Annotated in this window: 57 protein-coding genes (1 of these 57 only partly in view); 10 read left to right on the top strand and 47 right to left on the bottom strand. The window is 69.2% G+C overall.

Going from position 1 to position 56,115, the window contains the following annotated elements; translation table 11 throughout:
- Positions 1–845, bottom strand: the 5' portion of a protein-coding gene (gene eccB / locus ACFVAV_RS20020; RefSeq protein WP_379036463.1) for a type VII secretion protein EccB. 646 nt of this gene lie to the left of the window's left edge; the window shows 845 of its 1,491 coding nt (coding positions 1–845); it begins with the start codon at positions 843–845; the stop codon falls past the left edge of the window.
- Positions 846–928: 83 nt separating this feature from the next.
- Between eccB (ACFVAV_RS20020) and eccE (ACFVAV_RS20015) the strand changes: the two genes are divergently transcribed.
- Positions 929–2,572, top strand: coding sequence for a type VII secretion protein EccE (eccE, locus tag ACFVAV_RS20015; RefSeq protein WP_379036462.1), 1,644 nt, complete (start codon positions 929–931; stop codon positions 2,570–2,572).
- 67 nt (positions 2,573–2,639) lie between these two features.
- On the opposite strand, the gene ACFVAV_RS20010 is transcribed toward eccE (ACFVAV_RS20015), so the two are convergent.
- Positions 2,640–3,200 carry an NADPH-dependent FMN reductase gene (locus ACFVAV_RS20010; protein WP_379036461.1) on the bottom strand — a complete coding sequence of 187 codons (561 nt, stop codon included), beginning with the start codon at positions 3,198–3,200 and terminating at the stop codon, positions 2,640–2,642.
- Between the two features lie 91 nt (positions 3,201–3,291).
- Here ACFVAV_RS20010 and ACFVAV_RS20005 point away from each other — a divergent pair, with 91 nt between their 5' ends.
- Positions 3,292–4,272 (top strand): GAF domain-containing protein, encoded by a 981-nt coding sequence (locus ACFVAV_RS20005; RefSeq protein WP_379036460.1) that lies wholly within the window; start codon positions 3,292–3,294, stop codon positions 4,270–4,272.
- Here ACFVAV_RS20005 and ACFVAV_RS20000 read toward each other — a convergent pair whose 3' ends face one another.
- The gene (locus ACFVAV_RS20000) at positions 4,273–5,082 is read right to left on the bottom strand and encodes an S-methyl-5'-thioadenosine phosphorylase (RefSeq protein ID WP_379036459.1); all 810 of its coding nucleotides are present in this window, start codon (positions 5,080–5,082) and stop codon (positions 4,273–4,275) included.
- 144 nt (positions 5,083–5,226) lie between these two features.
- On the opposite strand from ACFVAV_RS20000, the gene ACFVAV_RS19995 reads away from it, so the two are divergent.
- Positions 5,227–5,562, top strand: coding sequence for a metal-sensitive transcriptional regulator (locus ACFVAV_RS19995; RefSeq protein ID WP_379036457.1), 336 nt, complete (start codon positions 5,227–5,229; stop codon positions 5,560–5,562).
- Between the two features lie 104 nt (positions 5,563–5,666).
- Here the strand turns inward: ACFVAV_RS19995 and ACFVAV_RS19990 are convergent, their stop codons facing one another.
- From ACFVAV_RS19990 to ACFVAV_RS19980, 3 genes are all read right to left on the bottom strand, one after another.
- The gene (locus tag ACFVAV_RS19990) at positions 5,667–6,332 is read right to left on the bottom strand and encodes an SDR family NAD(P)-dependent oxidoreductase (protein WP_379036456.1); all 666 of its coding nucleotides are present in this window, start codon (positions 6,330–6,332) and stop codon (positions 5,667–5,669) included.
- Positions 6,333–6,398: 66 nt separating this feature from the next.
- On the bottom strand, positions 6,399–6,920 hold the full coding sequence (locus tag ACFVAV_RS19985; RefSeq protein ID WP_379036455.1) for a MarR family winged helix-turn-helix transcriptional regulator: 522 nt from the start codon (positions 6,918–6,920) through the stop codon (positions 6,399–6,401).
- Between the two features lie 72 nt (positions 6,921–6,992).
- Positions 6,993–7,898 carry an alpha/beta fold hydrolase gene (locus tag ACFVAV_RS19980; protein WP_379036454.1) on the bottom strand — a complete coding sequence of 302 codons (906 nt, stop codon included), beginning with the start codon at positions 7,896–7,898 and terminating at the stop codon, positions 6,993–6,995.
- 82 nt (positions 7,899–7,980) lie between these two features.
- On the opposite strand from ACFVAV_RS19980, the gene ACFVAV_RS19975 reads away from it, so the two are divergent.
- Positions 7,981–8,607, top strand: a complete 627-nt coding sequence (locus ACFVAV_RS19975) for a winged helix-turn-helix transcriptional regulator (protein WP_379036453.1) — start codon at positions 7,981–7,983, stop codon at positions 8,605–8,607.
- A 56-nt stretch (positions 8,608–8,663) separates the two neighbouring features.
- Here ACFVAV_RS19975 and ACFVAV_RS19970 read toward each other — a convergent pair whose 3' ends face one another.
- From ACFVAV_RS19970 to infA, 13 genes are all read right to left on the bottom strand, one after another.
- Positions 8,664–9,584, bottom strand: a complete 921-nt coding sequence (locus ACFVAV_RS19970) for a nitrilase-related carbon-nitrogen hydrolase (RefSeq protein WP_379036452.1) — start codon at positions 9,582–9,584, stop codon at positions 8,664–8,666.
- 289 nt (positions 9,585–9,873) lie between these two features.
- Entirely contained in the window at positions 9,874–10,758 is an 885-nt protein-coding gene (locus tag ACFVAV_RS19965) for a helix-turn-helix domain-containing protein (protein WP_379036451.1), read from the bottom strand.
- Between the two features lie 145 nt (positions 10,759–10,903).
- Positions 10,904–11,908, bottom strand: a complete 1,005-nt coding sequence (locus ACFVAV_RS19960; RefSeq protein ID WP_379036450.1) for a helix-turn-helix domain-containing protein — start codon at positions 11,906–11,908, stop codon at positions 10,904–10,906.
- A 301-nt stretch (positions 11,909–12,209) separates the two neighbouring features.
- On the bottom strand, positions 12,210–12,392 hold the full coding sequence (locus ACFVAV_RS19955; protein ID WP_379036449.1) for a hypothetical protein: 183 nt from the start codon (positions 12,390–12,392) through the stop codon (positions 12,210–12,212).
- A 29-nt stretch (positions 12,393–12,421) separates the two neighbouring features.
- Positions 12,422–13,651, bottom strand: a complete 1,230-nt coding sequence (locus ACFVAV_RS19950; RefSeq protein ID WP_379036448.1) for a hypothetical protein — start codon at positions 13,649–13,651, stop codon at positions 12,422–12,424.
- A 78-nt stretch (positions 13,652–13,729) separates the two neighbouring features.
- Positions 13,730–14,569, bottom strand: coding sequence for a tRNA pseudouridine(38-40) synthase TruA (gene truA, locus ACFVAV_RS19945; protein WP_379036447.1), 840 nt, complete (start codon positions 14,567–14,569; stop codon positions 13,730–13,732).
- A gap of 85 nt (positions 14,570–14,654) precedes the next feature.
- Positions 14,655–15,164 carry a 50S ribosomal protein L17 gene (gene rplQ, locus ACFVAV_RS19940; RefSeq protein ID WP_379036446.1) on the bottom strand — a complete coding sequence of 170 codons (510 nt, stop codon included), beginning with the start codon at positions 15,162–15,164 and terminating at the stop codon, positions 14,655–14,657.
- 44 nt (positions 15,165–15,208) lie between these two features.
- Positions 15,209–16,267, bottom strand: a complete 1,059-nt coding sequence (locus tag ACFVAV_RS19935) for a DNA-directed RNA polymerase subunit alpha (RefSeq protein ID WP_022567324.1) — start codon at positions 16,265–16,267, stop codon at positions 15,209–15,211.
- A gap of 91 nt (positions 16,268–16,358) precedes the next feature.
- Positions 16,359–16,964: a 30S ribosomal protein S4 gene (gene rpsD, locus ACFVAV_RS19930; protein WP_379036445.1), complete on the bottom strand. Its 606-nt coding sequence runs from the start codon at positions 16,962–16,964 to the stop codon at positions 16,359–16,361.
- A gap of 22 nt (positions 16,965–16,986) precedes the next feature.
- Positions 16,987–17,400, bottom strand: a complete 414-nt coding sequence (gene rpsK / locus ACFVAV_RS19925; protein WP_019045110.1) for a 30S ribosomal protein S11 — start codon at positions 17,398–17,400, stop codon at positions 16,987–16,989.
- Between the two features lie 9 nt (positions 17,401–17,409).
- A complete protein-coding gene (gene rpsM, locus ACFVAV_RS19920) occupies positions 17,410–17,781 on the bottom strand; it encodes a 30S ribosomal protein S13 (RefSeq protein WP_019045109.1) in 372 nt (123 codons plus the stop codon).
- A gap of 178 nt (positions 17,782–17,959) precedes the next feature.
- Positions 17,960–18,073 carry a 50S ribosomal protein L36 gene (rpmJ, locus tag ACFVAV_RS19915; RefSeq protein ID WP_011207363.1) on the bottom strand — a complete coding sequence of 38 codons (114 nt, stop codon included), beginning with the start codon at positions 18,071–18,073 and terminating at the stop codon, positions 17,960–17,962.
- 149 nt (positions 18,074–18,222) lie between these two features.
- Positions 18,223–18,444 (bottom strand): translation initiation factor IF-1, encoded by a 222-nt coding sequence (gene infA, locus ACFVAV_RS19910; RefSeq protein ID WP_003418601.1) that lies wholly within the window; start codon positions 18,442–18,444, stop codon positions 18,223–18,225.
- 270 nt (positions 18,445–18,714) lie between these two features.
- Between infA and ACFVAV_RS19905 the strand changes: the two genes are divergently transcribed.
- The gene (locus ACFVAV_RS19905; RefSeq protein ID WP_379036444.1) at positions 18,715–21,993 is read left to right on the top strand and encodes an AAA family ATPase; all 3,279 of its coding nucleotides are present in this window, start codon (positions 18,715–18,717) and stop codon (positions 21,991–21,993) included.
- 10 nt (positions 21,994–22,003) lie between these two features.
- Here the strand turns inward: ACFVAV_RS19905 and ACFVAV_RS19900 are convergent, their stop codons facing one another.
- From ACFVAV_RS19900 to ACFVAV_RS19885, 4 genes are all read right to left on the bottom strand, one after another.
- The gene (locus ACFVAV_RS19900) at positions 22,004–23,458 is read right to left on the bottom strand and encodes a serine/threonine-protein kinase (RefSeq protein WP_379036501.1); all 1,455 of its coding nucleotides are present in this window, start codon (positions 23,456–23,458) and stop codon (positions 22,004–22,006) included.
- Between the two features lie 28 nt (positions 23,459–23,486).
- On the bottom strand, positions 23,487–24,704 hold the full coding sequence (locus ACFVAV_RS19895) for a hypothetical protein (protein WP_379036443.1): 1,218 nt from the start codon (positions 24,702–24,704) through the stop codon (positions 23,487–23,489).
- Between the two features lie 8 nt (positions 24,705–24,712).
- On the bottom strand, positions 24,713–25,852 hold the full coding sequence (locus ACFVAV_RS19890; protein WP_379036442.1) for a hypothetical protein: 1,140 nt from the start codon (positions 25,850–25,852) through the stop codon (positions 24,713–24,715).
- A 192-nt stretch (positions 25,853–26,044) separates the two neighbouring features.
- Entirely contained in the window at positions 26,045–26,437 is a 393-nt protein-coding gene (locus ACFVAV_RS19885) for a DUF4254 domain-containing protein (protein WP_379036441.1), read from the bottom strand.
- A gap of 281 nt (positions 26,438–26,718) precedes the next feature.
- Here ACFVAV_RS19885 and ACFVAV_RS19880 point away from each other — a divergent pair, with 281 nt between their 5' ends.
- Together ACFVAV_RS19880 and ACFVAV_RS19875 are read left to right on the top strand one after the other, a co-directional pair.
- Positions 26,719–27,528, top strand: a complete 810-nt coding sequence (locus tag ACFVAV_RS19880) for a GntR family transcriptional regulator (protein ID WP_379036440.1) — start codon at positions 26,719–26,721, stop codon at positions 27,526–27,528.
- Positions 27,525–28,112, top strand: coding sequence for a GNAT family N-acetyltransferase (locus tag ACFVAV_RS19875; RefSeq protein ID WP_379036439.1), 588 nt, complete (start codon positions 27,525–27,527; stop codon positions 28,110–28,112). The genes ACFVAV_RS19880 and ACFVAV_RS19875 overlap by 4 nt, the downstream gene beginning before the upstream one ends.
- 1 nt (position 28,113) lies before the next feature.
- Here ACFVAV_RS19875 and eccCa read toward each other — a convergent pair whose 3' ends face one another.
- Genes eccCa through eccD form a run of 3 tightly spaced genes read right to left on the bottom strand, consistent with a single transcriptional unit; the run spans position 28,114 to position 35,041 of the window.
- On the bottom strand, positions 28,114–32,175 hold the full coding sequence (gene eccCa / locus ACFVAV_RS19870; protein WP_379036438.1) for a type VII secretion protein EccCa: 4,062 nt from the start codon (positions 32,173–32,175) through the stop codon (positions 28,114–28,116).
- A gap of 8 nt (positions 32,176–32,183) precedes the next feature.
- Positions 32,184–33,584 carry a type VII secretion-associated serine protease mycosin gene (gene mycP, locus ACFVAV_RS19865; RefSeq protein WP_379036437.1) on the bottom strand — a complete coding sequence of 467 codons (1,401 nt, stop codon included), beginning with the start codon at positions 33,582–33,584 and terminating at the stop codon, positions 32,184–32,186.
- Positions 33,581–35,041: a type VII secretion integral membrane protein EccD gene (gene eccD / locus ACFVAV_RS19860; RefSeq protein ID WP_379036435.1), complete on the bottom strand. Its 1,461-nt coding sequence runs from the start codon at positions 35,039–35,041 to the stop codon at positions 33,581–33,583. The genes mycP and eccD overlap by 4 nt, the downstream gene beginning before the upstream one ends.
- 158 nt (positions 35,042–35,199) lie before the next feature.
- Between eccD and eccA the strand changes: the two genes are divergently transcribed.
- Complete coding sequence (eccA, locus tag ACFVAV_RS19855; RefSeq protein ID WP_379036434.1) at positions 35,200–37,032, top strand: type VII secretion AAA-ATPase EccA; 1,833 nt, start codon at positions 35,200–35,202, stop codon at positions 37,030–37,032.
- A gap of 43 nt (positions 37,033–37,075) precedes the next feature.
- Here the strand turns inward: eccA and eccB (ACFVAV_RS19850) are convergent, their stop codons facing one another.
- The gene (gene eccB / locus ACFVAV_RS19850; protein WP_379036433.1) at positions 37,076–38,581 is read right to left on the bottom strand and encodes a type VII secretion protein EccB; all 1,506 of its coding nucleotides are present in this window, start codon (positions 38,579–38,581) and stop codon (positions 37,076–37,078) included.
- A gap of 117 nt (positions 38,582–38,698) precedes the next feature.
- Here eccB (ACFVAV_RS19850) and eccE (ACFVAV_RS19845) point away from each other — a divergent pair, with 117 nt between their 5' ends.
- The gene (gene eccE / locus ACFVAV_RS19845; RefSeq protein WP_379036432.1) at positions 38,699–40,435 is read left to right on the top strand and encodes a type VII secretion protein EccE; all 1,737 of its coding nucleotides are present in this window, start codon (positions 38,699–38,701) and stop codon (positions 40,433–40,435) included.
- Between the two features lie 61 nt (positions 40,436–40,496).
- Here eccE (ACFVAV_RS19845) and ACFVAV_RS19840 read toward each other — a convergent pair whose 3' ends face one another.
- From ACFVAV_RS19840 to ACFVAV_RS19745, 20 genes are all read right to left on the bottom strand, one after another.
- The gene (locus ACFVAV_RS19840) at positions 40,497–40,790 is read right to left on the bottom strand and encodes a type VII secretion protein EsxR (protein WP_379036431.1); all 294 of its coding nucleotides are present in this window, start codon (positions 40,788–40,790) and stop codon (positions 40,497–40,499) included.
- A gap of 48 nt (positions 40,791–40,838) precedes the next feature.
- Positions 40,839–41,174: a WXG100 family type VII secretion target gene (locus tag ACFVAV_RS19835; protein WP_379036430.1), complete on the bottom strand. Its 336-nt coding sequence runs from the start codon at positions 41,172–41,174 to the stop codon at positions 40,839–40,841.
- A gap of 40 nt (positions 41,175–41,214) precedes the next feature.
- Entirely contained in the window at positions 41,215–42,006 is a 792-nt protein-coding gene (locus ACFVAV_RS19830) for an ESX secretion-associated protein EspG (protein ID WP_379036429.1), read from the bottom strand.
- Complete coding sequence (locus ACFVAV_RS19825; protein ID WP_379036428.1) at positions 42,003–42,980, bottom strand: PPE domain-containing protein; 978 nt, start codon at positions 42,978–42,980, stop codon at positions 42,003–42,005. Before ACFVAV_RS19825 ends, ACFVAV_RS19830 begins: the two co-directional genes overlap by 4 nt.
- Complete coding sequence (locus tag ACFVAV_RS19820) at positions 42,980–43,282, bottom strand: PE family protein (protein WP_379036427.1); 303 nt, start codon at positions 43,280–43,282, stop codon at positions 42,980–42,982. Before ACFVAV_RS19820 ends, ACFVAV_RS19825 begins: the two co-directional genes overlap by 1 nt.
- A gap of 28 nt (positions 43,283–43,310) precedes the next feature.
- Positions 43,311–44,657: a hypothetical protein gene (locus ACFVAV_RS19815; RefSeq protein ID WP_379036426.1), complete on the bottom strand. Its 1,347-nt coding sequence runs from the start codon at positions 44,655–44,657 to the stop codon at positions 43,311–43,313.
- A gap of 2 nt (positions 44,658–44,659) precedes the next feature.
- Positions 44,660–44,971 (bottom strand): type VII secretion target, encoded by a 312-nt coding sequence (locus tag ACFVAV_RS19810; protein ID WP_379036425.1) that lies wholly within the window; start codon positions 44,969–44,971, stop codon positions 44,660–44,662.
- Positions 44,972–45,071: 100 nt separating this feature from the next.
- Positions 45,072–45,356 (bottom strand): YbaB/EbfC family nucleoid-associated protein, encoded by a 285-nt coding sequence (locus ACFVAV_RS19805; RefSeq protein WP_379036424.1) that lies wholly within the window; start codon positions 45,354–45,356, stop codon positions 45,072–45,074.
- Between the two features lie 69 nt (positions 45,357–45,425).
- Complete coding sequence (locus ACFVAV_RS19800; protein ID WP_379036423.1) at positions 45,426–45,758, bottom strand: hypothetical protein; 333 nt, start codon at positions 45,756–45,758, stop codon at positions 45,426–45,428.
- Positions 45,759–45,767: 9 nt separating this feature from the next.
- The gene (locus ACFVAV_RS19795) at positions 45,768–46,535 is read right to left on the bottom strand and encodes an ESX secretion-associated protein EspG (protein WP_379036421.1); all 768 of its coding nucleotides are present in this window, start codon (positions 46,533–46,535) and stop codon (positions 45,768–45,770) included.
- 5 nt (positions 46,536–46,540) lie between these two features.
- Positions 46,541–48,337 carry a hypothetical protein gene (locus ACFVAV_RS19790; RefSeq protein ID WP_379036419.1) on the bottom strand — a complete coding sequence of 599 codons (1,797 nt, stop codon included), beginning with the start codon at positions 48,335–48,337 and terminating at the stop codon, positions 46,541–46,543.
- 167 nt (positions 48,338–48,504) lie between these two features.
- The gene (locus ACFVAV_RS19785) at positions 48,505–49,272 is read right to left on the bottom strand and encodes a toxin-antitoxin system YwqK family antitoxin (RefSeq protein ID WP_379036418.1); all 768 of its coding nucleotides are present in this window, start codon (positions 49,270–49,272) and stop codon (positions 48,505–48,507) included.
- On the bottom strand, positions 49,269–50,447 hold the full coding sequence (locus tag ACFVAV_RS19780) for a hypothetical protein (RefSeq protein ID WP_379036417.1): 1,179 nt from the start codon (positions 50,445–50,447) through the stop codon (positions 49,269–49,271). The genes ACFVAV_RS19785 and ACFVAV_RS19780 overlap by 4 nt, the downstream gene beginning before the upstream one ends.
- Positions 50,440–52,095 carry a hypothetical protein gene (locus ACFVAV_RS19775; RefSeq protein WP_379036416.1) on the bottom strand — a complete coding sequence of 552 codons (1,656 nt, stop codon included), beginning with the start codon at positions 52,093–52,095 and terminating at the stop codon, positions 50,440–50,442. Before ACFVAV_RS19775 ends, ACFVAV_RS19780 begins: the two co-directional genes overlap by 8 nt.
- A gap of 24 nt (positions 52,096–52,119) precedes the next feature.
- Positions 52,120–52,560, bottom strand: coding sequence for a hypothetical protein (locus ACFVAV_RS19770; RefSeq protein ID WP_379036415.1), 441 nt, complete (start codon positions 52,558–52,560; stop codon positions 52,120–52,122).
- The gene (locus ACFVAV_RS19765) at positions 52,557–53,048 is read right to left on the bottom strand and encodes a DUF6301 family protein (RefSeq protein ID WP_379036413.1); all 492 of its coding nucleotides are present in this window, start codon (positions 53,046–53,048) and stop codon (positions 52,557–52,559) included. The genes ACFVAV_RS19770 and ACFVAV_RS19765 overlap by 4 nt, the downstream gene beginning before the upstream one ends.
- The gene (locus ACFVAV_RS19760; protein ID WP_379036412.1) at positions 53,045–53,326 is read right to left on the bottom strand and encodes a hypothetical protein; all 282 of its coding nucleotides are present in this window, start codon (positions 53,324–53,326) and stop codon (positions 53,045–53,047) included. The genes ACFVAV_RS19765 and ACFVAV_RS19760 overlap by 4 nt, the downstream gene beginning before the upstream one ends.
- A gap of 30 nt (positions 53,327–53,356) precedes the next feature.
- Positions 53,357–53,851: a hypothetical protein gene (locus ACFVAV_RS19755; protein ID WP_379036410.1), complete on the bottom strand. Its 495-nt coding sequence runs from the start codon at positions 53,849–53,851 to the stop codon at positions 53,357–53,359.
- A 205-nt stretch (positions 53,852–54,056) separates the two neighbouring features.
- Positions 54,057–54,731, bottom strand: coding sequence for a hypothetical protein (locus ACFVAV_RS19750; RefSeq protein WP_379036409.1), 675 nt, complete (start codon positions 54,729–54,731; stop codon positions 54,057–54,059).
- A 21-nt stretch (positions 54,732–54,752) separates the two neighbouring features.
- Positions 54,753–55,283, bottom strand: a complete 531-nt coding sequence (locus ACFVAV_RS19745; RefSeq protein WP_379036408.1) for a hypothetical protein — start codon at positions 55,281–55,283, stop codon at positions 54,753–54,755.
- A gap of 374 nt (positions 55,284–55,657) precedes the next feature.
- Between ACFVAV_RS19745 and ACFVAV_RS19740 the strand changes: the two genes are divergently transcribed.
- Positions 55,658–56,115, top strand: a 458-nt coding sequence (locus ACFVAV_RS19740; protein ID WP_379036407.1) for a hypothetical protein, incomplete at its 3' end; no start/stop codon positions are given.

Raw genomic sequence — 56,115 nt, 5'->3', positions numbered from 1 at the left:
AGTCCGTCGTAGAGCACCACGTAGTTCTGGTTGGGCTCGTTGAAGACCTGGACGACGTCACCGATCCGGTGGCCGCTCACGCTGTAGGACGGTGTGCCGCCGGGGTTGTCGATGACGGGGGCGATGATCGGCAGTACCTCGGGGATCGCGTTGAGCAGACCCTCGCCGACCGATCGCGGGGTGGCTCCGGTGATCGCCAGCGCGTCGGTGACGGCGCGCTCGCTCATGTTCACCCTGGCCCGCTTGTCGCCGTAGACCAGGTACGCGGAGTCCTTGCCCTGCACCAGCAAAGCCTTGTCCTCGGCCATCTTCGACGCCTTGTCGCCGAGATCGGGCGAACCGGCCAGCACCGAGGTGGTCAGGTCGGTGCTGCCATCGGCTTTGAGCTGGTCGCACACCGACCACTGCCTGCCCTTGCCGTCCTTGTCGTACATGATCGACGACGGTGCACCCGGGATACCGATCAGCTGACCGCGCGGCTTCTTGCCGAGCTCGGATTCCTTGACGATCACGGCTTTCGACGCCTCACCGGCGGCCAGCCGGGCCGAAGCCAGGTTGAGCGCGGGGTGCACGACGTTCTCGATCACGACATAGACGCCGCCGGATTCCTTGCCGATCAGGATCTTGTTGTCGCCGATCTTGTCCTGCGGACGCAACAGCGCGAGGATGCCGCAACCGGCCAGGACGACGAGGCCGAGCACCAAACCGACCGCGTACGCACGGGTCTGGGCGCGCATCGGATCGTGCAGCATGCGCACGTCCCGGCGCACCAGGGCGTGCTCCATCCGCCGCACCAGGAAGCGGTAACCGCTGACCTGCCAGCGTGTAGTGGGTTTTGAAGGCATGGTTCCTCCCCCGAACAGTGCTCTCGTCCGGGCAACACAGTACAGTTCCCGGCAGCACTTGTTCACATTCGGGGGAGGAACCAATGGCCGAGTTCACCGGTGCGGGTCCACATCCACTGTTCGGTCGCATCTCGTTGCCGCACCTGCTCATCGCGCAGGTTCTCGGCTTGACCGCAGGACTCGTCGCGCTGGTGTGCGGCCTCGGTCCCTTCCCCGCGCTCGGCATCGCCGTCGTCGTCGCGCTGGTGCCGTTGATCCCGGTCGGCAAGCGGACCCTCCTCGACTGGATGAGCACGATCCGCCGGTACGCGGGCAAGCCCGACTACACCCTCGGCGACACCGTCGACTTCCGTGACACCGACGGCCGTTCGCTCGGCCTGTACTGGGACGGCAGCCGGGTGGTCACCGTCGTCGAGGTGCTGCCGCCCAAGGGCGGGCTGACCAGGATCGCCCGCAATGCCGTGCACGCCTCCCACCTGCTCCCCCTGCCCGAGCTGGCCGCCTGCCTCAACCAGCACGACATCCTGCTCAGCGGCATCGACATCATCAGCCACGGCCACCGCAGCCGCTCCGGCACACCGGCGGGCGCGATCTACGAATCGCTGCTCGGCCCACTGCCCGCCACCGCGCATCGCACGGTCTGGCTCGCGATCAGCTTCGACGCGGTGGCCTGCCCCGACGCGACGGCCCGGCGCGGCGGCGGCACCGGCGGCGCTTCGCGCGCGGTCACCATCGCCACCCAGCGGATCATGCGCACGCTCGAGGACGCCGACTGCAGCGCCCGCATCCTCACCGCGCCCGAGATCCGCAAGGCCGTCCAGCAGATCACCGCGGGCCTGGACCCGCGCACGCTCACTCAGCGGTGGAAGTACGCCGAGATCGGCAACACGGTCAATATCGGCAGCGCGGTCGATCCCAAGCAGCTCGGTTCGGATCTGCTCGCGCAGCTGTGGGTCGCGCCGTCGCGCGGCACGACGGTCGCTGTGCGGCTGCGTCCTGGTAGCGATGCCGAGTCGGTGAGTGTCGGCGCCGCATGGCGATTGACCGCCCGTGAGCTGCCGGAGAATTCGACGACCAAGGGCATGGTGTCGATGAACGGCAGGCACCGGGACGCGCTGCTCGCGCATCTGCCGATCGCGGTGCCCGGCGTGGACGACACCGTCCCGACCACCGAGTACCCGATCGATGTCATCGGGGCGCTGCACCTGCCGTCGGCGGGCTGCGGTCAGCTGCTCGGTTCCGACGACGAGGGCAACGGCGTCGCCGCCAGGATCATCGGTGCCGGTATCTCCTCGGTCTATGTGGCGGGCGAGCTGTATCTGGCTCAGCAGCTGGTGTTCCGCGCACTCGCGGTCGGCGAGCGGGTGCTCGTGCGAACCGACCGGGCGCACGCCTGGGAGCAGCTGGTGAACACCGTCGGCAACCCGGAGCGGCTGACCATCGCGGTCGAAACACACCAGTCCGACGCGGGTTTCACCGCCACCGTCGTCGACGGTGTGCTGGCGCCCGCTCCGCACGCCGGTGTCACCACGATCTATCTGACCGGTGATCCCAACGGCTGGCCCGCTTCCCGTCCCGATCTGGAGATCTACCAGCCGGGCGCGATCGGCAACCGGGTAGTGCTGCGCACCGGAACCACCAGGGTCAACCTCACCCTGGTGTCGATCCCGCGTGAGGCGACCTACATCGGCCAGCCGCGCGGCCAGCGCTCGATGGCCCCGGCCTGATCGGTCACGGTAGCTCGCGTAACCACGCGGGCCGCCCTGGCATGCCGCGAGGACGCAGCCTGATCGGTCAGCCGGGATAGGGGTCGGCGGCGCGGGCGGCCCGCAGAGTCCGCCCCCACCAAGCCAATTGGCCGAGCATCCGGGCGCTGGCGTCGATCGCGGCGTTGTCGTCGGTCGCGCCCTGTGCGTCGAATCGGCGTTTGGCCTGGGCGAAGCTCACCGACTCGCGCACCGAGACCATGTGCAGTTCGGCGACCACCTGCCGCAGCTGCTCGACCGCGCGGAGGCCGCCCGAGAGCCCGCCGTAGGAGACGAAACCGATCGGCTTGGCCCGCCATTCGTGTTTGGCGCTGTCCAGTGCCGTTTTCAGGGAGGCCGGGTAGCCGTGGTTGTACTCGGAGGTGACGACGGCGAACGCGTCGGCCGTGGCCAGCCTGGCCCGGAACGCGTCGACCTCGGGTGTCTCGGTGAGGCCGACGGGCAACGCGATGTCGAGCAGGTCGAGCACGCCGACCTCGAATTCCGGCCGCTCGCCGACCATCCCGAGGAACCAGTCGGCCACCACGGGCGCGAACCGCTCGGGGCGGGTACTGGCGACGACGACCTCCAACCGCAGCGGTGTGTCCATCCCCCGAGCTTATCGATGCGGGCGTGACCCCCCACCAGCGGCGCACAGCGGATCGGGCACGATGGCACAGTCTCATGGAAGGGGGCAGAACGTGATCATCGGGCGGTGGCAGCTGGTGGAGACGCTCGGCGCACCGGATACGTGGTCGATGTTGACCGCGGGCTCCACCCCGCGGGACTGGGCGTCGTATCAGCGGGCGATTCCGGCCGCGCTGCAACCGATGGTCCGCGCCGCCCACGATTCCGGTGCGCCGGTCGAGCGGGTGCTGCCGAAATCCCGGAATCCGTGGTCGGAGTTGCGATTGCGGGCCGAGCCCGTGGTGTGGCCGGGGTCGCGCACGCACGCGGTGAAGGTGTGGGTCGGTGCGCAGGCGCCTGCCGAGGAGCTCGGGGTCGCACCGTTCCAGATCGACGCGCGCGCCAGGATCATCCGGACCCGGCCGGCCGGCTTGGGTCCGCATTTCGGTTCCGCGCCGACCGAATACCGCGGCGCCGAGCCGTTCCAGCGGATCGAGCGCTTCGATCGCGCGCTGGATATCGTCGCCGCGCTGACCCGCTCCGAGCCGGACAGCCGGTGGTCCGGGGTGGCGACCGTGCACTCGTCGGCAGGCCCGCGGTCGCTGCTGGTGGCCGCGCGCAACGGGTCGGAGCCACAGCGGTTCTCCTGGCGCGGCCTCTCGGTCGATGTCACCGACAGCATTGCCCCGCAACATAAGTCGTTCGAGGCGGCGACCCTCGAGTTGCTCAGGACCACCCAGCCCGGCCTGTATCTGTGCATCCTCGACACCGCGCAGGTCCGGCAGGTCAGGTGGGTCACCGAGCCGGTGCCCGGGCTGCGCTGGCGCGAGATCGACGAACGGCTGATCCCGCATCCCGACGACCGGGCCAGGATCGCCGACGCCCGCGCGCAGATCCTGGCAGGCGCCACCCGCACCGGGCTGACCGGCGTGCGGCTGGCCGCGGAGCCGGGTGGGTGGCTCGTCGCCGATATCGAGGTGTCGCCGTTACCCGCGGGCGGCGCGGCGCCTGACTTCGTGCTGGCTCAGCTGCAGGTCAACACGCCGCCCGCGTGATCAGGGCAGTTCGAAGGGCAGCGACACCCCGGCGTGCACGAGGCAGTGCTCGCAGGTGTCCTCGCTGTCGACCGCGGCGACCGCGCGGCGCATCAGCTCCTTGAACGGGCCGAGGTTCTTCTTGAACTCGGCGAACACGTTCACCGCGTGCACGCCGTCGCCCTCCCCGAGACCCGCGTCCAGGTCGGTGACGAGAGCGACTGCGGCGTAGCACATCTCGAGTTCCCTGGCGAGCACCGCTTCGGGGTGACCGGTCATGTTGACCAGGTCCCAGCCCTGCCCGGCGAACCAGCGGCTCTCGGCCCTGGTCGAGAAGCGGGGGCCCTGCACGACGACCATCGTGCCGGAGTCCTCCACCCGCAGGTCGTCGTCGGCGGCCTTCACCGCGGCGGCGCGCAGGTCGTTGCAGTAGGGGTCGGCGAAGGAGACGTGGACGCCGCCGCCGTCGAAGTAGGTCTGCGGGCGGCCGGAGGTCCGGTCGACGAGCTGGTTGGGCACGGCCACGGTGCCCGGACCCCAGTCGGCGCGCAGGCTGCCGACGGCACACGGCGCGAACACCCGGCGCACGCCGAGCGAGCGCAGCGCCCACATGTTCGCCTGGTACGGCAGGGTGTGCGGCGCGAACTCGTGCTGCTTGCCGTGGCGCGGCAGGAACGCGACGGCACGACCGTCGACCTCGCCGACCGCGACGGGCGCGCTCGGCGCGCCGTACGGTGTGTCGACCTCGACGTGGGTCACGTCGTTGTCGAAGAAGTCATAGAAGCCGCTGCCGCCGATGACGGCGAGGGCGGGCCGGGGAAGCGAACTCATACCGATGATTCTCCCGTCCGGGCAGGTCGCGCGCATCACCGGGATCGCACAGACGGCCCTATCTGACAATTCCGGCTTGAAACTGTACCCTAGGGGGGTATCAGCTCGCACAGGCGAGCATCCCGGCCGGCGAGGAGACCTTCGGTGACTGCACCCACCCCCGACACCACAACCGGCGGCGAGCACGCGGGCCATGGCGGCCACGGCTACATCACCGCCAAGGACGACTACCTCAAGCGCCTGCGCCGCATCGAGGGCCAGGCTCGCGGCCTGCAGCGCATGGTCGAGGAGGAGAAGTACTGCATCGACATCCTGACGCAGGTCTCCGCGATGACCAAGGCCCTACAGGCGGTCGCGATGGGCCTGCTCGAGGATCACATCTCGCATTGCGTCGTGGACGCGGCGGTCGCCGGTGGACCCGAGGCCGAAGCCAAGATCAAAGAGGCGACCGACGCGATCGCGCGGCTGGTCCGCTCCTGACCCCGTCGGCGCGACCACGACCGCCCGTCCGCCGCGTGCGTAGTCGGCGCTGTTCACGGGTCGGCGGCCGCGCCTAATGAGGCGAGCGCTGCCCGGCCGTCGGCTCAGGCAGCGATGAAGTGTTCGGCCCGGTCGCGGGTGGTGTGCAGCATCCAGTAGTCGAGGGCGATCTCGTCGGGCGCGCGGTAGGGGACGCCTTCGGGCGCCTGAGTACCGATCAGCAGGTTGATAGCCACGTTGACGGCGTAGACGCCGTTGCCGGCGAGGGTGTTGTGCAGGTTGATCGCCCAGTTACGCTGGCCCGCTTGGGCGATGTTGGCGTCGGCGAGCATCGGGTACGGGTTGACCGCGCCGCCGCCGGTGGTGAACAGCAGCGTGCCCGACCCGGCGTCGAGCATGCCCGGCAGCACTGCTTGCACGGCGGCGACCGCACCGAACAGCAGGGCGTCGATCTGGGGGCGCAGGGTCTCGGGCGTCACATCCTTGGGCGCGGTCATCGTCAGACCGGCGTGCGGGGAGAACTCCAGAACGTCGATGCCGCCGAACCATTCCGAGGCGGCCCGCAGGGCGCTGGTGAGCTGGTCGGGGTCGGCGACATCGGCGGCGAAGGCTTCCGCGGTGATCCCGGCCGCGGCCAGCTCGCCGACGAGGGTGTCGAGTTTGTCCTTGCTGCGTGAGATCAGGGCGACGTCGAAGCCGTGGCCGCCGAAGACCTTGGCGATGGACAGGCCCAGGCCCGGACCGGCTCCGACGATGGCGATGGTGGGCATGCGAACTCCTTGATCAGGGGTGGTTCCGGCGGGGGTGCCGGTGGGTGGACATGAGTGCCCCGGCGGTCACTCTCGGTCGGCGGAAGCGCCCGGGGAGGCCCAGTCGGTGGGGCACGGCGCGTCGAGGGCGGCGAGGATGCGCTGGGAGGCGGCGCCGAGTTGGCGCTGCTGGGCCTTGGTCAGCGGGTCGAAGACCAGGCGTCGCACTGCCTCGACGTGGCCGGGGGCCGCGGCGGCGACCTTCGCCATGCCGTCGTCGGTCAGGGTGGCCAGGGTGACCCGGCCGTCGGCGGGGTCGGGGTGGCGCCGGACCCAACCCCGCTTCTCCAGGCGGATGATCACGTTGGACAGCCGCGACAGCGTGCTTCCGGCGTACTGGGCGAGCTCGCTCATCCGCAGGGTGCGCTCCGGGGCGCCCGAGAGCGCGGACATGACGACGTAGTCGAAGTGGGCGATGCCCGCCTCGCGCTGCATCTGCGACTCCAATGCCGCAGGCAGCTGGGTCAGCACGTAGGCGAAGGCGTACCAGTGTTGCTGCTCATCGGCATCGAGCCAGCGCGCCTCGCTGGCCTCCCGTTCGGCTTCCACATACCCAACATACTCCAAGCATGGAGTAATTAGCCACCAGAGTTACTCTTAGCGTGAAGTAATAAACGGGCCTCAACCGTGACTCGCGCCTCCGCGTTGCGTCGCTGCCCAGTCACGGAACGCGGCAACGAACTCCTCGGGCGCGTCGGATTCCACGTAGGTTCCGGCTCCCTCGACGATCACGGTCTTGTGCTCGGGGAAGGCGGCTTCCAGGCGCAGGCGCTCCTGGGGACGGAAGGCGATGTCGGCGTCACCCCACACGATCAGCGCCGGGAGGTGGGCGATGTCGGCAAGGCCCGCCTCGACCTCGGCGAAGAAGTCCCGACTGGTGCGGACCCGGTTGGGGAGTACCGCGGAGGCCTGGCGCCGCTCGGGGGTGCCCAGCGCCCGGCGGTAGTGAGTCATCTCGGCCGCGGTCGGCTTCCGCCTTCGGTGACCGGTGGGTATGAACGCGTTGACGAGGAGGTTGAGCCGCCGAACCAGGAAACGGCCCGGGAGTCCGCCGAGGATGCGGGAGAAGGCCTCGAAATGCAGGACGCCGTTGACCGGCCAGGCCCAGGTATTGGCGAGCACCAGTCGATCGAAGACTCCCGGCCGCCGCTGCACGACCGCCAGGCCGATCAGGCCGCCCCAGTCCTGCCCGACCAGAGTGACCCCATCGAGGCCGAGCGCGTCGACAAACCCGGTGACCACCTCTGCGTGCTCCTCAGGCAGATAACGGTAGCCCGGCTTCGGCGTCGACAGCCCGAATCCCGGGTAGTCGAGGGCGATGCACCGGAAGTCTTCACGAAGCGCACGGATTACGTCGCGCCAGAGGAACGACCAGGTCGGGTTGCCGTGCAGGAGCAGCAATACGGGACCCGATCCCTCGTCGACGTAATGCACGGTGTGCCCGTCGATATCGACGAAGCGGCTCTCGAACGGGAACAGGTCGTCATCGACCCAGGCGGGCCGCACGCACTTCGTGGTATCGGCCATAGCGGCCCCCTCTCGGCTCGGTCTCGCGATAGACTTGAGTTTCTCAAGCACACTTGAGACAGTCAAGCGCTAGAAGGATATGATGCGGAGTTACGGCCAGTACTGCGGGCTCGCCCGGTCGCTCGAAGTCGTCGGCGACCGGTGGAACCTACTCATCGTCCGCCAGCTCCTCATCGCCCCCGCCCGCTACCGCGACCTGATCGACGGCCTCCCCGGCATCGCGACCAACCTGCTCGCCGATCGGCTGCGCGACCTCGAGGGCTCGGGCGTGGTCGAGCGGCGACTGACCGGTCAGGGCAGCATCGTCGAGTACGCCCTGACGCCGTGGGGTGCCGAGCTGCGCCAGCCGATCGAGAGCCTGATCCGCTGGTCCACCCCTTTGATGGTCCGTGGTGCCGACGGCGACTCGTTCCGCCCCGAGTGGCTCACCCTCGCCGTCCCCGCCCTACTCGACGCCCGGGTCAAGGTCCGGCCCTCGGCGACGGTCGGCCTCGAGATCGGCGACCCGCCTTTTCAGCTCCGCGCGACGCGCTCCGGCTTCGAGGTCGGCCCGCATGACGGCCGCGAGCTCGACGCCACCGTCCGCGCCGACCCCGCCTCCGTCCTCGGCCTCGCCGCCGGCGCCCTCACCCTCGGCGACGCCCGCGCCCTCGGACTGGTCGAGATCGACGGCGACGAGGCCGTCGTCCGCGCCGTCTTCGCCGCCTGACGGGGCCCGGGCACGCGGTGGGCCGTCGGATGGCAGTCTTCGGCGGCGCCCGATCCTCAGGCGCCTGCGAGTTCGGCGCGCACCGGTTCCCGCCGCGCGACACGGCCGCTCGGTACCCGGAAGCCCTCGGTGCACTCACTGTGCGCGACCGGGCGCACGGCCCGGGTGAGGTCCAGATCGGCGAAGAGCAGACCTTCCGTCCCATCGGCCAGCGGCGGGGCCAGTTCGAGGCCGCCGGGACCGAAGATCCGGGAGACGCCTCCGCCGCCTCGCAACAGCCGGCGATCCGGCAGGCGCGCGTCGACGACTTCCCAGCCCGCGACCGGCACCACGGCGACCGGCGCGATCACATAGGCCGACCCGTCCATCGCATAGCGCACACTGGCCGCGGTGTTGAGTTCCGGACCCCACTCCTTGCCCTCGCCGTAGTACACGGTGAAGCCCGACCACGCGGCGATGTGGATCTGCTCGCGCTCGTCGTGCATCCGGGCGCGCACCGCGGGCCGCATGTGGTCGGCCCCGCCGAGCACACCGATCCGGCCGAGTTCGGTGTCACGCACCAGCAGCTTGCCGTCGGCGGCGCTGAAGACGGTGCGCTCCAGCCCGGTCGGCTCCGCTTTGCGAGCGATCGCGATCTCGCCTTTCACGTCGATGAGCGCCTGGGACATGAACACCTCGCGGCCGGCGCGCTCGGCGAAACCGATCGAGACGTGAATGCCCTTGCGACGGGCGGCATAAGCGATCGCCCGCAACTCCGGCCCGTCGGCGGTCAGTGAGTTGGCCAGGTAGCGCGCGATGAACTCCTCGCCCCAGTCGACCGAATTGAGCCACATCCACCACGGGAACCCCGGCAGGAATGTCTCGGGGAAGGCGACCAGCCGCGCACCACCATCGGCGGCCTCGTCGATCAGCTCGATAGCCTGCTCGACTCCGGCGGACAAGTTCAACCACTTCGGCTCGGCTTGCACCGCAGCCACGCGTACCCGACCAAACATCGTGACCCCTTGTCGCTCAATCCTTGAAAGGTGTTCGATTCACTCTCTCGCAGATGGCGGCGACATAAACTGTCATAGCGTGCCACTCGACTGACCGTCCGTGCCAAACCGGCGAATCCCCCCGGAAGTCCGGCCTGTTTTCCGTCCAAAGGCTCGGTAGAACCGATTTCCGTGAACATCAGATCGTGTCCCGCACTAAGCATTCCACACGCACGCCGAACCGCGAATCACTATCACCGTTCAGAAAAGGGACATCGTCGATTCTCCGCTGTCACAGGCCGGAACAAAGTCGGTACCCGGCGCGGTATTCGCCGGGAGCCATGCCGAATTCCGCGTGGAAGACGCGGTAGAAGTGCCTTTCCGCGGCGAATCCGGCGGCCGCGGCCACTTCCTCGATCGACCGCATCCGCCCGTCGCACAACAATTCGCAGGCATGCTCGAGCCGCATCCGCAACAAGCGGCGGGCCGGACTCTCCTCGCCTTCGAACAGGCGGTAGAGGGTGCGGCGCGAAATGGCGAAGCGGTGCGCGACCACGTCGACGGTGAGGTCGGCATCGGCGAAGCGGCGCCGCATGAACGCGATGACCCTGGCCCGGGTGAGCTCGGCGGCCGACGGGCCGCGCGGCGTCGAACCGGCGGCGAGCGCCAGCGCCGACGCCATCATCCCGACGCCGTGCCGGGCCAGTTCGGCGGCCACCTCGGGGTCGTCGTGCTGCACCCGCGCCAGGCCGCGGAAATACGCGCCGACCGCCGATGCCGGATGGTCGGGGCCGAGCGCGATCGCCGAGGGGACCGTGCCGAGCGGGGCGCCGACGGTGTCGAGCGCGGAGATCGGCACCTGCACGACCACCTTGTCGAACTCCTCGTCGATCTCCCAGCGGTAGGGCCGGGCGCTGTCGTAGAACACCATGCTGCCCGCGTCGACATGGGCGGCCCTGCCGTCCTGGTGCATGACCCCGCGCCCACCCAGGTAGATACTGGCCAGGATGTAGCGATCCTCGGCAGCGCCGATCAGCCGCGGCGTCCGCCGCACCGTCTGCGCGCCGGCCTGGACCGAGGTGACCAGCAGCCCGTCGAACTCGGTGGCGGCGATCCGGCCGCCGAACCGCTCGGTCGCGTGCGGCGACACCGCGAGTGGGATGTAGGTCTCGCTCATCAGCGATTCCCACCGCTCGACCACACGGTGTGCAGGCTGATCGGGTCCGGTACGAACGCTGACCGTCGTCCGCCGATTCAGCACCACCCCGCGCCTTCCCTCGATCGCCATGCAGCCGCCCTCGGCGTGCGCGTGTGGACCCCGGTCACGCGGTGTGGCGGCCGGCTTCGCCGCGACCGGAAGCGGATACCGTGACCAGCCGGTATTCACCGGGGGTCATCCCGGTCTCCAGCCGGAACGCACGGAAGAAATGGCGTTCGGACGCGAAGCCGGAGGCCTGTGCGATCGACGCCGTCGACCGGCCGGTATCGCGGATCAGCAGGACCTGCGCGCACTCCACGCGCATGCGTCGCAGCACCGTGCTCAACCCGTCACCGGTCTCGTCGAACAGCCGGTACAGGCTGCGCCGCGACACCAGGCACGCGCGGGCGATCTCGTCGACGGTCAGGCTCGCGTCGGTACACCGCGCGCGCATGAAGGACAGCACCTGCTCCCGCGACAGCGCCTGCGCCGATGCCCCCGCCGGGACCGAGCCACCGGTGAGCGTGATCGCCGAGGCCAGCAGCTTCACCCCGTTTTCGGCCAGCACCGTGGCCTGTTCGGGCGCGCTCTGCTGGATCCGGGCCAGGTCGCGGAAGAAGCCGGCCACGACACCGCCGGGGCTGTCGGCCTGCACCGTCACGGCGGTGGGCAGCGCACTGCGATCGGTGGGGACGTGTTCGCCGAGCAATGCCAACGGGACCCTGGCCACGACCTGCGCCCACGAGCCGTCCAGGTCCCAGTGATAGGGCCGGGTGGTGTCGTAGAAGACCATGTCCCCCGGTCGCACCACCGCGATGCGCCCGTCCTGGTGCATCCTGCCGAAACCCGCGGTGAGAATGCTGACGAACAGGAACTCGCCGTCGGTGCGGGCGATGCCGCTCTTGGTGCGCCGGACGCGCTGGCCACTGGCACCGACCGTCGACAATTCGAAACCGGGCATAGCGCCGCGCACGATCCACCCGTGGAATGCCGCATCGCGTGCGGGGTCGACCGCCAGCGGCACATAGCTTTCCGACAGCGACGCCTCCCACTGCGCGAAGGCCTCGCCCGCCGGCAATTCCGGACCGTCGTTCAGTCGCCACTCGACGAGATGCTCCGACGACTCCACGCCACCCACCCCGCTCTCTTGCCAACCGGCCAGCAAACTGCAGGCGTCACAACGAATCACCCGTCGCCTGGTGCCAGAGCCTGCCAGATTCACCGATGCGTCGCCACCATATGATTCAGAATGGAATATTCAGCGTTCATCAAATATTCAACCGACCCCGGCTTTTGCAGGAGATTCGGGCCGGACCATTCAGTCATGCATGGCCGGTTTGTGACGCTTATCACCGAGGGCCGGGCCGCGTCGTGTCGCGCTCAGAGTGCGACCGGGCGGCGCCGGGCAACCATCCGGTATTCCCCCGGCGTCATGCCCGTCGCCTCCCGAACACGCGATAGAACTGACGTTCGGAGGCGAATCCGGAAGCGGTGGCGACCATCGTGATGGAGCCGATATCGGCGGACTCCAGCAACTTTCGCGCACGCTCCACCCGCAGGCCGCGCAACAATGCCCCGAGGAGAATCGGGCGGGCGGTGTCGCAGAAGATCATCGAGCCCGGCGTACACCATCTCCGCACTATCAGCGAGCCGGTGACGACGCCCGCCGCGGCCGGGCCACGATCTCCAGCGCGAGCAAGGCCACGCCCGCGACGACCGCGATCAGCACCGCCACTCGCACGGTCGGATAGTCCCAGAACACCAGCACCGTCGCGGCGACGATCAGCACCGCGTACCGCAACCAGCCGATATTCGCCGCGACAAAGCCGGACACCGGGCCGCGCTCGCCCCGGCGGAGTCGATCGAGCACCCGGTCCGCGGTCGTGCGCACCCAGGTGGCCGGCGCGGACGGACCGGCCAGGAAGGCGACGAGCGCGACCAGCGCACCGAGCACCGCGAGCACCCGCATGCTCACCCGCAACGGAAGCAGCAAGGTGTCGAAGACGATGCGCGCGACCTCCGTCGAGACGACGTGCGCCGAAACATGATCCAGATACACACCGCGCGCGAGCATCAGCGCCACCGCGAGCACGACCATGGCGACCAGCACGCTCGTGGCGACACCGAGGATCGCGCGCCGCCGAAAGCCGGTGCCCGCCACCAGGACCGCACCGATCGCGCAGGCGAGCGCGACGACCGCGAGCCCGGTCGCCGCGCGATCGAGCAGGCGCACGGCCCGCTGAGCCTTGGCCAGCTCGTCGGACTCGACGATCACGAATTCGGACTGCAGGTCGACGACACGGTCCGCCAGGGCGAATCCACGACTGTCCAGCTCGTCGCCGACCTCGTCCAGCATCTGGTCCAGCGAGATCGACACGACGCCGCCGGTGTCTACCTGGACGACACCGGAGTCCACTCCGGTCAGCGCGGCGACCAGCACGCGATGCGCCTGCCGGTTCGCCGCGTTCCACAGGCGCGGAAAGGCGTCGCTGCGCACGAGGGCGGTCGCCGCGTCCCGGACCAGTTCCTCGGATCGGGCCGCCAGCATCGAGGGCAGGCTACGCACCAGCGCCGCGGCGAGCGGGCCACGGTCCTCGGCGTCGCCGACGGACTCCAGCAGATCGGACGCCGCGCTCTCGACATCTATGCGGGCCATGACGGTCCTGGTCAACGCGTCCGCGACGGCATTCTGGACCACCGGATCTTCGGCCAGCGGGGCCACCGTGTCGACATAGTGGTCGGTATCGAGGACCTCGGCGCGCAGATAACCGGCGACGACGGCGGTCAGCGTGAACAGCCCGGTGGCACACACCAGCAAGACAACGGCTATCCGCCGAATAATGCGAACCCGGCCACCAGAATCATCAGTCATCTGCCCGGCTTTCTCGCTGACGTCGAGTCGGGCCATCGTATCCCCGCCAAGGCGGCGACAGCCGCAACCACGCAGCGACTAATCGCCGCAGCAGCCTCCCGCGGCGGGCAGGGTCCTGCTCTCCCTGGTCTGGGCATTGCGCGCGGCGAGGTCGGCGTCGGCCGGGTAGTCGACGGCGACCAGGCTCAGACCGTGGGCGGGCGCGACCGTCACCGAGCTCGAGCGCTCGGTCTCGGTCAGCAGGCTCGCGACCCACTCGGGTGTCCGGCGGCCTTCACCGACGGCCAGGACGGCGCCGACCAGGCTGCGGACCATGGACCAGCAGAACGCGTCGGCGCTGACAGCGGCGTTGAGCAGCTCGCCGTCGCGTTCCCAGTCGAATCGCTGCAGCTCACGCACGGTCGTCGCGCCTTCGCGGCGACGGCAGAAGGCGGCGAAATCGTGCAGCCCGAGCAGTGTCGCGGAGGCGGCGCGCATCGCGTCGAGGTCGAGTCCGGGCTTCGCGGCGACCACGCTGCGCGCCTGCAACGGCTCGGCGCCGTAGCGCGCGGTGGTCAGCCGGTAGATGTAGTGGCGGCGGATCGCGGAGAAGCGGGCATCGAAATCCGCAGGCGCAAGGGCGATCTCGGTGATGCGCACGTCCTTGGGCAGGAAACGCGCCATCCGGTACAGCAGCTTGTCGGCGTCGAGTTCGCCGGTGGTGTCGAAGTGCGCGACCTGCCCCTCGGCGTGCACCCCGGCATCGGTGCGCCCGGCGACGGTGAGCTGGATCGGCTCACGGAACACCTTCGACAGCGACTCCTCCAGCGTGCCCTGCACCGTACGCAGGCCGGGCTGACGCGCCCAGCCGGTGAAATCGGTGCCGTCGTAGCTGATCCCGAGCCGCACCCGGATCGATTCCCGCTCGGTGTCGTCCATCGCTTCCTCCGCACCCTGATGTCACTGGCAAAAGAACGAGCCCGTCACCCACGAAGGGTGACGGGCTCGGCCGAACTCCTGAGAATCAGGCGTCCTTCTTGTCCTCGGCGGCCTCGTCGGCGGCCGGAGCCTCGGCGACGACCTCTTCGGTGGTCTCCTCGGCGACCTCGGCGGCGGGCGCCTCGGCCTTCTGCGAAGCGGCGACGCGACGGGCCCGGTCGGCCTCGTTGGTCACGGTCTTCTCACGGACCAGCTCGATGACGGCCATCGGCGCGTTGTCACCCTTGCGCGGCAGCGCCTTGGTGATGCGGGTGTAGCCACCCTCGCGACCCTCGAACGAGGGGCCGATCTCCGCGAACAGCGCGTGCACGATGTCCTTGTTGCGGATGACCTTCATGACCTCGCGACGGTCGGCGAGAGTGCCGCCCTTCGCCTTGGTGATGAGCTTCTCGGCGTAGGGGCGAACCGCCTTGGCCTTCGACTCGGTGGTCGTGATACGACCGTGCTCGAAAAGCGCCGTGGCCAGGTTGGCGAAGATCGCCTTCTGGTGCGACGCCGACCCGCCGAAGCGAGCACCCTTCTTGGGCTTAGGCATTGGATTCTCCTTGGGAAAGATCGTCCGGGGTGCCCCCCGAAGATCTAGAGCTGTTCGGTCTCGGCGTAGTCCTGCTCGCCGCCGTCGGTGTCACTGAACGTGCCGCTGTCGCTCCACGTTCCGGTGCTCGCGTCGTAACCCACCACGGAGGACGGGTCGAACGACGCCGGGCTGTCCTTGAGCGAGAGGCCGAGCGCGTGCAGCTTGACCTTCACCTCGTCGATGGACTTCTGGCCGAAGTTGCGGATGTCGAGCAGGTCCGACTCGGTACGGGCGACAAGCTCGCCCACCGTGTGCACACCCTCGCGCTTGAGGCAGTTGTAGGACCGGACGGTGAGGTCCAGGTCCTCGATCGGCAGACCGAAGGAGGCGATGTGATCCGCCTCGGCCGGGCTGGGGCCGATCTCGATGCCCTCGGCTTCGACGTTGAGCTCACGGGCCAGGCCGAAGAGCTCGACCAGGGTCTTGCCCGCCGAGGCGAGCGCGTCCCGCGCCGTGATGGAGTTCTTGGTCTCCACGTCGAGGATGAGACGGTCGAAGTCGGTGCGCTGCTCGACACGGGTGGCCTCGACCTTGTAGGTCACCTTGAGCACCGGGGAGTAGATCGAATCCACCGGGATCCGGCCGATTTCCGCACCGGTCGCCTTGTTCTGCACGGCGGGCACGTAACCGCGGCCCCGCTCGACGACGAGCTCGATCTCGAGCTTGCCCTTGTCGTTCAGGGTGGCGATGTGCATGTCCGGGTTGTGCACGACGACGCCGGCGGGCGGGACGATGTCACCAGCGGTGACGGTGCCGGGGCCCTGCTTACGCACGTACATGGTGACCGGCTCGTCCTCTTCGGAGGACACGACCAGACCCTTGAGGTTCAGGATGATGTCGGTGACATCTTCCTTCACACCGGGAACGGTGGTGAACTCGTGCAGGACACCGTCGATGCGGATGCTCGTGACCGCGGCCCCCGGGATGGAGGACAGCAGGGTACGACGCAGCGAGTTGCCGAGGGTGTAACCGAAGCCCGGCTCGAGGGGTTCGATGGTGAACTTCGAGCGGTTCTCCGCCACAACCTCTTCGGTCAGTGTCGGACGCTGGGAAATCAGCATGAGGATCTACTTCCTGTTCAGGGCATCCGCTATTTGATGCCTCGTCAGTGAGTGCGGGGGTCGCCATGTGAGCGACCCCCACCAAAAGCGCTTACTTCGAGTAGTACTCGACGATGAGCTGTTCCTGCAGCGGCACATCGATCTGCGCGCGCTCGGGAAGCTGGTGCACCAGGATGCGCAGACGGCCGGGGACGACCTGCAGCCAACCCGGGACCGGACGGTCGCCGACGGTCTCGCGCGCCACCTGGAACGGCAGCGTCGGCAGCGACTTCTCCTTGACATCGATGATGTCGTACTGGGAGACCTGGTAGCTGGGCACGTTCACCTTGACACCGTTGACGGTGAAGTGACCGTGGCTGACCAGCTGACGAGCCTGGCGACGGGTACGCGCCAGACCGGCGCGGTACACGACGTTGTCCAGACGGGCCTCGAGCAGGCGGAGCAGGTTGTCGCCGGTCTTACCCTTGAGGCGGTTGGCCTCTTCGTAGTAGCGACGGAACTGCTTCTCCATGACGCCGTAGGAGAAGCGAGCCTTCTGCTTCTCCTGCAGCTGCATCAGGTACTCGGATTCCTTGATCCGCGCGCGGCCGTGCTGGCCGGGCGGGTAAGGACGACGCTCGAACGCCTGGTCGCCTCCGACGAGGTCGACGCGCAGACGACGCGACTTGCGGGTGATGGGGCCTGTATAACGAGCCATTTTTTAGCTGTTTCCTTTCCCGCTAGACGCGACGGCGCTTGGGCGGCCGGCAGCCGTTGTGCGGCTGGGGGGTGACATCGGAGATCGAGCCGACCTCGAGGCCAGCGGCCTGAAGCGAACGGATCGCGGTCTCGCGGCCCGAACCCGGGCCCTTCACGAACACGTCGACCTTCTTGACACCGTTCTCCTGCGCCTTGCGGGCAGCGTTCTCGGCGGCGAGCTGCGCGGCGAACGGGGTGCTCTTACGCGAACCCTTGAAGCCGACGTGGCCCGACGACGCCCACGAGATGACATTGCCCTCGGGGTCGGTGATCGAGACGATCGTGTTGTTGAACGTGCTCTTGATGTGCGCGTGGCCGTGCGGGATGTTCTTCTTATCCCGGCGACGCGACTTCTGAGTCTTCTTCGGGCCAGCGGCCCGGCTCTTCGGAGGCATACGCTATCCCTACTTCTTCTTGCCGGCGACGGTCTTCTTCGGACCCTTGCGCGTACGCGCGTTGGTCTTGGTGCGCTGACCACGAACGGGCAGGCCACGACGGTGGCGGATGCCCTGGTAGCAGCCGATCTCGATCTTGCGGCGAATATCGGCCTGAACCTCGCGGCGCAGGTCACCTTCGACCTTGAACTCCGACGCTTCGATGTAGTCGCGGAGCTTGGTCAGGTCGTCGTCGCTGAGATCCTTCGAGCGCAGGTCCGGGCTGACGCCGGTCTGAGCCAGGATCTCGGTGGCGCGGGTGCGCCCGATTCCGAAAATGTAGGTCAGCGCGATCTCCATGCGCTTTTCGCGCGGGAGATCGACGCCCATCAGACGTGCCATGTGGCAGGTTCCTTAATGGTTGCGGAGGTCTGCTCCCTGTCCGTCCCCCCGTCTTTACAGTGGGGGCACCGGCCTCCGTACCGGTGGTTGGCGCGCACAAGTGCGTGCGTGCTGGAGCTGGGAGTTCTTCTTTTCGGTCAGTCCGATCAGACGATCGGTGCCCGGCGGTGCTGCTGGATCAGCCCTGGCGCTGCTTGTGGCGCAGGTTGTCGCAGATCACCATGACCCGGCCGTGACGGCGGATCACCTTGCACTTCTCGCAGATCTTCTTGACGCTCGGCTGAACCTTCACGTCCGTCCAATCTTTCCTTGGCTCACAAGGGTCTGTGAACACAGTTTTTCCCCAGCCGACGACTGGGGAAGTCTTGTAGCGCGCTCCGGCCTGGGCCGGAACACCATGCGACGCCGCGTGCCGTTCAGGCTCGCGGCGTCAGGCAGGCATCACTTGTAGCGGTAGACAATCCGGCCGCGTGACAGGTCGTACGGCGACAGCTCGACGACCACGCGGTCTTCCGGAAGGATGCGAATGTAGTGCTGCCGCATCTTTCCGCTGATGTGCGCGAGAACCTTGTGACCGTTCTCGAGCTCGATCCGGAACATCGCATTGGGCAGCGGCTCGACAACTCGACCCTCGACCTCGATGGCCCCGTCTTTCTTCGCCATATCCTCCGCGATCCCGGTTATGCTTCTAACCTGAGTTTGGATTGCCTCGTAGCTGCTCGCTGGCATGCGAACAGTCGGCGCATAGGTGCACCGCCGCTCAAGCTTACCGGGCCGGGTGTCCAGAGGCAAAAATGCCCCGAACCGTACACCCGGAACCGGCGTACCGCCCGCCCAGACCGCCCGCCATGACTCCCGGGTTGTCGCGTAAACTCACCGGCGTCCAGATGTGGGTCGAGCAGATCGGGGGACCCTGGTGAGCGAGGCGCGCCGGTGAGCCGCAACAACGACAGTCTCCCCATGTTGCCGCCGTGGCTGTCGGAGAGCGACGTCACACAGGCCGGTTACGAGGCACCTGTCGAGAACCTGCCCCAGGACGACCTGATCGACGAGGCGCCCAAACGCCGCCGCTTCATGAGCCGCGGCGGGAACGACGACGCCAAGAAGGACAAGCGCGGCCGCCGCCGCAGGGGCGATGACCAGCAGCCCGAGCAGCCCGCGCCGCAGCGGCAGCCCGAACCCACCGCCGAGCGCGCGAACCAGCGCCCACCCGCCGAGCGGCAGCAGTCCGGCAGGGGCACCGATCCGCTGAACCCCGGCGAGCAGCCGAACACCGGGTGGCAGGGTGGCCCGAACACGGCGGCTCCCGAGGCACCGTCCGCGGGCCCCGGGATGACACCGCCCTGGCCGCAGGAGCAGAGGCCGCCGTACAGCGAGGGCCCTCCGGCGGTCCCGCAGCCACCCGCTCCCGGGCCGTCCGCCCATGCGCCGACCCACACGGGCCCGACCGGCGCTTCTTTCACGCACACCGCGCCACCTCAGCACGGCGGTCCGAGCAGCGCGTCGCCGCACATCGGCCACACCGGCTCACCCGAAGCCGCCTACGCCGACCCGACCGCTACTCCGTCTTCGCACGGCGGTCCGAGCAGCGCGTCGCCGCATGTCGGCCAGACCGAAGGCCCTGCCGCCTACACCGACCCGACCATCGCGCAGGGTGACGACCGCTCGGGCCCGGCCCTGCCGACCCGCACGCCCGCGCCCCCGTCGACCGGATTCACACCGCTCGGCCCCGGCCAGCGCCAGCTCCCCGACCTCCCGCCTCCCCCACCGCTGCCGGATCCGCCCGCCCGCCCCCGGCCGACAGAAGCCCCGCCGCGCCTGACGGCACCGGCCGAACCGCCGGTCGGCGCTGCGGACCCGCTCGGCCCGACTGCAGCGGACCCGCTCCTCGGCCCGCTGCCGACCTCTCCTGTCGAGCCGCCCGCACCGTCGTCCGGCGTCGGTCCGGCGTCCGCGGGCGCAGATCTCTCGGCCGGCACGAGTGCCCCTGCGACCGACGCCGACCCGTCGGAGCCCCGCGAACAAGCGGGCACCGGCGGCCGCCACAGTCTCGATCAGGCCGAATCCGCAGCACCTGCGGCGACCGGACCCGAGACCATCGGCGACCCGGATCCGCGCCCGGCCGCTCCGGACGCCACGCGGACTCCCCCGCGCCTGCCGGAACCGCCTGCGCGCCTGAGCAACCCGTCCACCTCCGACACCGCCCTGTCGAGCACAGCGACGCATATCCCATCGCCCGCCGATGATGCCGCGCCGACGAACGTCCCTGTCCCGCAAGCGCCGTCCGACAGCGCCGCCTCCACGGGCGCCTATGTCCCGTCTGCTGACGACGCCACGCCCACCGCCCAGGCTCCGGCCGAGGCGACCACACGCATGGCTCTGCCGACGGATCTCACCGTCGGCACCCCTCCGGATACCGCGAACACGTCCGCCGCTTCTTCACAGCCGTCCACCGATTCCGGATCCGCCTACACCGCAGGGGGATCCACCGGCGGGGCCTCGCCCTACCGGTCCGGTGAGCCGGTCGTACCGCCGCAGCACGCACCGGGTCCCGACCACTCGCCGTACGTCCCGCAGACGCCGACGTACGATGTGGCGCAATACAACTCGGTCCCCGGCGATCCCTCCCCCGGCGCCCAGTTCGCCCCGGACGCGCAGACCGAGATGTTCCGGCCGGACGACCCACGCGTGCAGGCCGCTCGGAACCAGGCCCCCGGTGGCGATTCCGCGCAGCCGACCTGGCAGAGCCCACCCGAGCAGCAGCCGTACTCGCAGCAATCCGGTTACCGCTCGGGCGAATTCGCACAGCCGGGCACTCCGGTTCCGCCGTATCAGCAGGCCCCGGCGCAGTTCCAGCCGGGGGACCCCGCGCAGCAGTTCCACCAGCAGCCGGACGGCTCCACGACGCCGCCGTACCAGCAGGCCGAGTACCCCCGCCCGGACGGCACACCCCCGCAGCACTATTCGCAGCCCGACGGCTCGCCCGCGCAGCCGCACCAGAGTCCCGACAGCGCAGCCACGCGGCACTACCAGCAGGCCGATGGCGCTGCCGCCCAGTCGCACCAGCGACCGGACGGCGCGGCACCGCAACAGTTCCCCTCGCAGTACCAACCGGACGGTTCCCCGGCGCCGCACTACCAGCGCCCCGACGGCGCCCAGCAGTACCAGCCCGGTGACGTTGCGCCCCAGCAGTTCCAGGGCGGCCCCACCGCGCAGCCGTACCAGCAGCAGCCCCCGGGCCAGTATCAGCAGCCCGGCTGGGGCGCCAACCCGCAGCAGGGCTACCAGCCGCCGTCCCTCGACAACGTGCCGGTCAAGCGCGTCAAGAAGGCGCCGGGCAGTGGCTGGCGTAAAGCGGTGCACCATGTTTCGGGTGGCGCGATCAACCCGGGCATGTCCGCCGAGGAGCGGCGCCTGCAGGAGCTGGTGGCGCGTATCCGCCAGCCCGTGCGCGGTGACTACCGGATCGCGGTGCTCTCGCTCAAGGGCGGTGTCGGCAAGACGACGACCACCACCGGCCTCGGTTCGATCTTCGCCTCGATCCGCGGTGACCGGGTGATCGCGGTCGACGCCAACCCCGACTTCGGCACCCTGTCGCAGCGGGTGGCGCTACAGACCCGGTCGACCGTGCGCGACCTGCTGCTCGACCCGTCGATCGAGCGCTACTCCGATGTCCGCAGGCACACCTCGCAGAGTTCGAGCAGGCTGGAAGTGCTTGCCAGCGAACGTGATCCGGCCGCATCGGAATCGTTCAACGACGAGGAGTACCGGGCGGTGGCCCGGATCCTGCAGCGGTTCTACAACATCATCCTCACCGACTGCGGCACCGGCCTGATGCACTCGGCGATGAGCGGTGTGCTCGACCTGGCGCATTCGCTGGTGCTGATCTCCTCGGCCGCGATCGACGGCGCGCGCAGTGCCGCGGCGACGCTGGACTGGCTCTCACTGCACGGCCACGACCACCTGGTCCGCAATGCGGTCGTGGTGATCAACCTGCCCCGTGAGGGTTCACCGAATGTCGGTGTGCAGCAACTGCGTGAGTACTTCCTCTCGCGCTGCCGCGCCGTGCACATCATCCCGTTCGACGAGCACCTGTCCGAGGGCGCCGAGATCGATCTGCACCGCCTGCACAAGACGACCAAGCGGGCGTATGTGGAGCTGGCGGCCACGGTCGCCGACGAGTTCGGCGTCGACCACCACCGCTTCGGCTGAGCGGAGTAGGTTATTTCACCTCTCGTCGCAGGAGCGGCAAGAGTTTGTCGAGCAGGATGGCTTCCCCCTGGGGAGACCAGTTCCGGACGACCTCGATGACGGCGGGGTCGTCCACCACGATGATGGTGCTGTCCAGCCGGATCAGGTTGCTCGAAACACCGGCAATGCCACCACCGCCCGCCTTGTCATCGCTACGCAGCAGGACGAGGAAGTCCAGACCATCGGTCGACCCTATCGGCTCGAGTTCGCTCGCCAAGTCCGCGACCACTCTATTTCGCTCGGCCGCAGCATCATTCGAGTAGCGGGGGTCGTACCGGAACCCGAGGTCGGCAAGGAACTGCGTTGGACCACTGGGGTGTAGGTGCACCGTGCTGCGGTTATACGAGGTGTACTCGGCCAGGGCGATCTGCCGCCCGAGGAATTGCGGATTGCCGGCCTTGGCCTGTCCGACGCTGGTCGGTTTCGGTGTAGCGGCGGTGGTGGGCGCGGCAGTCGATGCGCGCGGTGCCGCTGCTCCGGTCGTCGACGACTGCGGCCAGACAATCGCGCCAACCACAACGGCGGCTACCAGCACACAACCGGCGACGGCAATCGGCCAGCGATATCGCGGCTGCGCAGACGCGCGCACGGGCGTGGTCGGCCCGACACCAGCCATCGCAGCGCGCAGCGCATCGGTGAACTCACGGCATGTCCCGAAGCGCTCGTCGGGCCGCTTGGCCATTGCCCTGGCCAGCACCTGGTCGATCGCAGGAGGCAGGTCATGCCGTAAATCCGTCGCTCTCGGCGGTGGCTCGTTCAGATGCGCCATCAACACGACGGTCGGCACCGCACCGACGAACGGATTGCGGCCGGTCAACAGCCGGAAGTATGAGCAGGCAAGGCTGTAGATGTCGGCGCGATGATTCACCGGGCCGCCGAGCAATTGTTCCGGCGAGGCATAGGCAACGGTGGCCAGGAGATCGCCGTCCTGGGTGAGTTCCTCGGTGTCGCTCATCGCTTTCGCGATACCGAAGTCGGTCAACAAGACCCGTTCTTCCTCGCCAAGGCGTGGCGAGAGCAGAAAGTTGGCCGGCTTCACGTCCCGGTGCAACAGACCGGACTGGTGCGCGTAGTCGAGGGCCTTGCCCACCTCGGTGACGATGCGCAAGGCACGCTCCGGCGTCATCGACGATGGGTCTGCCGACATCGTCTGTGCCGCATCGGCCCCCGACACATACTGCATCGCGATCCACAGCCGACCCTGATCCTCGCCCCGGTTGTAGACCGCGACGATATTCGGATGATCCAGTCCTGCCGAAAGATTCGCTTCTCGCTCGAATCGGGCACGAAATTCCCGGTCATCGGTGAAGCGCCGGGACAAGACCTTGATCGCGTCATAGCGGGGCAGCGCAGGATGGGCGGCGAGGTAGACGGCGCCCATCCCGCCCTCTCCCAGCATCCGTTCGACGCGGTATCCAGCGATCACTGTTCCCGGTACGGCCACAGCGTTCCTCTCAACTGTTGGTCAGCAACGCGTATTGGGCGGCGGCACGCTGGCGTACGTCGGCGATCTGGTCACTGACGACGGTCGCCACATATCGTCCGTACCGCACGTTGCAGGAATATTTGCTCTGGCGCACAAGATCGACTTGGCGACAAACGGTGTCGGGAACGCCGTCGGGACCGGCGATGACGCCAGGCTTGCCCTCGGTCAGGTTCCGCTGCAGTGTGTGCGCTGCCGCGGGGTCGCGCGCCCGCAGGAGAATCGTGGCGTCCACGAAAGCCACACCATCGACACCTGCTTCGTCGTACGTCCTTCCAATCGCCGCTTGATCCTGCTGGACAAGGATGGTGCCGCGTCGATTCAGCACCGCCAGGTAGAGCCGGTCAGCTCGGGGGAATCGCGGGAGTCGCGAGCCTGTCTCGTTCAACGTGCGCCGCAACAGACCGGACGGGTCGTCCTCGAGTCGGTAGATGTCCCGGCGGGACAGCGGCGGCAACGAATCCAGCAGCGGCAGCTGCTTTGCCAGTACCCGCTCGGTCAGCGTGGTCAACGCGGCGAGATCCGGTGCGGATTCTTGCGCGGTCAGGTCGATCATGTACGCACCGTGCGCCAACCGGGTGCCCAACGACCTGACCTCGGGTCGCCAATGCGACCGAGCAGACGGATAGCCGGCGAGCTGAACGCGCGTGTTGTCCTCGGCTGCGACTCCGAAGTCCACCGCCTCGAACTCGGCGGCCGCCGCGGCAGCCGCCGTCGCATCGGGAAATTGGAACACTGCGATCGAGAAGCCGACCGCGCCGCGAGCCGTGTCCAGATCGGCCTTGTCGGAAGCGCTCGCGCTGGCCAGGAGGCCATAGACAAGCTGATTGCGCTGGAGAACCCCCTGGAGATCCGCCTGCGCTGCACGGGTGGTGTAGTCGGCTGGTTTCGCGATGGGTTTGAATCCGGTGCCGAACGCGATCTTCGCGTCCACTTCGTATCCTGTCACCATATGTCCGGCCAGCCGCATGATTGCCAGCTCGGTGCCGTTCTCGACGCTGTGCCGGTAGGCGGAGTGGAACTCTAGCGGCTCCACCGAATAGTTGCCGATGTCGAACGGGCGCACGTCGACCTCGCCGGCAACCGCGGTGCCCGGCACCGACGCGGACAACCCGGCCGTACCGCAGGTCACCGCCACTGCCGCGACTACCGCGACGGCGGCGGAACGGCGATAGCGCAGGAGTTTCATCGCTCACCTCACCTGCTGTTGACCAGGATTGCGTACTGTGCGCTGATGCGCTGCTGCGCGTCACGCAACCACGCGGAATACACCGTCGCCGTGTAGCGGCCGAAAGCGACCGAGCAGGTGTACTTTTCGGTCCCATCGCCTTGTCGCAGACTGCGGTTGCGCGCGCATCGCGCCTGCGGCAAAGCGGCGGGCGGTTCCTCCTGCGCCAAATACTTGCCGACCGCGATATCGGCCAGGTATCGGCGCGCGCTGTCCGCGTCGCGTGCACGCACCAGCGTGGCTCCGCGATAGGCGACCCGGTCGACTCCGTTCTCCTCGTAGAGACCGGCGTAGCGCTGCGGATAGCGGCGCAGGTGGAGGTCTGCGCGCGCGTCGTAGGTACCCCGTTGGTTCGCGTCCTTGTCGCCGGTGGCTTCCGGCACCGTCTGGCGCAGCAGCCCATCGGTATCGAGCGGCATTGCGGCCAGCTGATCGAACGGGGTCGGCCGAAACGCCGCCAGCCGCTCGGACAGCACTCGCAGCGATCCTTCGACGAGGGAAGTCAGCGGAGCCAGTTCCGTGATGCCGAGGGCCCGATTCTCGGGGCTTTCCGCGACCACGATCACGACGACCGAACCGATCACGTGCCATGCCGCCTGGACCTGTCCCTTCGGTTGCCATGCGGACCGCGACGCCGGATACCGCACCAACTGCACGGGCTCTGCCTCGCCGGTATTGAAGCCCGCGTCGGCGAGTGCCGTGGCGCCGATCGCTGCCGCGGCGGCGTCACGGTATACGAGTCCGGCGTAGGACAGCGTCTGGCCGAGCCAGATGCCGTCCTCCGATGATGCTCCTGAGGTGGCGAATCCCGCGACAAACCCGGCCGAAGTGAACGCGTCACCCGTGATCGGTTTCAGGCTCACGTCGCTGTGGATCCGCGGTGAGCCGTTCGTCTTCTCGTCCAGGAAGATGTTGTCGGAAAAGTCGTCCAGCACCGTCAGCGACGGATCCACTTCGGATGGAAGTGGAAAGACTTCCGCCAGTCGTTGCGCCTCACACACCCGGTGTAGCACCATCCGGTCCGCGCTCTGCGTTCCGTAGTCGACCGGCTGCGTGGGATAGGCGCCCACATCGAGTAGTCCGAGGTCGACCGTCGGTTCGTCAGCCACTGTGTCGGCGGTGCCCGAACAAGCCGCTATCAACAGTGCCATCATCGAACAGACGGCCAGAATCCAACGTCGTTGAACCCCCATCGACCATCCCCCATAGAGCTACCGGCCTCGATGGCCTCGCTGAGGCTAACACGGAGGCGAGTTCCCATGCCCCTCGAAGTCCCTACAAGTCAAAGGCTTTCGTGTTTGCTACCACTCCGGCAATCGCCTGCGACCGGCGATCACATCGCGGACCAGGTCGTCGTAGGCGTCGGCCAGCTCGGCGAGGTGGTGCCATGCGCAGTGCAGCATCTCGTCTTGGGCGGCCAGGGTCATCAGGGCGTGGTGCGCGCGCACCGAGGACTCGGCCAGCCGGTCGATGACCGCGCCGATCGTCTCGGTGTGCAGGGTGGCGCCCAAACGGTGCTGCGGGACGCTGCGGTGCACCCAGTCGTCGATGGCGAGCACCAGTTCGGCTCGGCGGCAATCGATCTCACGCATGACCACGGGATCGGTGTCGACGAATCCGCCGCGCCCGACGATCCGCTTCTCGTGCAGCACCGCCAGATCGCGCGCGAACCACAGCAGCGGTCCGCCCACCACCCGATGTCCGCGACACGCCCGGACGAGAATGTCGGAGAGGGGAAGCAGACCGGTAGTCGCCGGCGGCCCGGCGGTATCGACACACCGCAATGTGTCGGGGAAAGCCATTACAACCGTAGAACTCTCCGAACCAGCCACGTTGCCTCGCCGTCATCGCCGCACAGCACCGGATCAGGACGTTCATTACAATAAACCTCGCAAGCTTCCTGTCAAGCATTACTCGGCCGTAGGTAACCCTGACGAGTACACTTCGTTACCTGCACGACCTACCGAGGAGCATGATGGCGGACGGTCCGACCTACCTCCGGATCGCAGACCTCCTCCGTGAGGAGATCCGCGCGGGCACGTGGAAACCGGGCGACCGGCTGCCCAGTCATTCCGAACTGGCCGAGCAGATGCAGGTCTCGATCACCACCTCGCGCAACGCGATCCAGGTGCTCGTCGCCGAAAACCTCGTCTACACAGCTACTTCCCGTGGCACCATCGTGCGAAACCAGGAAGTGCTGGAATCCGTGGTCACCGACCACATTCGCCCTGATCGGCCGCGGTCGGCGCACGACATCTTCGAGGAGATCGCGCGTGCGGCCAACCGCGAACCGGCCAAGGAATTCAGCACCAGGATGGAACCGGCCGACGATCAGGTCGCGCAGTGGCTCGGCGTCCCCGCCGATTCCTGGGTCCTGGCCCGCACCGTGGTGCAGTACCTGGACAACGAACCGTGGTCGTGGGAGGTGAGTTTCTACCCACGCGATCTCGCCGAAGCGGCGAGCATCGACTCACCCCATGACATTCCCGAAGGCACGACCCGTCGCCTGGCCGATCGCGGCCACGGCGAGACCGCCCATCGAGACACCTTGACAGCGCGACCGGCCACCGCCGAAGAGGCGGCCGTGCTCGGCGTCGCCACCGGCACAGTCCTGCTCGACCACCTGCGCATCGGCGCCAACCACGAACGGGTCACCCGGGCGACCCGGCATCGTTGCCTGGCCGGCCGTAACCGGCTGGCCTACCAACTCGGCGACGCGGCGGGCACCGCCGTCATCGCCCGCACCCTCGGCATCGCACCCGGATCCGCCGTCGCATTGCCATGACGGTGGGGATGCGTCCGGCCGCCCTGGGCGACCTACCGCTGATCTGCCGCCTACGGGTGCAACGCACGGCCTGGCTGACCGCCCGCGGCTCCGACCAGTGGACCGTCGCCGGTCGCGGCCGCCCCATCGAGATCTTCGCCGGCGCCGTCGGCCGGGCCCTGGACGCGGGCGAGACCTGGATCGCCGAGGTCGACGGTGAACCGGCGGGCACCATCACCGTCAACCACCGCGCCGACCCCGGACTGTGGTCGCCGTGGGAGCTGGCCGAGGCCGTCGTCGTGCATTTCATGATCGTCGACCTGCGTTTCGCGGGCAGGCAGGTCGGCCACCACATGCTCGCCCACGCCGCCGAACTGGCCCTGCACCAGGACCGTCCGTGGGTCCGTCTCGACGCTTGGACCACCAACACCGAGCTGCACGACTACTACCGCAGAGCCGGTTTCACCATGACCCGCATCGCCGGCCCGGCCGCGACCGGCCCCTCCCGCGCGCTGTTCGAGCGCCGCACGAGCCCGTGCCCACCGCACCCGAGCCGGATCACCAGCGTGGCGCGTCCGTTCTCCGCGGCTTCGATGCTGGATTGACTCACAACTGCGGCAGGTCGGCGATGTGGACCATCTCGATGCCCCGGCTGCGGGACACGAGGGTGCCGCGGCCGGGTGGCATCTTGCTCGGGCGGACCTCGCCGATGAGCTTTCCCTCATCGCGCGAACCGCTCATGATCAGCGTCTGCACCGAGAGGTTCTTCATCGCGCCGAGGATCGGGTCGTAGAGGGCGCGGGAGGCACCACCGATGCGGCGGACGCAGATCAGGTGCAGGCCGATGTCGCGGGCCTGGGGCAGGTATTCCAGCAGCGGCGCGAACGGGTTGATGGAACCGGTGACCACCATGTCGTAATCGTCGACGACGACGTAGATCTCGGGCCCGGACCACCAGCTGCGTTCGCGGAGCTGCTGCTGGGTGATGTCGGCGCCGGGGATCCGCTTGGACAGGTAGGTGGCGACCTCCCCGATCATCGTCCCGCAGGTCTGCGAGGACGTGGAGTAGCCGGCCAGCTGGTCACCCTCGAGGACGCCGAGCATGGTGCGCCGGTAGTCGATGAGGATCACCCGCGCTTCGTCGGCGTTGGACTGCTCGGCGATGCCCATCACGATATTGCGCAGCAGGGTCGTCTTGCCGCATTCCACGTCGGCGAAGGCCATGAAGTGCGGCTCGACCCCGAAATCCAGGACCAGCGGCTGCAATTCGGACTCGCCGAGCCCGACCACGACGCGGGTGCGGTTGAGTTCGATGCCCTGCTCGCGCGCGGTGGCCATGACCTGCTCGCGCGGGAAGCTCAGCGGCAGCATGCGCACTTCCGGCGCGCGGCGGCCGGCGTAGAGCGCGGTGAGCTCCTCGCGGGCCCGCGCCACGCCGTCGGCGACGGTGGCCGGGTCGGAGTCGGAATCCAAGCGCGGCAACGCGATCAGCATGTGCAGCTGTTCGGCGGTGAGACCGCGGCCCGGCCTGCCGACCGGAACCTGATGCGCGACCCGGCGACCCATCTCGGAGTCGCTGGGATCACCGAGCCGCAGCTCGATCCTGGTGCCGATCTGGTCCTTGACCACCGGCCTGATCTCGGCCCAGCGTGCCGCGCCGATCATCAGGTGGATGCCGAAGGAAAGACCCTGCGCGGCAATGGCATTGATCTGGTCGCCCAGCAGGTCGAATTCCTCGCGGATGGCCGCCCAGCCGTCGACGACCAGGAAGACGTCACCGAACAGGTCGGCGGCCAGCGGATCGCCGGGTGCGGCGGTGGTGCCGTTGATCTGGCGTGCCTCCAGCGCGGAGAACTTGCGCCTGCGGAACTCGATCATCGATTCGATGCCGAGTTCGGCGAAGCGTTCCTCGCGCTGGCGCATCAGGGTGGTCAGCTCGGCGATGGTGCGGCGCACCCGGTCACCGTCGAGCCGGCCCGCGACCGAGCCGACGTGCGGGATGCCGACCAGACCGGCCATGCTGCCGCCACCGAAGTCCAGGCAGTAGAACTGCACCTGTTCCGGCGTGTGGGTGGCCGCGGCGGCCATGATGATGGTGCGCAGCGTGGTCGACTTGCCCGACTGCGGGCCACCGACGACCGCGACATTGCCCTGTGCGCCCGCGAGATTGATGGTGAGCACATCGCGGCGCTGCTCGTACGGCTTGTCGATGACACCGATCGGCATCCACAGCTGGCCGTGCCGGTTGACCGGCGAACGCCAGTCCGGATCGGGCAGCAGCATGTCGGCGGTCGGTGATTCCTCCAGCGGCGGCAGCCACACCTCGTGCGCGGGCCTGCCGTGGCCGTTGAGCCGTTTCACCACGACGTCGAGCAGCGAGTCCGGAATGCCTTCCTCGGCAACGGGTCCGGTGGGCGGCGGCGGTGGCAGTTCCGGCCTGCCGCGCAGCGGGCTGTCCTCGGCCTCGACCGGCTCGGCTTCGGTGATCTCGACCGGCGCCGCGGTGAACACGACCGGCCGCTGTCCCGCGACGGGGGCGCCGTCGTCACCGGTGACGGTGCCCGCGGGTGCCACGTACGGCCCGGACACGTAGCTGGCGTTGAACCGGAGCGGTTCGGACGCATCGCTTTTCAGGTAGCCCGCGCCGGGCACGCTGGGCAGGTGATAGGCGTCGGTGATGCCGAGCACCGCGCGCGATTCGTTGGCGGAGAAGGTGCGCAGGCCGATCCGGTAGGACAGGTGCGATTCCAGCCCGCGCAGCTTGTTCTCCTCGAGGCGCTGTGAGGCCAGCAGCAGGTGCACGTGCAGCGAGCGGCCGAGGCGGCCGATCATCACGAACAGTTCGGCGAAGTCCGGCTTCTGCGAGAGCAGTTCGGAGAACTCGTCGACGACGACGAACAGCGCGGGCAGCGGATCCAGCGGAACGCCCGCGGCCCTGGCCTTCTCGTAGTCGGTGACATTGGCGTAGTTGCCCGCCGAGCGCAGCAGTTCCTGGCGGCGGTTCATCTCACCGGCGAGCGCGTCCTTCATGCGGTCGACGAGGGAGAGTTCCTCCTCCAGGTTGGTGATCACGGCCGCGACGTGCGGCAGCGAGTCCAGGCCGAGGAAGGTCGCGCCACCCTTGAAGTCGACGAGGACCAGGTTCAGCGCGTCGGGCGAATGCGTGGTGACCATCGACAGCACCAGCGTGCGCAGGAATTCCGACTTGCCGGAACCGGTGGCGCCGATGCACAGGCCGTGCGGGCCCATGCCGTTCTCCGCGGACTCCTTGATGTCGATCTCGACCGGCGTGCCGTCCGGGGTGATGCCGATCGGCACCCGCAGCCGTTCGCGCGCGGTCCGCGGCCGCCACACGCGCGCCGGATCGATCTGGGCGGCATCGGGAATACGCAGCAGGGCCATGAGGCCGGGGTCGCTGGTGGTGCCCTCCCCCAGGCTGACGATCTGCGCGGCAGTGGCCAGCCGGTAGCGGGCCAGATTGCGGGAGAAAGATTCGGCTTCGGCCACGCTGACCTCGTCGGCGGTGGCGAACTTCTCCACCCCGGCCGCGCTGCGCGCCGACACCGCGCCGTCGCCGACGACCAGCTGCAGGCCGCGCCGGGCGGCCAGGCCGTGCTCCGGTGCGGTGAGGTCGAGCACGGTCACCGAGTCCAGGCCCGATTCGCTGATGATGCGTTCGTTGCCGCTGATGTAGCCGTCGTCGATCACGACGACCAGGTGCAGGCGGCCCTGGGTCGGCTGCGGATTGCGCATGAACCGGCCGCGTTCGAGCAGTTCGGCCTGCAACGCCGACTCCAGCTCGCCCAGCGAGGTGTACATCATCCGGGACGAGCCGAGCCCGTCACGCTGGCTCGGATGCTGCACGTGCGGCAGCCATTTCGCCCAGGCCCAGTGGGTGTCGGGGTCGGCGCAGACGATCGCGATCGCCAGATGGTCGGGGCCGTGGAAAGTGGTCAGCTCCATCAGCATCGCGCGCACCAGCTCGCGGCCCTCGTCGTCGGCACCGCCGATATTGATCGCCGGGAACGCGCGCAACGACACCGCCGTCGGCAGCTCGTGCACGACGGAGTGGGTGCGCACGAACCGGCGCAGCGCGACGGTCGACACCGGCTCGAGGTCCTCGAGCGGACCGGTTTCCGGCCTGGCCAGCTTGGTGGCGAGCCGGTGGCTGCCGACGCCGACGCGCACGTGCCCGAAGTCGGGATCGTTGGGCCTGCGCTCCCACATCCGCCGGCTGCCGATCAGCGAGGCCAGGTCGGCCGGTTCCGGATGGCTCCAGCCGAGGGTCTCGAGCTGCTTGGATCCGGTGTTGCGCACATCTTTTCGCACCTGGTCCAGGTAGCGGAAGTAGTCCTTGCGTTCCTCGTTGAGCTCGACGGCGCGCTTAGGGCCGCCGCCGCGCATGCCCGCCATCATGCCGACCATCGACATCAGCATCATCATCGGGAACATCATCGACATGGGGTTCGACAGCAGGCTGCGGCCCATCGTCGCCATCATGGCGATCATGCCGACCACGGCGACGACCATCACCACGGGCATCAGCTTCATCATCAGCGGCGACGGGATCGCGCGCTGGATCTCCGGCGGCGGGGTGAGCGCGACTTCGCCACCGGGCGCGCGCGGTGGCGCGATCCGGGGGCGTCGGACGAAACCTTCGGTAGCCATCGTTGCCTCTACTCGAATTCCGAATTCAGGTCGGCCCGCCGCTTGCGGAACGGAAAGCCCAGTGCGGCACCGACTCCGAGAACAGTGAGCAGGGTCAGCGAACCGATGATCGCCACCTGGCGCGGACGCAGGTCCGGCTCGGCGGGCGACACGGGTGCCGCGATCGCGTGGCCGCGGTCGGCGCCCGCGCTCACCGGTTCGGCGGGCAGCGGCGCGGTCAGCGCGGCCAGCGGATCGATCAGTCCGGCCCCGATCGCGTCGTCGCGGCCGCGCCCCGGTGCGTGCGCGGTGCGGGTGATCCGGTCGATCACCTGCTGGGCGCCGAGTTCGGGGAACTTCGCGCGCACGAGCGCGGCCAGGCCGGCGACATACGGTGCGGCGAAACTGGTTCCGTCGACCGGCTGCACGCCCTGGGCGGTCTGCACGCCGTCGACCAGGCCGATGCCGCCCGGTTTGCTGTCGAGGGAGACGATATTGCGCCCGATCGCGGCGGCACCGATCCACGGCCCGCGAAGCGACAGCGCCGAGGGTGCGCCGTTGGCGTCCACCGAGGCCACCGACAGCACGTACGGCGTGAACCACGCCGGGGTGGGGATGGTCGACACGCCATTCCATCCGGACCCCTGGTTCTGGGCCTGGCACGCGCCGCCGGTCTCCACATTGCCCGCCGCGGCGACCACCACGACATTGCGGTCGTAGGCGAATTTCACCGCGGCGCCGAGTGAGCTGTCGGCGGTGTCGGAACCGGCCGAGGTGCAGGAGACTTCGGAGATGTTGATGACGGTGGCGCCCATGTCGACCGCGCGCACCACGGCCGCGGCGAGGGTGAGCACGCTGCCGTAGCCGTCGCTGCGCAGCTCACCGGGCGGCTTGGCCGCGCCCTTCCGGTCCTTCGGTTCGTAGGCGAGGCTGAGCTGGCGGATCGAGAGGATCTCGGCGTCCGGCGCGACGCCGGTGAAGGCGTCGTCGGGCGACGGCTGCGCGGCGATGATGCCGGCGACCAGGGTGCCGTGGCCGTCGCAGTCGACAGTGCCGTCGGTGTCGCTGACATAGTCACCGCCCGCCTGTAGCGCGGGCAATCGTGGATGCCGGTTCACCCCGGTGTCGATGACGGCGACCTTCTGTCCTGCGCCACGGCTGAACTGCCAGGCCGCGGGCAAATCGAGGACCTGCTGTGCGATCGGCGGCTCGGTCGGCGCGCTCCCGCGCAGCACCGGCTCCGCGCACAGTTCGCGCTGTTCGGTCGGTTCCAGCGGGGCGGGCCTGCCGCTGAGGATCACCGCGGCCTCGAGCGCGCCCGGATCGATCTGGGGCGGGGCGATCGCGACGGCGGGCGCGGGCACACCCGCCGCGGCGGACAGGATCGCCACGGCACAGGTCAGCCGGACCAGGACACGGACGCGGGTCATATGTTGCGAGCGGTCGAGTACACGTCCATGACCCACAGCGCCAGCGGGATCAGCGCGATGATGAGCAGGTACTCGAAGATCTCGATCATCCGCCTGGTCACCGGCGTCACCTCGATGTGCGGCCCGATCACGCCGAAGCCGACCACACCGAGCGCGGTGACCAACAGGATTGCCACCACACCGTATTCGAGCGAATCGTGTCCGAGACCCAGGCCCGACATCACGGCCAGCATGGTCAGCGCACCGGCCGCGATCAGGGTCGCCGCCTGTCCGAGGTCCGCGTAGGAGCGGCCGCGCAGGCACAGGATGATCGCGGTGATCACGGCCAGCGCGACACCCCCCGAATGGAACGGCCCGAACGGGTCGGCCGCACCGAGGGCACCGAGACCGGCGGCGGCCGCGCAGGCGGCGACCAGGCCGGTCTGGATCTGGTTGGCTACCCGCGCCCGCTCGCCGAGACCGGCGGCCGAGGGCAGCGCGATCGCGCCGATCGCCCCGATGCCCTCGATGGTCGGGCGCTGTTCGTGATCGGCGGGGTCGATCGCGCCGCCCGCGGTCGGCACCGGCGGAATGGGCAGCCGGGCGGCCACCGCGGCCAGCCGCGGCACCGAGGACAGCAGCACGATCGCGGCGATCAGCACACCCGCGAACAACTTCGGCGTCCCTGGCTCCCAGAGCAGCGACACCGTGGCCGAGACCGCCGCGATCACGCTCATCGTGATCGCCGCGGCGAACAGGCCCGCCCCGATACCGGTCACCCGGTATCCGGCGATCGCGGCGACCAGCACCACGACGCTGCCGAGCAGGACGTGTGCGGCGCCGAGCTGGCCGGGCACCAGTAGCGCGCCGCCGCCGAGCAGCAACAGCAGCGCGTCGAGCGACAACCAGTTCCCGGTCACCGGGTCCCGGTATTTGCGTGCCGCGATCCCGGCCGCGGCCGAGGCCACGATCCCGGTACCGAGCAGCGCGAACGCGGGGGCGAGCGGATCGCCGTCGGCGCGCGCGTCGACGAGCAGGGCGAGTGCGGCGAGGATCGCGACGGTGGCGAGCACCAGGCCGGTCCAGCGCGCGGCCGACCCCGACCAGCTGCGGAATTCCCCTGCGGTGAGCCGGGATACGGCATCGATCACGTCGTCGAACAGCGCGGGCGATTCCTTGCGCGTCACCGGGCTCAGGATCAGCAGCTCACCGTCGTAGACCTCGGCCTCGGTGAGCGTGCGGCTCGGCGCCAGCGGGTCCTGCCCGAGCCGGGCGAGGGTCCAGTGCTGGGCGCGTACCGGCGCCGCGTCCTCGTCGCCCTCCGGCAGACGGGGATCACGCGAGCGGATCAACGCCACCAGATCGCCGATGAATCCCGCGATCGGTACCGTGGCAGGCAGTCCGATGTCGAGCTGCGTGTCACCCCCGATCACCGAAACCCGGCATAGTTCGGGCTCATTGCCTAACAACGTCGACACCAGTGATGAACTCTCAGTCGTAGCTGACTACTTCCGTTGCGACCACCCGGCAGCGTTACCTAATCTAACGGACAGAGCAAGCCGGCGCGATCGTAGCTTCGGTGGCCGGGTTGAACGTAATGCATACACCAGACGAAGATTTCGGGGTCCGACACCACATGCCAGACATTCGCCAAGCCCAGCGTGCCTTCGACGCAGGCGTTCTGTCGCTCGGCCTGTCCATCGATGGTCAGGAGTCCGCGCGCGACAACGAATACGCCAAACTGGCATTCCAGCGTGCCACCGAATGGGACCCGTCCATGTGTGACGCGTGGCTGGGCCTCGCCGCCGCAGGCGAGGTAACCAAAGAGGTGCTGTTCAACCTGCACCGCACCAGCCTGGACTCGCTCGGCCGCGAACAGCGCAGGCTCGGACTCGCCCCGCGCGCGATGGCGGGCCGGTTCCTGCCCGGCCTCTACATCGACTACCCGCTGGCCGGGCTCACCGAGATCTGGCTGGCCTGGGCCGCCCAACTGATCGCCGATCAGGACTACGACCAGGCCGAGAAGGTCCTCGACGACCTGGCCGAACTACGCCGCGGCCGCGCCGACGACCCGGACAAGCAGATCGACGACCGGATCTCCACCTACATTCGCGGAATCCTGCACTACAACACGCAGCGCTGGTCCGACGTGATGACCGTGCTCGCCGGGTCGGCGGACTGGAAGGACCCGTACCTGGCGACCGGCGCGCACGTGATGGTCGGCACCGCCTGCGCCCAGCTCGGCCTGTTCGGCGAGGCGATCCGCCGGATGGAAGCCGCCGAGGCGGGCCCGATCCCGTCCGCGCGGTTCACCGCCATGTACAACCGCGGGCTGTGCCTGCGCGAGGCGGGCAACGAGTCCGAGGCCCAGGCCCTGTTCGAGCAGGTCTATTCGCAGCTGCCCGACTTCGCCGCCAATACGACCGCCATGCGCGATCGCACCTTCCGGATCGTGGTCACCAGCCGCGAATCCATCGACGCCAGAACGAACAAGTGGGATCCGGCATCGGCGCCGACGCTGGCGCAGATGGATCAGGCCGACGCCGAGGACCGCGCCAAGACCGTGCTCGCCGCGGCGCGCGCCGAACTCGACAAGCAGGTCGGCCTGGCCTCGGTGAAGACCCAGGTGGCCAAGTTGCAGTCCTCGGCGCAGCTGGCCAAGATCCGGGCCGAGAAGGGCCTGTCGAGCCAATCCCGTGGCCAGCACCTGGCTTTCACCGGTCCGCCCGGAACCGGCAAGACCACCATCGCGCGGGTGGTCGCCAAGATCTATTGCGGTGTCGGGCTGTTGAAGACCGACAAGGTGGTCGAGGCCAAGCGCGTCGACTTCGTCAGCCAGAACCTCGGTGGCACCGCGATCAAGTCCGAGAAGCTGATCGACAGCGCCATGGATGGTGTGCTCTTCATCGACGAGGCCTACACGCTGATCCAGACCGGCCTGTCCGGCGGTGACGCGTTCGGTCGCGAGGCGGTCGACACCCTGCTGGCCAGAATGGAGAACGACCGCGACCGGCTGGTCGTCATCATCGCCGGGTACGACGGCGAGATCGACCGGCTGCTGACCGCCAACGACGGTCTGGCGTCCCGCTTCTCGAAGCGCCTGCAGTTCCCGTCCTACACGCCCGACGAGCTCGGCCGGATCGGCGAGATCATCGCGGGCAGCCGGGATTCACAGATGTCCGAGGCCGCGCTGGCAGCCCTGGTCGAATCCTGCACGTTCCTCTACGAATTGGAGAGCACCGACCAGAGCGGGCAGCCGCGTCGCGGTGTAGATCTGGCGGGCAACGGCCGATTCATCCGCAACGTCATCGAGGCGGCCGAGGAGGAACGCGAGTTCCGGCTGGCCAATGATGTCGACGTCGACCTGTCGGAGGTCGACGACGACGTGCTGATGCGCATCGAGGAATCCGATATGCGCACCGCGCTGACCAGCATCATCGCCACCCTGAACGTGGGTCGGCCGAACTGACCCGCCGCGCGCGATCCGGGCACGGATCGTGCGCGGCCGCAGGCTATTTCGCGGCGGGCAGCGAGTCGAAGCTGGTGAGCGCGTCCTTCGCCGACAGCGTCGGACCCGGCACGAGCTGGCCGATGATCGACCACGGCGCCAGTCGCGGCTTGTCGCCCAAGCCGAGGACGGCGGCGGTCGCGGCGTCCGGGATGCCGTAGCGCACACCGTTGTCGGCTACGTAGAACAGCGATTCGCGGCGCGGGCTGCCCGGCTCGGTGCCGGTGACCTGCACGTACTCACCGGAACTCGGCGGCAGGTACACCGCGTCCATGCGGTCGCCGGTGCTGTCGGCAGTCGAGAGCACGACCGGTTTCGCCGAGTCGGCCAGCGGCAGCTGGGTGCCGGTCAGCAGGGTGACGACCGCCCGCTCGGCCGGACCGTCCACCGACTTGCCCGGCGCGGCAGCGGCTCCCGGGTTCTTCGACCAGCTGACGCAGGCCACCGGCGCGTCCTCCGCGGCGAGCACCCGCGGTGCGCGTTCCGGGAAGTCGTCGGTCGGCAGACTGTGCACGATGGGCGTGCGGTCGAGCGCGTCGGGCGCGACTACCGCGATCTCGCGCATGCCGTGTGAGTCGGCATTGCGCAGCAGCTGCGCGGTGAACTCCGAAACCGGCTGCACACCGTCCGCCAGCACCACATACAGCGTCTCGCGCCCGTCACGGTCCAGACCCGGCACCGAGATGATGCCGCCCACCGGCACACTCGACAGTTTGCCCGGTCCCGGCTGACCCGCCTGCGGGACGGTCGGCACCGCGAGCGGCGGGCCCTCGGTGGTGGCGCCGAGGAAGCCGGTGCCGATCGGGCGCGGCTTCTGCCCGGACAGCCCGAGCGTGCGGGCGATCACCGAATCGGCGGGATTGATCTCGGCCCTGGTGCCCTGGTGCACCAGGTAGGTCTTGTCGCCGCGGCGCACCAGTAGCGCGTCGTCGGGGCGGGCGGCCGCGATCCGCTCGCTCAGCGCGGGCTTGCCGACGATGGCGGTGGTGAGTCCGCCCGTCGCGCCCGCGGCGCTGCCGGTCGCCGAGAGCTGGGTGGTCTCGCACAGGGTCCAGTCCGAGCTGTCGCCCTGGCCGGAGCCAGGCAGGGCGGCGGGAGCGCCGGGGATGCCGAGCAGCGGGCCGCGCGGCAGCGCGCCCAGCTTGGCGTCCTTGACGGAGTTCGGGGTCTCCGCCGCGCCCGCGATCAGCCGCGCCGAGGCCAGGTTCAGCACCGGGTGCAGCGTTTTCGCGCCGTCCTTGCTCTGCACGACGACATACATCGCCCCGCTCTGCTTGCCGGTGACGATCAGCGAGTCGCCGATCGCGCCCTGCGGCTTCAGGAATCCCAGGATGGCGGCACCGGCGACGACGATCAGGCCGAGCACCGCGCCCACCATCAGCGACCGGCTCTGCGAGCGCATCGGATCGTGCAGCATCCGCACATCACGTCGGATCAGCGCATGGTCGAGCCTGCGCAGAAGAAACCGATAACCGTTGACCTGGGCCTTGGTTGTCAGCTGTGCCGGCACACGCTCTCCATTGCTGCGATGATCACGTTCTCGCTCGACACGGTACCGTAATTCCGGAATTGCCCTTCACCATGATTCGACGTATGCCAGCCAGGGACAACGATTTTGAACAATGGGATGAACAGCCGGGAAACCGGTAGCGACAACGTTTACGACACCTTGCGCGATCCGGAATTCTGGCTGTTCCGCATCTTCCCGCTGTGGGCCTGCGTGCCCGTCGCGGTACTCGCGGCCGTCGTGGCCTGGGTGGTGCTCGCCACCACGCAGTCGGTTCCTGGCGCGATCGGCGCCGCGGTGGCGGTGCTGCTGATCGGGCTGGTCCCGATCCGGCGTCGCACCGCCGCGGTCCGGCTGGGTGGCTGGCTCGGCCGCAGGCTGCGCGGCCACACCGACACCCTCGACCGGGCGCCCGCCTTCGACGTGCCGCTGGCCGAGGGCGGTGGCTGTGGCGTGCGCTGGGACGGCGATCTGCTGCTGACCATGCTGCGTATCGACCCGCCGCCGGACACGCTGACCCTGCTGCGTCGCGGGGCCCTCAGCGCCGACCAGCTGCTGCCACTCACCGAGATCGCCCGCTGCCTCGATCAATTCGACGTCCAGCTCGTCGGCATCGACGTGATCGCCACCGGCGCGCGCACCGCGGGCACCGGCGCGGCCGCGCACCTCTACGACCGCATCCTCGGGCCGCTGCCCGCCATCGCGCATCGCACCTGCTGGCTGGTGCTGCGCCTGGACCCGGTCGCCAATGCCTCGGCGGTCGACAAGCGCGGCGGCGGCGCCGAGGGCGCGCTGCGCACGATGATCATCGCGACCCGCCGGGTCGCCAACCGGCTGGCCACCCACGGCATCGACGCGGCCGTGCTCACCGCCACCGAGATGAACAGCGCGGTGCGCCAGCTCACCCACGGTTTCGACCCGTTGCAGCTCACCGAATCCGCCTACGGACTGGCCGGCGAGCACCGGCATCTCACGCACTATCAGCTGACCGCGCCGATGATCGGCACCAACGGCCTGGCCGAGATCTGGGCGACGCCGAGCCTGTCGACGACGGTGACACTGCGCCTGCACCCCGGCGCGCGACGTACCGGCCGTCGCGACGACAAGGCGGGCACCGTCGTGCTCAACGCCGTCGTCCGCTTCGACACCCCGGTGCCGCTCGACGAGCAGCCGCTGCCGGGCCTGCGTGAACTGCCGGGCAGCCAGCGCCGAATCCTGCTCGACACCTTGCCGATCGGCGCCGCCGACGACCTCGGCGGCCGCGACGGCTACCGCGGCACTCTCACCGCGCTCACCGACATCGCCGTCCCGACCACCGGCTGCGGCCAGCTCATCGGCGCCGACGAACAGGGCCAGGGCATCGCGGTCCCGCTGATCGGCGAGGGCACCCGCCACGTCGACGTGATCGGCAATCTCGACCTCGCCCAGCAGGTGGTGCTGCGGGCCACCGCCCTGGGCGCGCACGCGGTCGTGCACACCACCCGCCCGCAGGCCTGGCAGTCGATGGTGGCGAATCTGGCGACACCGCAGCTGCTCTCGATCGCGCCGCGCGCGGCGGGCGCGACGCCGCAGCCACAGCCGGGCCCGCCGCCGGTGCCCGCGGCGCCGTATCCGACCACCACCGTGCTGGTCTACGACGGCATCGCGCCGACGGCGCATCTCGGTGGCGCCACGATCGTCGAGGTGCGCACCACCGAACGCGAACCCGATGCCGTCGAACCGGATGTCACCCTGGTGCAGGATCCCTACGCGCCCAACCGGATCACCGTGCGCACCAGCACCGGCAGCGCGACCGTGACGATGGTGACCACGCCGGACGAAATGCATTACATCGGCGAATCACTCGCCGCGCGCTGAGTGATACGACGAAGGCCGACCGGAAGGCGAATTCCGATCGGCCTTCGTCGAATTCGGGATTTCAGAAATCCGCGAAACCGTCGCCGACCTTGCCGTCGGCTTCCAGGGCGCGGTTGAGCGCCAGCTCGACCTGGGCGGCCAGGTCGTCGAGCTGCTTGAGGGTGTCCTTGAGCTCGCCGGTGACGGCCGTGTGCGCGATGTCGAAGTTGGTGTGCGCGTTGTCACCCTGCAGGGCGGCCTTGAAGTTGGAGGCCGCGGTCTCCAGCTCGGAGATCTCGCCCTGCATCTTGCTGCCGTAGGTCTGCAGGTCGCTGAACAGCTCGTTCATCGCCTTGGGGTCGTAAAGAATGGTCATGCTCTAGTTCCTTGTCGTGTCGAAACCGGTTGTGGTCGAGGCGAACGATCAGACGCCGAGGTTGGTCGTCGGGGCCGCACCGGTGGAGCCACCGCCACCGCCGAGACCGGCCTGGTCCATGCTCACGATGGTGTTCTTGCCGGAATTGATGGCTTCGTTGAACCGGTCGAACTTCTGGTTCAGCGCGTTGGCCTCGTCGTGCCACAGGTTGGCGACCTCGACGAACTTGTCGTGCGCGTCACCCTTCCAGCCGCGCACGACGGCCTGGGCGGCGTCGTCGATCTCGTTCACCGAGCGACGGAGGTTGTTGATCGTCTCCTCGAGCGCGGTGACTACGTTGTTTACGCCACCGGCTTCTACACCAACTGATCCCTGAGGGGGCATTGTCGAACCTTTCCTTCTTGATGGGTGACACGGGAGATGGCTATACGGGCTGCCACCCCCCACCGGGAAGCCCCTCGAGGAGCGCACCGACCGCCTGGCTGAGGCGGTGGTCGGTGCCCGGCGTGATGGTGGACCACACCTGCCCGTCGGGCGCCGTCATCGGCGCCACGACGATCCGGCCGCGCGCGGTGTCGTACACCGCGACCGCGCCAGGGGCTCGGGTGGTCAACCCGTCGTGGTGGACGGAGGCAGTGATCTCGGTGTAGCCGTGGCAGGAGCCGAAGGCCGCACCGAGCACTGTCGCTTCGTGCGCGTCGATACCGAGCGCATACATCGCGTCCACGTAGTCGGAGGTCGTGGTGGCGGCGTCGAGGCGCCGCGCGAGGTCGTCGGCCGCGACGCTGACCGTGCTGATCTCGGCCTGCGGACAGGCGGTCAGCGCGGTGAGCAGCAGCCGGGTGAGTTCGCGGTCGGACCCGTCGATGCCCGGCGCGGAGATCTCGAACGAGGATCCCGTCCTGGTGGCGACGGCATGCCGGGAACCGCGGCGCGCCAGGCAGATCCGGCGCTGGCCGTCGTCGCGGTAGCTGCGCGCGGCCAGTTCGGCCTCGGGCTGGGCGAGGGTGAACAGGGCGTCGGCAAGTCCGGGATCGACATCGCCGTACCCGTCGAATACGCCCCTGGCCGTGAGTTCGGCGACGGCGCCGTCCCGGGCGGTCTGCCAGGCTTCGAACGAGTCCTGCTGCGGTCCGACCGCCAGGACCAGCGGCAGGGTCTGCACACCGAGGCGTTCGGCGACCGCGAGCAGGGAGTCGTTGGTCAGGGTGGTCATGCCGCACCACCCGATTGCATGGTCCCGGTCTGCGGCGCCGCGCGCTCGGCGACACCGAGAACCGCGGGTGCGGCCTGGATTTCGCCCTCGGCCACCAGCTGATCGGATTCCTCGTATGCCAGGCCCGCGCGCGGGAAACGCGCCGCGTCCTGGGCGGCCGCGGCGGGCGCCATCGCGCCAGGCACGACAGGTGCGTGCCCGGTCGCGGCGGCGACGGGCGCCTGCTGTGCGGCCGGAACGACCGCGGCGGTACCGGACTGCACGAAAACCGGCGCGCGATAGGCGGTTTGCACGGGAGCGGGCATGACCGGGAGGCCACCGAGCCCACCCATCATGCCCAGGCCCGGCATCGCCGGCGCAGTCGCGGACGAGGCGGCCTGCGCGCCGGATTGCTCGGCCACGAGGGCGGCCTCGGGCACGATCGGCGGTGGCGGCACATGCAGCCACGGGTTCGCCAGCGGCTCGGTGGCCGCCTCGTAGCTGCGCATCACCCGCGAGGCAACGGCTTTGGCGACATCGGCATCGGCGTCGGTCTGGGCCGCGATGGCTTTGATCGGCGCACCGAGCGCCGTGCCGATCTGTTCCACCGCTTTCTGCATGGCGGCGATCGCGGCGATGTCGCCCGCGTTGGGCATGGCACGGGCGGCCACCTCGTAGGCGAGCACCTGCGCCTGCATTCTGGCCGCGTTGGCCGTCGCGGCGGCCGCCGTTTCCAGCAGCCAGTCACGCAAGGTGGAAACCCGTTCCCACACTTCGTCACTGCGTCCGGACTGCCAGGATCCGCGCAGTGTGTGCAGCACCTGCTCGTAGTCGAGCACGGCCGCGCCGAAGGCCGCGGCGAGCCGCGTCCAGGCGGCGGCCGCGTCGGCCATCGGCATCGGTCCGGGACCGGTGGTGAGCTCGGTGGCCAGCCGTTGCGGCTCGCGCGCCTCCCACACCACACCGGTGAAGCCGGGCTGCGGTGGTTCGATCATCAGGCGGTGAAGCCGCTCGTGTTGCCGGTCTCCATCTGATCGAACTCGGCGACCTGCGCCCGCAGGGTGGCGGCGAGCTTGCTCATCTCGCGCGCACCCGACTCGGCGCCGGTCAGATAGTCGTCGGCGACACCGTTGGCGGTGGTCGCCGCCCGCGCGGACACCTCGTCGACGCCCGCGGGCGCGACGTGCAGCGCGGGCGCGACGGCGGTCAGCTCGGTGGAGAGCCGATCGACGATGGCGTCCAGTGCCGAGGCGGCCTTGGCCGCTGCGGCCGAATCGAATTCGAAGGTGTTGCTCATTGCCACTCCTGTCGTGGTCGTACCCGCGTCACAGTGTGAGTTCCTTGTCCGGCGGTGCTTCGGTGGTGACGGGCTCGGCGGCGCCGACCACCGGCATGGACACACCGGCGATCTGGCCGACGACCTCGTCGCCGTGATGGCCGGTGACCAGCTGGGTGTGCACGGCTTCGTTGCCGCCACCGTCGACCGCCCGTGCCATCGGCCCGCCTGCCGCGCCCGCGCCCATCGGCATATAGCCGGGTGCGGACGAGGTGGCCGTGGTCGTGGTGCCGCCCGAGGTACCGGAGGCGCCGGTGCCCGCCGCGCCGCTGAGACCGACCGTGGACATGCCGCTGCCGCGACCGCCCTGCCACGGGCTCAACGGTGTCGACGCGGCGGCGGCCACGCCACCGATCCCGCCGATCGCGCCCATGCCACCGCCACCGCCCGCGCCCGCCATTCCTTCGGCGGCCGCGGCGTCCTCGGCGGAGATCGGCTCGCCGGTAGCAGTCGTATCGGTGGTGGCGTTGTTGGTCGTCGTCGACAGCGAGCTGACCTGTTCGGCCAGCGAACCGAACGAGGAGACGGCGGTGCTCGCGGTGCTGATCAACGGCGTGATCATGCTCATCAGCTGCGACAGCGACTCCGACGAGTCGACACCGGTCGGCGCGTTGGTGACCTCGACCTTCTCGCCCGCCTGCGTCATCTGCGCACTGTGCCCGACCATTTCGACCTTGGTCTGGGCGGTGATCGCCAGCGCCTCGGTCATCGCCTCGACCGTCGCCGCGACCAGCACGCCCTGCCCGACCGGGGTCAGCGCGTAGAGCGGCGCCAGCGCCACCGTGGCCGAGTAACGCGCGATCACCGCGCCCAGCTTCGCCGCGCCGGTCGCCACACTGCCCGCCGCGCCCGTGAGCACGGCCTTCTCCTGCGTGCTCTGCGTGGCCAGCTTCGCGCCGTCGGCCTGGGCCGCCGTCGCTTTCGTCGTCGCCTCCGACGCCGCGGCGCTCTGCCACAACGACATCACCGTCTGCAGCGCCGTCGAGCCGAGCGACATCACCGTGCTCAGCACCGAATTGACGTTCGACAGCATCTCGGTCGGATCGAACGAGGTGTCGGTGCCGGAACTGGTGCCGCCGAGCTGGCCGGTGCCGAACGCGGACGCGAGCTGGGTCAGCGGCTGCATCAGCGCAGTGAGATCGATCGTCGGCAGCGGCGGCATCTCCGGCAGCTGCACGACCTGCGGAAGTTGCGGAAGCTGCGGCAACCCCATCGAACTCAGCGCCTGACTCACCGGCTGGTCGAGCAGCGGAGCCAGCGAGCTACCGCGCATCAGCTCCAGCACCGTCGGATCCAGCGACACGCCGTTCGAGGGAGCTCCCCCGGGAAACGTCATGACTACCTGTTCACCGCGGCGATGCCGAGCTTGCCCGCCATGTCGGCGCCCTCATAGGTCGACGCCGCCTGGGCCGCAGTCAGCGCGGTACCGGCGTGCACGGCCGCCAGCTCCGCCACCGAGGTCAGGTGGTTGGCCTGCGCGTACGCGAACGACAGCAGGAATTCCTGGCCGATCAGGCCGAATACCGGCACGACCGCGGCGACGGTCGCCGCCTGATCGACGGCACCCGCCTGCGCGACACCGGCGGCCATCGTGGCCGAAGCACCCGCGTAGGCACGAACTGCATCGGGAACTACCGCAACGTGATTCATGACCATCGTCCAATCTCGAAACAGCCCATGGTGTTTCGTTACTTTATCTACCCGTTCCAGGCCGGCGCTACGCATCGCGCCGGTGAAGACCAGTTGAATCTCACGTACCCGCTTCGTTGAACGCCGTGATCAGGCCCGCTCGGTCGGCATAGGCGCGATAGGCGGCCGCGTGCGCGGTCTCCACCAGCACCCGCTCGAAACTCTCGGGGGTCAGCTTGCTGATCGCCGCCGAGAACTCCAGCCCGACCAGCGCACCGTTGCCGTCGACCGTCACCGTCACCGCGCCGTCGGGCGAGGTCTCCTGCGCGCGGATGCCCTGCGTCGCCTCGCTCAGATCCTGCAGCCGGTACAGCTGCCCTTGCACGCGCGCGATGAGTTCATCCATCGTCTCGACCATCTCAGCTGACCTCCTCCTGGTCGACAATCCTTGCGAGCTACCTACGAGATCGGCGACTCACACCGAACGCAGCCAGCTCTCCGGCTCGGTGTCGTACTCCTGCTCCTCGACGATCTCCGCCGCCGCGACCTCGGCCTCGGTCGGCAAGCCGGTCGCCGCGAGCAGACCCGGATCGAACCCCGCCTCGGCCAACTGGTTTCGCCGCGCCAATCCCGCCCGCTTCGCCGACTTCTGGCACAGCCGCAGAATCTCGGCCGCCAGCGCGCCTGGATCACCACGCAGCTGATCGGCAGCGATGGTGATGCCCACCGGCAGCCCCTGCTCGGTGGTGCGCACCTCGATCCCGCCCGTCAGCGACGCCGCGGTGAACTCGGTAGGAAACTCGTCCATCAGCCCTCCCTACGCCCGATCATCCTTGATGGCTCTGACAACTTCGGCGATCTGGGAGTTGATCAGCGACACCAGGCGCTTGCGATCGGCGGGCACAACCCGCGCAGGCGAGCCGGGGACAATCACGTACCGCCCGTCGTCGACCACATCACGCCACACCAGATACAGGCGCAGGATGCCGCGCGGGCCGAACCGCGACGAGCCCTGCTCGATCTCGATGGTGCCGGTGAGATCCTCGGGAGCCCGCATAAATTCGGCACCGAAGGCGGCGGGGTCGTCGCCGTCGTCGTGCACGAGCGAACGACCGAAGGAGAAATCCACGTCCGCGCTGGTGTCGACGAGTTCGAAGTCGCGCAACCGGCCCGCCTCGGCGGCAGCGAACTCCGCTGCCACCGCGTCGCCGAGCGACAGCGCTTCGTGCCTGGTCACCGTGAAACCAGCCGAGTCGAACATGGTTTCGCCGGGCTGCTGGCGCACCACGAACGCGTCGTCACCCTTGCGGACAGCGTGCACACGCAGCGACCGCTTCGGGTTCTCCGGATCCCGCCCATCAATCCCCCGCGCGATCACGCGAATATCGGGGCGGGTGAGCGCCTCGGTGAGCAACTCGAGCTCGGCTCCACCGCGGCGCCGCAGCGCATGCCAGGCTTCGCGTTTGATGCGGACGCTCTCGGTATAGGTCTGCGCCGCACCGCGATAGCTGAGCGGATCGGGCAGACCCTCTTCCCTCAGCTCGTCGTACATCGCGGCGAACTCGACCGGCGTGAACTCCAGCACGGTTGTCACTGTTCGATGACCGGTCTCGCCACGATCGGCGCGGCGCCGATCGCCTCTTCCAGGTGCTCGACCGAGTCGAGGAAGTCGGCGCGCTTGTGCTCTTTCTGCTGTCCGCCCGCGCCCGCTCCCGCGCCGCCCATCGGGGCCATCGGCATGCCGCCCATCGGCGAACCGGCGCCGGCGATGCCCGCCCGACTCGCCATCGCTTCCATGCCGGTCGCGGTGACGGCGGCACGGGGGAACAGGCTCGACGCGTTCTGCAGGTTCGAACCCGGCAGGCCGGCGCCCGCACCGCCACCCGCGCCACCACCGGCTCCGCCGCCGCTCTTGGCGGCCGAGGTCAGCTTCTTCGCCTGGTCTTCCAGCGCCGAACTGAGCCCGGCCAGGCCGGGGACCGAAGACAGGGCGCTTTGATCGGCGGCCGAACTCGCCTGGTCCAGCGCCGACTGGGCGGCCGAACTCGCCTGCTCCAGCCCGGAAGTCAGAGCCGAAGCGGCCTGCTCGAGACCCGAGGACGCCGACGATGCCGCCTGCTGGGCGGCTTTCGACGCCTCCTCGGCGGCCTTCGCCGCCTGCTCTGCCGCGGCCCGCTGCGCCGCCTTGGCTGCGTCACTGGCGGCGAGCTGGGCGGCCGACTGAGCTGCCGTCTGCAGAGCGGACATGCCACTCTGGAATCCGGAGGACAGCCCGGAACTGCCCGCACCGGATCCCGCGCCGGACCCGGACCCGGACCCGGTGCCGGTACCTGTCCCGGTGGGCTTCTGCCCCGTCGTCGGTGGGACCGGGTCGGGCAGCACAGCGATCACGTCGGCGGTGTGGTCGACGCCGAGCACGTAGGTGTTCTTCATCGCGTTGGCGTAGCCCGCCTGGTGGGCGAGCTTCTGCCGTGTCTCGTACGCGCGAACCGACTCCGGCGACTGGTACTTCACCTCGGTGGCACTCACGGCCTGCAGCGAGGTCCTGGTTGCGTACAGCCAATCCGAGACGTACTGCAAGATGTCACCGAGCGCGTTCATGCTGTCGACGAGGTTCTTGTTGCCCCGGCCATACGCCTTGATCGCCTCGCGTGCGCGGCCGGCGGCCCCATCTTTGCCTGGACTGCGCCAGCTGCCCTCGGAGTCGATCATCTTGATCGTAAGCTCTTCGAACTTTTCGTTCAGCCTGCCCGCCAGCCATTTCCAGTCCGCGCCTGCCTGCGCCGCGGTGATCGACATGTCCGGGCTGGACAGTGACGTGATGACCTGCTGGTACTGGTCGTAATCGAACTGCGTCGGATCCTCGGCGGGGACGATCAGCTCATCGAACTTCAATTCGCCTTTGGGCATGAGCAGGCTGTCAGGCACCCCGCCGCCATCCTTCTTCAGGACGGTGATGTCCATGCATCGTCCGAAGACCTGGGGACGGGTCCCGAGACTCTCGGTCTTGCCCTTGTCCGTCTCGATCCGCCGGCGCAGGCCGTCCAGATCTGCCTTGCCGCCGGTGTCGGTGTCGCTGTATGCCTTACCCGCAGCGAGGAAGGTATCGCCCATGTCGTCGAGGATCTTGACGTGATCGTCGAGGATGCCTTTGAGATCGCGGCCTTTGGCGGCGAAGCGGCCGGCCAGCGCCGCCGCCGACGGAATCACTGCGGCGAACGCCTTGAGCTGATCGACCTTGCCCAGCTCGGCCTTCACCGAATTCACCCGGATGCGGACTTCGATCGCCTCGTTGACCAGGCCCTCGATAACGCCTGGCTGCAGTTCCAGTGCACCGCTGAGCGACTCGCTTCGCAGCCCACTCCACGGATTGGGTGTCTCACCCATACGCGACCGTCCTCCTCATCACCACACGGGCGCCCCTGCGACGAGAGACCCTGCCTGCGCGATCGATTCTTTCGTCGTAGCAACGATTCTAATGTCGCAGAAATGAATCCCGCATGTACAGCGCGGATCTCGCTGGTGGCAGCGGATCGACAATCGGTTGCCGCGGGTCAGCGGTGCCGGTCGACCGCCGCGTGGAGGTTCTGATCACGCAGGTCGAAATGTGGTGAATGGTAACCGTTCTCGCGGATGTGGTCGAGGAACTCCGCAGGTAGGGCCAGCGCGTGCGCGGCGTAGTACTCGAGGAGATCGGTGCGCCAGATCCACTCGCCGTCCGAGTGCAGGGAGGCGCCGCCGGGGATCCAGCCGTCGCCGGCGAGCAGGTCCGGTACGGCCGACATCACATCGAACACGCCGGGCGCGGCGCGCAGGTACGCGAGCACCCGTTCGTGATCGGCGGGCGGTGCGGGGAGCAGCGCGTCGTGGATAGACGGTAGGTCATCGCGTTCGCCGTCGTACATCTCGCGGTACATGCCGAGTGGTTTCAGGTCGAACACGTCGCCGGGCGCACCCGCCACCAGCCGATGTTCGATCAGCACGCCGTTCTCGTCCCAGCGTTTACGCAGGCGCAGATAGCCGGGGCGAGCGTACACATCGAGGGTGGCCAGGGTGCCGTCGCGGCGCCACTCCCGCCACTCGCCGACAGCGAGCCCACGCTGCATGATGCCGTCCGAGGCCTGCACTCCGTTGTCGTGCCACGCCTGGCTCGGGCCGTCGTCGTAGCCGTCGACGAATGTCCAGGCGCCCACGATCGTGCCGTTGGGGTGGGTCTCGACTGCGCGACCGGTGTACGGCACGCCCCGATAGCGGGTGAGGTCGTCGCCGGAGCTCAGTTCGAACTCCGGATCGTCGATGTCGATCGCCGGGTTCTCGGTCATTCGTCGGCGTCCTTTCCGGTCGCGCCTGCCATGGTGAGCTCGAAGAACGCGCCGTCGATATCGAAACGCCCGTCGTCACCGAACAATTCGGTCAGCGTGGCGCGGGTGACCCCGCCTGCCTCGGCCGCCGCCACCAGCGCCGTCACGGCGGCGAGCCGGTCACCGGTCGCGCCGACGACGTCGGCGACGACCTCGATCACCGTCGCCGTGGTCCAGATGCCAGGGACCGCCGGGGCCAGCTCGTCCGAGGCGGGTGAGTCGCCGCGGTGCCACGCGCCGTCGTCCCACCAGTAGCAGAACGACAGCAACCCGTCGGCCGCGCGCCCGTTGAGCACCGGGTCGGCGACCCAGACGGGCGCGCCCGCGTAGAAGTCGGGCATCGGGGCGCCGCCCTGGTAGGACTCGCGCAATCGCTCCGCGTTCCAGACACCACCCGAGAGCACCGCGCGCCCACCGGGCAGCGCGAACAGGCTCGCGCCGCTGCGCTGTGCGCCCTCGAACAGGCAGACCCCCGGCGCGATTCGCGGACCCATCGGCGAGCCCACCGCGACGAACGCCGCAGCCAGCATCGCCCAGCGGCGGGCGATCAGCGGGAAGGCGGGAAAGTCCTGGCCCGGCTCGGAGCGGACCGGATCCCGGCCCAGAATGCGGTCACGCAGGTCCTGCTCAGCGGCCTGCCGGGGGGTGCGCACCTGGCGGTCGCCGTGCCCGATGTAGGCGGCCAGCCAGACCGGCAGCGACGAACGCGGATAGATCTCCAGGTCGCTGCGGTAGGCCGCGGCCGCGAAGAGCTGGCCTTCCGGGAAGGGGTCGGCGCCGTAGTCGTAGTCGACCTCCATCTGGCCGTCACCGGTGAGCTCCAGGAGATATCGCCACCACGGCTCGCCGTCGCGTCGCACCGACAGGCTGCGATGTTCCCTGATCAGCGCGAGCACGTCCTCGGCCGGGAAGACCCGCACGGTGCGGCCCTGCTCGTCGGCGAAGACCACCACCGCCGACTCGGCGGTCACCGTCATCGCGAACGACGCCGTCAGCCGCCACCAGCCGGGCGGCCCGAGTTCGACGAGTTCCAGGCCGATCCGGTAGCTCAGCGCCGACATCTGCGCCGCCACGTCCTCGGCCGGGGGATCCAGCGCGAATCCGACGTCCGGTTCGATGTCCATGTTCTCAGCCATGCCTCTCCCGGAACCGACGCTCGAAATCGTCGATGAATATCGATGGCGCCACCGCTGACGAAGACCGTTCCAGCACACCGTCATCGGCGACGTAGTAGATCGCCCTGCCGATCGCGATCTCCCCCGCTTCGACGGGCACGTAGACCATCCAGCCCACCGGCAGCCGGTCGGCGTGCAGCCGCGCGACCGGATAGGTGGCCGGGTCGACGGCCGCGTCGGTCAGGTGCTTGCGGACCCGGGCGATCGCTTCCCGGCGCGGGATCGGCGCCGACGACTCGGCGGTCGTCACACCGGCGACGTCGAGCTGGAACAGGGCGCCGTCGATATCGAAAAAGCCTTCGTCGCCGAAGAGCTCGACCAGCGTGCCGCGGGTGACGACGCCGACCTCGGCCGCGGCGACGAGGGTCGCGGCGGTCGTGCGCAGCAGTTCGTCCGGCTCGTCGTCGATGAGCAGGGCGACCGCGTCGGCGGTGGCTTGCGCGGACCAGACCTCCGGCAGTGCGGGGGCGATCGCGTCCGGCTCGGGCGATTCACCCTGGTACCAGGCTCCGTCGATCCACCAGTAGCAGAACGACAGCAGGCCGCCTGCCGCTCGGCGATCGAGCGTCGGGGTGGCGACCCATGCGGGGGCGCCCGCGTACAGCCCGGGCAGTGGGGCTTTTCCGTGGTAGGCCGCGTCCAGTGCGGGCGCGTTCCAGACGCCGCCGGAGAGCACCGCTCGATCGTCGGCGAGCAGCGCGAGGGAGCAGCCGTGCCGCTCGCCGGTATCGAGGCGGGCGACCGAGGGCAGAAACCTTGCTCCCCAGTCGGATTCGACCGCGACGGCGGTGGCGGCCAGCACGGCCCACCTCGCTACGAGCAGTGGCAACGGTGGGAGTCCGGTCACCGGGACCGGGGGCAGACTTGCCGCGCGGTCGGCGCGGGCGGCGATGGCTGCCGTCGACGGATCGCGCAGCTGGCGGTCGTCGTGGTGGAGATAGGCCGCCAGCCAGAAGGGCAGACCGGCACGGGGGAAGGCGTCGAGGTCAGCCTGGTAGGCCATGGGCGGGAACAGGTGGTCGGCGGGGAAGGGCTCGTCGCCGTAGTCGTAGTCGACCTGGATGCGGCCCTCCGGCGTCAGGCCGAGCATCAGCCGCCACCATGGTCCGTCGCCGAGTTCGGCCGACAGCAGCCGGTGGGCGCGGATCAGCTCGAGTACCTCGGCGGACGGGCGCAGCCGCGTCACCCGCTGCTCTTCGTCGGAGTACACCGCGAGGACGATCTCGGCGGCGACGGTCATGGTGAAGACCGCGTCCAGCCTGCGCCAGCCTGCGGGTCCCTGGCTCGCCAGGGCGCGGGCCGCCCGGTGCAACAGGTCCCTGGTCTCCTCGGCCACGTTCCTGGTGACCGGTTCGGGGGCCATGCTGAAACTGACGTCTACCTCGACCTCGTCGACGTCGTCCGCGAGGGATGCGGGTGCCTGTGCTCGGTCTGCCGGGTTGCCCGTCTTATCCGGCTGTCCGTTCGTCGGCGCGCCTTCGGTGGGCGGCCGGTCGACCGTCGTATCGACGATGGGCGGCTGGCTGGCGGTCGCCTCGACGGTAGACGGCTGAACGGCAGTCGAATCGACGGTGGGCGGCGGGTCGGTCTCGTCGGTGGGGCTGGTCACTTCGCGCAATCTCCTGGCGAGTATTCAGTCTCGCGGTAGGCCGAGCAGGGGCAGATCCAACGGGCGATTGCCGGACGACTCGTCCCACGCGTCGTAGGACAGCGCAGCGGGCTCGGCGATGCCGAAGCCCGCGCGCAATCCCTCCACGACCATCGCGGCCACGGTCCGGTACTGCGCGGGAGTGGCGGGCCACGGGGTATCGATCCACCAGTTGCCGACCTCACCGTCCGCGGGCGGTTGCCAGCCCGCCTCGGTGATCACCTGGATACCCGCCGCACCGGCGCGCAACGGCTCGTCGAGCGCCGCTTCGCACACCAGTTCCGCGTGCAAAAGATCGTGGAGCTGCCGGAACTGCGCGTATCGCGGGGACCGCGTACGGGTTTCGTGGACGATCACCACCGCACCCGCGCTCAGCACCGCGAGTTGCTCGGCCAGACCATCGGCGAGGGCGGACCACCCCGTCACTGCTCGGCCTGCCTCTCGACCTCGATATTGCGGTCGTCCATGGCCAGCCGGGCATTGGTCACCAGGTAGAGCACCACCGAGACCGGCGACTGCGCGAGGACCACGGTCGCCGCCTGGTCTGCCCAGCGAATCTGCGGCCACTCGCCCGGAATTCGCGCGGTCGGTGCGCCGAGCGCGTCGGTCAGCACTCCCGCCATCTCGGCGAACGCCGTGCGAATTCGCTCCGTGCCCGCCGCGTCTTCCTCGACGAAGTCGGTCAGCCGCGTCTCGATCCGCACGGCTTTGCCATCCGCACCGTGCACCTTGCCGCTGCCGACGCCCAGGCCGGTGTCGAGCATGACCCAGTTCGGCCTGCTCAGCACCGCGCGCCACCCGAACCGCGCCGCGAGCTCGGGAACATCGGCCAGATCCCACGACCAGTCGAGATCGCGCAGCCCGGCTGCCAGGTCTGTCAGCTCGGCGGCCGACGGTGTGCGCCATTCGGTCACTGCGTCGCCTTCCGGTCGAGCTCTTCACTCATGCGTGCCAGCGCTTCCCTGCGCGCCCGCCTGTGCGAACCATCGAGTTGGGCGGCGAATTCGGTGCGCGCCGCGGTCACCAATTCCTCCGGCACCTCGGGGAAGGCACGCGCGATCGCCCACAGCGCCAGCTCGGTCTCGTTGTCCAGACCGGTGTCGGTGCGGAGTCCGCCGCCGCCGCGCACGGAGGCGAGCATCTCCTCGAAATTGGCGCGGATCTCGTCCTCGGCCGGATGGTCCGTGCGCATGCTGCCTCCTCGTAGTCGTCTCGGGCCTGATCAGTGGGCAAAGATCCCGGCGCGCTGAGCCGGGTCGGCGAGCACCTGCCCGACATACGCGCCGAGATCCATCTCCCGCGGCAGCGATCGATAGAACAGCTCGCAGACCAGGGCGCCGGCGACGGTGACCGCGAACCGCGTGTGCCGGGGATCGACCGGCCCGTGCTCGATATCGACCGGACCATCGAGGTCGATCATACGATCGCCGACCCGCAGCGCGAGCCCCGCGCGTTCCCGGTAGAAGACCACCGGAACACCGCCCACGTCACCGTAGACGCCACCGAGCCCATCGGCACCCGGTGCGGCCGCCCGCAGCGCCCCGGTCACCGGATCGAAGTCGGCGCGCACACCGTAACCGACGAACGGCCGCACGGAGATACCCCCGCCCTGCGCCGACTGCGCTGCCGAGGAGTACCCGTTCCCCGGCGCGCGATCACCCCAACCCGACCGCCGGGCTTCCTGCCCACCGGCCCCCGGCGGTGCCATGGGTGCCATAGGCGCGTACGGCATTGCGGAACCGGAATCCGGCGCACCGGAGGACAACCCGTTCGCCGACACAGGCACACCCGTCGGCGGCGTCGGCGCATCCGGAATCGACACCGGCGGCGTAGGCAATGGGCGCGGCGCGAGCGTGGTTGGTTCCGACAGTCCCGATCCCGAACCCGGAGGTGCCGATGGTGCCGACGCCCATTCCCCAGGCTCAGCTGGAGCGGGCGGACGCGGTTGCTCCGACGGCATCGGCCAGGTCGAGGTCGGTGGCGTGGGCGACGACCACCGAGGACCCGGCGACTGCTCCGCCGGATTCTGCGCAGGCGAGGACTGCGACGGCGTCGACCATGGCGGCGTCCCGCCGGAAGGCGAAATCGACGGTTCCGAAGAACCAGGCGCCGGCCACTGCGGCGACGGCGCCAAGCTTCCAGCGTTCGGCAACGACCACGGCGCCTGGCCAGGCGAATTCGGCCCCGATGGCGACGGCATCGCCCCAGCCTCCGACGGCACCGCCGGATGCCACGGCGGAGTAGGCACCGACGGAGTCTGGCCGGAAGGAGTCGACTGCCACGGCGAAGTGCCCGCAGCGTTCGGCGGCGAGCCGGGAGACGACGGCTCGGCCGGCAGCATCGGCCAAGACCCCGGCGGCACCGGTGCCTGCCACGGCGGAGTGGCCACCGGCGATGCCGTGCCAGTAGGCGTCGGCCCAGGCTCCGACGGCCACGGCCGCGACGGTTCCGTAGGAGTTGGTGTCGCCCAAGGCTCCGGCATGGGTGCAGGCTCCGCAGGAACCGGCCACGGCTCTGACGGCGACGGTGTAGGCCACGGCGGGTTGGGCACCGGCGATGCGGGGGCGGTAGGCATCGGCGCAGGAACCGAGTGCCACGGCGGCGCCGGGTTCGGTGTGTCAGGAGCAGTCGGCGACGGGACCGTGGGCCCAGGCGCAGGCCACGACGGAGTCGGCGGATTCCCCGGTTCCGGCAACGGCGACGGCACAGAAGGAATCGGCGACGGATCCGCGGGGTTCGGCGGCCGCCACGGCGGAGTGGGTGTCGCCGGATCCGCCGGACCCGGCGTAGGCCACGGCGGCATCGGCGGATTCCCCGGTTCCGGCAACGGCCACGGCGGCGACGGCGTCGGCGTCGGGTCCGTGGGAGCAGGCCACGGCGGTGTCGGCACCGGCCACGGCGGTGGAGGAGTCGGTGTAGGCGGAACCGGGGGTGTCGGTGTAGGCGGCGCTGGAGGCGTCGGCGGAACCGGAGGCGTCGGCGTCGGCGTCGGCGTCGGCGGAACCGGAGGCGTGGGTGTAGGTGGCACCGGTGGAGTTGGAGTCGGCGGTTTTGGTGGTGTGGGTGGGGTCGGAGGTTGCGGCGGGACCGGTGGCTGCGGCGGCACCGGGGGCTGCGGGTCGGTGGGGTTCAGGTCCAAGTTCGGCCAAAGGGTTGGCTTGTAGTGGAACAGGTCTGGGAACTCTGGGTCGAATTCCCTTGGGGGGTGCGGGATGTGTGAACGGAAAGTAGGGGTCGAGGGTCGCGGAGTGGCGTTGTCCTCGTCGGGTGTCGCGGAGCGCGGCGGAGCCGGGTTGCCGTCATCGCCGGACAGGGCAGATGATTCCGGTTCGTCAGGGTCGGGGGTCGGGGCGGTCGGCGGGACAGCAGCGCCGTCACCGCTCGACGGAGCAGGTGATTCCGGGCCGTCAGGATCGGAGGTCGCGGAGCGCGGCGGGACAGCAGTGCCATCATCGCCGGGTGGGGTGCGGGATTCCGGTTGGTCATTGCTGCGGGAACCGGCGGGGGTCGGCTGCGTTTCGTCGTGAGCCTGCTGGGCGAGCTCCGCGTCCCGCGCCTCGTCGAAGGCCGCGAGCGCTTCCTCCCGAGCCTGCTCGAGATCCCGCACCGCCGCTACGTATTCGGTGTGCGCCTCGATATCTCCGTCGATCTGGTCCAGATCATCGGCAATCCGATCGTGCTCGGCGGCGGACTTCTCATCGGCCTGTTCGAAGGCCTTGTCGAGTGCCTCGGATTCCCGGCGGGCGGCTGCTTCGATCCGGGCCGACGGATCCTGGGCCGCCGTCGGATCGGGATCGCCTGGGGTACGGCCGGTTCGGGCATGGCCCGCGTCTGCGCCCGAGGGAGTCTGCGTCGAGCCGGAAAAGGCCCGCGACGAGGTCGGAGGTTGCGTAGGCGTCGGATTCGCATGGCGGTCCTGCGACTGATCCGCGTCCCGCGCCTCGTCGAAGGCCGCGAGCGCTTCCTCCCGAGCCTGCTCGA

The sequence above is a fragment of the Nocardia sp. NPDC057663 genome (assembly GCF_042799895.1).
Classification (GTDB): Bacteria; Actinomycetota; Actinomycetes; order Mycobacteriales; family Mycobacteriaceae; genus Nocardia.
The sequence above is the reverse complement of the archived record's forward strand: the minus strand, read 5'-3'. Positions and strand labels throughout refer to the sequence as shown.

What these genes read in the sequence shown, in the direction of transcription:
- ACFVAV_RS19835 (WP_379036430.1), bottom strand. Translation starts at nt 41,174, where the DNA reads ATGCCCCCTCAGGGATCAGTTGGTGTAGAAGCCGGTGGCGTAAACAAC.
- eccE (WP_379036432.1), top strand. Translation starts at nt 38,699, where the DNA reads ATGAACAGCCGGGAAACCGGTAGCGACAACGTTTACGACACCTTGCGC.
- ACFVAV_RS19815 (WP_379036426.1), bottom strand. Translation starts at nt 44,657, where the DNA reads ATGACGTTTCCCGGGGGAGCTCCCTCGAACGGCGTGTCGCTGGATCCG.
- mycP (WP_379036437.1), bottom strand. Translation starts at nt 33,584, where the DNA reads ATGACCCGCGTCCGTGTCCTGGTCCGGCTGACCTGTGCCGTGGCGATC.
- eccA (WP_379036434.1), top strand. Translation starts at nt 35,200, where the DNA reads ATGCCAGACATTCGCCAAGCCCAGCGTGCCTTCGACGCAGGCGTTCTG.
- ACFVAV_RS19830 (WP_379036429.1), bottom strand. Translation starts at nt 42,006, where the DNA reads ATGACCACCCTGACCAACGACTCCCTGCTCGCGGTCGCCGAACGCCTC.
- rpsD (WP_379036445.1), bottom strand. Translation starts at nt 16,964, where the DNA reads ATGGCTCGTTATACAGGCCCCATCACCCGCAAGTCGCGTCGTCTGCGC.
- eccCa (WP_379036438.1), bottom strand. Translation starts at nt 32,175, where the DNA reads ATGGCTACCGAAGGTTTCGTCCGACGCCCCCGGATCGCGCCACCGCGC.
- ACFVAV_RS19880 (WP_379036440.1), top strand. Translation starts at nt 26,719, where the DNA reads ATGGCGGACGGTCCGACCTACCTCCGGATCGCAGACCTCCTCCGTGAG.
- ACFVAV_RS19990 (WP_379036456.1), bottom strand. Translation starts at nt 6,332, where the DNA reads ATGCCCACCATCGCCATCGTCGGAGCCGGTCCGGGCCTGGGCCTGTCC.
- ACFVAV_RS19790 (WP_379036419.1), bottom strand. Translation starts at nt 48,337, where the DNA reads ATGGGTGAGACACCCAATCCGTGGAGTGGGCTGCGAAGCGAGTCGCTC.
- ACFVAV_RS19875 (WP_379036439.1), top strand. Translation starts at nt 27,525, where the DNA reads ATGACGGTGGGGATGCGTCCGGCCGCCCTGGGCGACCTACCGCTGATC.
- ACFVAV_RS19950 (WP_379036448.1), bottom strand. Translation starts at nt 13,651, where the DNA reads ATGACTGATGATTCTGGTGGCCGGGTTCGCATTATTCGGCGGATAGCC.
- infA (WP_003418601.1), bottom strand. Translation starts at nt 18,444, where the DNA reads ATGGCGAAGAAAGACGGGGCCATCGAGGTCGAGGGTCGAGTTGTCGAG.
- ACFVAV_RS19780 (WP_379036417.1), bottom strand. Translation starts at nt 50,447, where the DNA reads ATGGCTGAGAACATGGACATCGAACCGGACGTCGGATTCGCGCTGGAT.
- ACFVAV_RS19810 (WP_379036425.1), bottom strand. Translation starts at nt 44,971, where the DNA reads ATGAATCACGTTGCGGTAGTTCCCGATGCAGTTCGTGCCTACGCGGGT.
- ACFVAV_RS19820 (WP_379036427.1), bottom strand. Translation starts at nt 43,282, where the DNA reads ATGAGCAACACCTTCGAATTCGATTCGGCCGCAGCGGCCAAGGCCGCC.
- ACFVAV_RS19805 (WP_379036424.1), bottom strand. Translation starts at nt 45,356, where the DNA reads ATGGATGAACTCATCGCGCGCGTGCAAGGGCAGCTGTACCGGCTGCAG.
- ACFVAV_RS20010 (WP_379036461.1), bottom strand. Translation starts at nt 3,200, where the DNA reads ATGGACACACCGCTGCGGTTGGAGGTCGTCGTCGCCAGTACCCGCCCC.
- ACFVAV_RS20000 (WP_379036459.1), bottom strand. Translation starts at nt 5,082, where the DNA reads ATGAGTTCGCTTCCCCGGCCCGCCCTCGCCGTCATCGGCGGCAGCGGC.
- ACFVAV_RS19760 (WP_379036412.1), bottom strand. Translation starts at nt 53,326, where the DNA reads ATGCGCACGGACCATCCGGCCGAGGACGAGATCCGCGCCAATTTCGAG.
- ACFVAV_RS19980 (WP_379036454.1), bottom strand. Translation starts at nt 7,898, where the DNA reads ATGGCCGATACCACGAAGTGCGTGCGGCCCGCCTGGGTCGATGACGAC.
- rpsM (WP_019045109.1), bottom strand. Translation starts at nt 17,781, where the DNA reads ATGGCACGTCTGATGGGCGTCGATCTCCCGCGCGAAAAGCGCATGGAG.
- ACFVAV_RS19955 (WP_379036449.1), bottom strand. Translation starts at nt 12,392, where the DNA reads ATGATCTTCTGCGACACCGCCCGCCCGATTCTCCTCGGGGCATTGTTG.
- ACFVAV_RS19935 (WP_022567324.1), bottom strand. Translation starts at nt 16,267, where the DNA reads ATGCTGATTTCCCAGCGTCCGACACTGACCGAAGAGGTTGTGGCGGAG.
- ACFVAV_RS19895 (WP_379036443.1), bottom strand. Translation starts at nt 24,704, where the DNA reads ATGAAACTCCTGCGCTATCGCCGTTCCGCCGCCGTCGCGGTAGTCGCG.
- rpsK (WP_019045110.1), bottom strand. Translation starts at nt 17,400, where the DNA reads ATGCCTCCGAAGAGCCGGGCCGCTGGCCCGAAGAAGACTCAGAAGTCG.
- ACFVAV_RS19965 (WP_379036451.1), bottom strand. Translation starts at nt 10,758, where the DNA reads ATGAGCGAGACCTACATCCCACTCGCGGTGTCGCCGCACGCGACCGAG.
- ACFVAV_RS19840 (WP_379036431.1), bottom strand. Translation starts at nt 40,790, where the DNA reads ATGACCATTCTTTACGACCCCAAGGCGATGAACGAGCTGTTCAGCGAC.
- ACFVAV_RS19800 (WP_379036423.1), bottom strand. Translation starts at nt 45,758, where the DNA reads ATGGACGAGTTTCCTACCGAGTTCACCGCGGCGTCGCTGACGGGCGGG.
- eccE (WP_379036462.1), top strand. Translation starts at nt 929, where the DNA reads ATGGCCGAGTTCACCGGTGCGGGTCCACATCCACTGTTCGGTCGCATC.
- truA (WP_379036447.1), bottom strand. Translation starts at nt 14,569, where the DNA reads ATGGACGACACCGAGCGGGAATCGATCCGGGTGCGGCTCGGGATCAGC.
- rplQ (WP_379036446.1), bottom strand. Translation starts at nt 15,164, where the DNA reads ATGCCTAAGCCCAAGAAGGGTGCTCGCTTCGGCGGGTCGGCGTCGCAC.
- ACFVAV_RS19825 (WP_379036428.1), bottom strand. Translation starts at nt 42,980, where the DNA reads ATGATCGAACCACCGCAGCCCGGCTTCACCGGTGTGGTGTGGGAGGCG.
- ACFVAV_RS19755 (WP_379036410.1), bottom strand. Translation starts at nt 53,851, where the DNA reads ATGGCACCCATGGCACCGCCGGGGGCCGGTGGGCAGGAAGCCCGGCGG.
- ACFVAV_RS19785 (WP_379036418.1), bottom strand. Translation starts at nt 49,272, where the DNA reads ATGACCGAGAACCCGGCGATCGACATCGACGATCCGGAGTTCGAACTG.
- ACFVAV_RS19975 (WP_379036453.1), top strand. Translation starts at nt 7,981, where the DNA reads ATGCGGAGTTACGGCCAGTACTGCGGGCTCGCCCGGTCGCTCGAAGTC.